This window comes from Aeromonas sp. Lyrl_2, assembly GCF_051948815.1.
GTDB lineage: Bacteria > Pseudomonadota > Gammaproteobacteria > Enterobacterales > Aeromonadaceae > Aeromonas > Aeromonas veronii.
The window spans coordinates 56681-114351 of sequence record NZ_JAYJLJ010000002.1 but is presented as its reverse complement, the minus strand read 5'-3'; the positions used below and the strand labels follow the sequence as shown (position 1 = coordinate 114351).

49 protein-coding genes, 1 tRNA gene and 2 pseudogenes (2 of these 52 running past the window's edge) are annotated in these 57671 nt (G+C 59.8%); 37 read left to right on the top strand and 15 right to left on the bottom strand.

All coding sequences use genetic code 11. The features are described 5' to 3' along the window. The 3 genes from ptsI to cysK form a co-directional block, all read right to left on the bottom strand. Window positions 1-700, bottom strand: the 5' portion of a protein-coding gene (gene ptsI / locus VF684_RS02270; protein WP_440173581.1) for a phosphoenolpyruvate-protein phosphotransferase PtsI. The gene continues 1028 nt to the left of window position 1, outside the view; 700 of the gene's 1728 nt are visible here — the first part of the coding sequence; its start codon is at window positions 698-700; its stop codon lies off the left edge, out of view. A gap of 46 nt (window positions 701-746) precedes the next feature. After that, window positions 747-1004, bottom strand: coding sequence for an HPr family phosphocarrier protein (locus tag VF684_RS02265; protein ID WP_005338266.1), 258 nt, complete (start codon window positions 1002-1004; stop codon window positions 747-749). Between the two features lie 440 nt (window positions 1005-1444). Next, complete coding sequence (gene cysK, locus VF684_RS02260; protein WP_440173579.1) at window positions 1445-2413, bottom strand: cysteine synthase A; 969 nt, start codon at window positions 2411-2413, stop codon at window positions 1445-1447. A gap of 159 nt (window positions 2414-2572) precedes the next feature. Here cysK and VF684_RS02255 point away from each other — a divergent pair, with 159 nt between their 5' ends. The 18 genes and pseudogenes from VF684_RS02255 to exeN all read left to right on the top strand — a co-directional run bounded on the left by VF684_RS02255 (window position 2573) and on the right by exeN (window position 21503). Further along, the gene (locus VF684_RS02255; RefSeq protein WP_440173576.1) at window positions 2573-3415 is read left to right on the top strand and encodes an AAA family ATPase; all 843 of its coding nucleotides are present in this window, start codon (window positions 2573-2575) and stop codon (window positions 3413-3415) included. A gap of 3 nt (window positions 3416-3418) precedes the next feature. Continuing rightward, window positions 3419-4582, top strand: coding sequence for a vWA domain-containing protein (locus tag VF684_RS02250; RefSeq protein ID WP_216948212.1), 1164 nt, complete (start codon window positions 3419-3421; stop codon window positions 4580-4582). Between the two features lie 54 nt (window positions 4583-4636). Beyond that, the gene (locus VF684_RS02245) at window positions 4637-5758 is read left to right on the top strand and encodes a beta-ketoacyl-ACP synthase III (RefSeq protein ID WP_440173574.1); all 1122 of its coding nucleotides are present in this window, start codon (window positions 4637-4639) and stop codon (window positions 5756-5758) included. 49 nt (window positions 5759-5807) lie between these two features. Continuing rightward, complete coding sequence (locus VF684_RS02240; RefSeq protein WP_440173571.1) at window positions 5808-7253, top strand: HD domain-containing phosphohydrolase; 1446 nt, start codon at window positions 5808-5810, stop codon at window positions 7251-7253. Between the two features lie 328 nt (window positions 7254-7581). Then, a complete protein-coding gene (locus VF684_RS02235) occupies window positions 7582-9150 on the top strand; it encodes an ExeA family protein (protein ID WP_440173568.1) in 1569 nt (522 codons plus the stop codon). After that, a complete protein-coding gene (gene exeB, locus VF684_RS02230; protein WP_349930850.1) occupies window positions 9150-9845 on the top strand; it encodes a GspB family T2SS assembly factor variant ExeB in 696 nt (231 codons plus the stop codon). Before VF684_RS02235 ends, exeB begins: the two co-directional genes overlap by 1 nt. 227 nt (window positions 9846-10072) lie before the next feature. Continuing rightward, complete coding sequence (gene exeC / locus VF684_RS02225) at window positions 10073-10906, top strand: GspC family type II secretion system variant ExeC (protein ID WP_110303038.1); 834 nt, start codon at window positions 10073-10075, stop codon at window positions 10904-10906. 21 nt (window positions 10907-10927) lie between these two features. After that, window positions 10928-12967: a GspD family T2SS secretin variant ExeD gene (gene exeD / locus VF684_RS02220; RefSeq protein WP_440173564.1), complete on the top strand. Its 2040-nt coding sequence runs from the start codon at window positions 10928-10930 to the stop codon at window positions 12965-12967. Then, complete coding sequence (exeE, locus tag VF684_RS02215; protein ID WP_005338295.1) at window positions 12967-14472, top strand: GspE family T2SS ATPase variant ExeE; 1506 nt, start codon at window positions 12967-12969, stop codon at window positions 14470-14472. The genes exeD and exeE overlap by 1 nt, the downstream gene beginning before the upstream one ends. Before the next feature lies 1 nt (window position 14473). Further along, on the top strand, window positions 14474-15694 hold the full coding sequence (gene exeF, locus VF684_RS02210; protein ID WP_139441745.1) for a GspF family T2SS innner membrane protein variant ExeF: 1221 nt from the start codon (window positions 14474-14476) through the stop codon (window positions 15692-15694). Window positions 15695-15790: 96 nt separating this feature from the next. Further along, window positions 15791-16222, top strand: coding sequence for a GspG family T2SS major pseudopilin variant ExeG (gene exeG, locus VF684_RS02205; RefSeq protein WP_005338297.1), 432 nt, complete (start codon window positions 15791-15793; stop codon window positions 16220-16222). 38 nt (window positions 16223-16260) lie between these two features. Beyond that, window positions 16261-16833 (top strand): GspH family T2SS minor pseudopilin variant ExeH, encoded by a 573-nt coding sequence (gene exeH, locus VF684_RS02200; RefSeq protein WP_139441747.1) that lies wholly within the window; start codon window positions 16261-16263, stop codon window positions 16831-16833. After that, complete coding sequence (gene exeI / locus VF684_RS02195; protein WP_021229089.1) at window positions 16830-17189, top strand: GspI family T2SS minor pseudopilin variant ExeI; 360 nt, start codon at window positions 16830-16832, stop codon at window positions 17187-17189. Before exeH ends, exeI begins: the two co-directional genes overlap by 4 nt. Continuing rightward, a pseudogene (gene gspJ, locus VF684_RS02190) lies at window positions 17186-17833 on the top strand (type II secretion system minor pseudopilin GspJ); the annotation flags it as partial. The gene exeI and the pseudogene gspJ, both read left to right, overlap by 4 nt. A gap of 109 nt (window positions 17834-17942) precedes the next feature. Beyond that, window positions 17943-18944: a GspK family T2SS minor pseudopilin variant ExeK gene (exeK, locus tag VF684_RS02185; RefSeq protein ID WP_376898769.1), complete on the top strand. Its 1002-nt coding sequence runs from the start codon at window positions 17943-17945 to the stop codon at window positions 18942-18944. A gap of 122 nt (window positions 18945-19066) precedes the next feature. After that, window positions 19067-20251 carry a GspL family type II secretion system protein ExeL gene (exeL, locus tag VF684_RS02180; protein ID WP_219594541.1) on the top strand — a complete coding sequence of 395 codons (1185 nt, stop codon included), beginning with the start codon at window positions 19067-19069 and terminating at the stop codon, window positions 20249-20251. Next, window positions 20248-20739: a GspM family type II secretion system protein ExeM gene (gene exeM, locus VF684_RS02175; protein WP_005338305.1), complete on the top strand. Its 492-nt coding sequence runs from the start codon at window positions 20248-20250 to the stop codon at window positions 20737-20739. The genes exeL and exeM overlap by 4 nt, the downstream gene beginning before the upstream one ends. Next, window positions 20736-21503: a GspN family type II secretion system protein ExeN gene (exeN, locus tag VF684_RS02170; protein ID WP_376898771.1), complete on the top strand. Its 768-nt coding sequence runs from the start codon at window positions 20736-20738 to the stop codon at window positions 21501-21503. The genes exeM and exeN overlap by 4 nt, the downstream gene beginning before the upstream one ends. Before the next feature lie 138 nt (window positions 21504-21641). On the opposite strand, the gene VF684_RS02165 is transcribed toward exeN, so the two are convergent. Further along, window positions 21642-21729 (bottom strand) — tRNA-Ser (locus VF684_RS02165). Between the two features lie 208 nt (window positions 21730-21937). Between VF684_RS02165 and VF684_RS02160 the strand changes: the two genes are divergently transcribed. The 3 genes from VF684_RS02160 to VF684_RS02150 all read left to right on the top strand — a co-directional run bounded on the left by VF684_RS02160 (window position 21938) and on the right by VF684_RS02150 (window position 25287). Then, window positions 21938-22594, top strand: a complete 657-nt coding sequence (locus VF684_RS02160; protein WP_376898773.1) for a Bax inhibitor-1/YccA family protein — start codon at window positions 21938-21940, stop codon at window positions 22592-22594. Window positions 22595-22758: 164 nt separating this feature from the next. Further along, window positions 22759-24912, top strand: a complete 2154-nt coding sequence (yccS, locus tag VF684_RS02155) for a YccS family putative transporter (protein WP_101529846.1) — start codon at window positions 22759-22761, stop codon at window positions 24910-24912. A 24-nt stretch (window positions 24913-24936) separates the two neighbouring features. Continuing rightward, window positions 24937-25287 (top strand): TusE/DsrC/DsvC family sulfur relay protein, encoded by a 351-nt coding sequence (locus VF684_RS02150; protein WP_019446869.1) that lies wholly within the window; start codon window positions 24937-24939, stop codon window positions 25285-25287. Between the two features lie 112 nt (window positions 25288-25399). Here the strand turns inward: VF684_RS02150 and VF684_RS02145 are convergent, their stop codons facing one another. Continuing rightward, window positions 25400-26314, bottom strand: coding sequence for a Gfo/Idh/MocA family protein (locus VF684_RS02145; protein ID WP_376898775.1), 915 nt, complete (start codon window positions 26312-26314; stop codon window positions 25400-25402). Between the two features lie 128 nt (window positions 26315-26442). Next, a complete protein-coding gene (locus tag VF684_RS02140) occupies window positions 26443-27324 on the bottom strand; it encodes a LysR family transcriptional regulator (protein ID WP_376898777.1) in 882 nt (293 codons plus the stop codon). Between the two features lie 105 nt (window positions 27325-27429). Here VF684_RS02140 and VF684_RS02135 point away from each other — a divergent pair, with 105 nt between their 5' ends. The 6 genes from VF684_RS02135 to VF684_RS02110 all read left to right on the top strand — a co-directional run bounded on the left by VF684_RS02135 (window position 27430) and on the right by VF684_RS02110 (window position 32814). Next, window positions 27430-28071, top strand: a complete 642-nt coding sequence (locus VF684_RS02135; RefSeq protein WP_376898779.1) for a short chain dehydrogenase — start codon at window positions 27430-27432, stop codon at window positions 28069-28071. A 150-nt stretch (window positions 28072-28221) separates the two neighbouring features. Next, a complete protein-coding gene (locus VF684_RS02130; RefSeq protein WP_376898780.1) occupies window positions 28222-28746 on the top strand; it encodes a DinB family protein in 525 nt (174 codons plus the stop codon). 15 nt (window positions 28747-28761) lie between these two features. Further along, window positions 28762-29202 carry a hypothetical protein gene (locus VF684_RS02125; protein WP_376898782.1) on the top strand — a complete coding sequence of 147 codons (441 nt, stop codon included), beginning with the start codon at window positions 28762-28764 and terminating at the stop codon, window positions 29200-29202. A gap of 214 nt (window positions 29203-29416) precedes the next feature. Next, window positions 29417-30916 carry a histidine-type phosphatase gene (locus VF684_RS02120; protein WP_376898784.1) on the top strand — a complete coding sequence of 500 codons (1500 nt, stop codon included), beginning with the start codon at window positions 29417-29419 and terminating at the stop codon, window positions 30914-30916. Window positions 30917-30933: 17 nt separating this feature from the next. Then, window positions 30934-31083 carry a hypothetical protein gene (locus VF684_RS02115; protein ID WP_376898786.1) on the top strand — a complete coding sequence of 50 codons (150 nt, stop codon included), beginning with the start codon at window positions 30934-30936 and terminating at the stop codon, window positions 31081-31083. 219 nt (window positions 31084-31302) lie between these two features. Next, window positions 31303-32814, top strand: a complete 1512-nt coding sequence (locus VF684_RS02110; protein ID WP_216948193.1) for a hypothetical protein — start codon at window positions 31303-31305, stop codon at window positions 32812-32814. Window positions 32815-32899: 85 nt separating this feature from the next. Here VF684_RS02110 and VF684_RS02105 read toward each other — a convergent pair whose 3' ends face one another. The 3 genes from VF684_RS02105 to VF684_RS02095 form a co-directional block, all read right to left on the bottom strand. Next, complete coding sequence (locus tag VF684_RS02105) at window positions 32900-35260, bottom strand: YgiQ family radical SAM protein (protein WP_376898788.1); 2361 nt, start codon at window positions 35258-35260, stop codon at window positions 32900-32902. Window positions 35261-35458: 198 nt separating this feature from the next. After that, complete coding sequence (locus tag VF684_RS02100; RefSeq protein ID WP_376898790.1) at window positions 35459-38575, bottom strand: efflux RND transporter permease subunit; 3117 nt, start codon at window positions 38573-38575, stop codon at window positions 35459-35461. Next, entirely contained in the window at window positions 38575-39624 is a 1050-nt protein-coding gene (locus VF684_RS02095) for an efflux RND transporter periplasmic adaptor subunit (RefSeq protein ID WP_005338352.1), read from the bottom strand. The genes VF684_RS02100 and VF684_RS02095 overlap by 1 nt, the downstream gene beginning before the upstream one ends. A 197-nt stretch (window positions 39625-39821) precedes the next feature. On the opposite strand from VF684_RS02095, the pseudogene VF684_RS02090 reads away from it, so the two are divergent. Both VF684_RS02090 and VF684_RS02085 read left to right on the top strand, forming a co-directional pair. Next, window positions 39822-41359: pseudogene (locus VF684_RS02090) on the top strand (sensor domain-containing diguanylate cyclase). A 45-nt stretch (window positions 41360-41404) separates the two neighbouring features. Further along, window positions 41405-42280, top strand: a complete 876-nt coding sequence (locus tag VF684_RS02085) for a patatin-like phospholipase family protein (protein WP_100654262.1) — start codon at window positions 41405-41407, stop codon at window positions 42278-42280. A 69-nt stretch (window positions 42281-42349) separates the two neighbouring features. Here VF684_RS02085 and VF684_RS02080 read toward each other — a convergent pair whose 3' ends face one another. Next, on the bottom strand, window positions 42350-43690 hold the full coding sequence (locus VF684_RS02080; protein ID WP_005338365.1) for an APC family permease: 1341 nt from the start codon (window positions 43688-43690) through the stop codon (window positions 42350-42352). A gap of 199 nt (window positions 43691-43889) precedes the next feature. Beyond that, window positions 43890-44156, bottom strand: coding sequence for a helix-turn-helix domain-containing protein (locus tag VF684_RS02075; RefSeq protein WP_005338367.1), 267 nt, complete (start codon window positions 44154-44156; stop codon window positions 43890-43892). A gap of 258 nt (window positions 44157-44414) precedes the next feature. Here VF684_RS02075 and VF684_RS02070 point away from each other — a divergent pair, with 258 nt between their 5' ends. From VF684_RS02070 to ompA, 4 genes are all read left to right on the top strand, one after another. Then, on the top strand, window positions 44415-45011 hold the full coding sequence (locus tag VF684_RS02070) for a hypothetical protein (RefSeq protein ID WP_107684257.1): 597 nt from the start codon (window positions 44415-44417) through the stop codon (window positions 45009-45011). Window positions 45012-45319: 308 nt separating this feature from the next. Next, complete coding sequence (locus VF684_RS02065) at window positions 45320-46342, top strand: OmpA family protein (protein ID WP_440173550.1); 1023 nt, start codon at window positions 45320-45322, stop codon at window positions 46340-46342. Window positions 46343-46456: 114 nt separating this feature from the next. Next, a protein-coding gene (locus tag VF684_RS02060; RefSeq protein WP_139441780.1) for an IS3 family transposase occupies window positions 46457-47676 on the top strand; the annotation gives its coding sequence in 2 pieces (ribosomal slippage) (window positions 46457-46805 and window positions 46805-47676; 1221 coding nt in all). 298 nt (window positions 47677-47974) lie between these two features. Then, the gene (gene ompA / locus VF684_RS02055) at window positions 47975-48973 is read left to right on the top strand and encodes a porin OmpA (protein ID WP_376898794.1); all 999 of its coding nucleotides are present in this window, start codon (window positions 47975-47977) and stop codon (window positions 48971-48973) included. A gap of 97 nt (window positions 48974-49070) precedes the next feature. On the opposite strand, the gene VF684_RS02050 is transcribed toward ompA, so the two are convergent. Then, window positions 49071-50765: an NAD-dependent malic enzyme gene (locus VF684_RS02050; protein WP_005338379.1), complete on the bottom strand. Its 1695-nt coding sequence runs from the start codon at window positions 50763-50765 to the stop codon at window positions 49071-49073. 69 nt (window positions 50766-50834) lie between these two features. Further along, window positions 50835-51692 (bottom strand): helix-turn-helix transcriptional regulator, encoded by an 858-nt coding sequence (locus tag VF684_RS02045; protein ID WP_162516069.1) that lies wholly within the window; start codon window positions 51690-51692, stop codon window positions 50835-50837. Window positions 51693-51812: 120 nt separating this feature from the next. On the opposite strand from VF684_RS02045, the gene VF684_RS02040 reads away from it, so the two are divergent. Continuing rightward, a complete protein-coding gene (locus tag VF684_RS02040) occupies window positions 51813-53192 on the top strand; it encodes an MATE family efflux transporter (RefSeq protein ID WP_047435970.1) in 1380 nt (459 codons plus the stop codon). Window positions 53193-53315: 123 nt separating this feature from the next. Beyond that, window positions 53316-53564, top strand: a complete 249-nt coding sequence (locus tag VF684_RS02035; RefSeq protein WP_005338382.1) for a YciN family protein — start codon at window positions 53316-53318, stop codon at window positions 53562-53564. A gap of 33 nt (window positions 53565-53597) precedes the next feature. Here VF684_RS02035 and VF684_RS02030 read toward each other — a convergent pair whose 3' ends face one another. After that, complete coding sequence (locus VF684_RS02030; protein ID WP_005338383.1) at window positions 53598-54719, bottom strand: GGDEF domain-containing protein; 1122 nt, start codon at window positions 54717-54719, stop codon at window positions 53598-53600. Between the two features lie 246 nt (window positions 54720-54965). Between VF684_RS02030 and VF684_RS02025 the strand changes: the two genes are divergently transcribed. Both VF684_RS02025 and VF684_RS02020 read left to right on the top strand, forming a co-directional pair. After that, complete coding sequence (locus tag VF684_RS02025; RefSeq protein WP_040066712.1) at window positions 54966-56363, top strand: nucleobase:cation symporter-2 family protein; 1398 nt, start codon at window positions 54966-54968, stop codon at window positions 56361-56363. A 102-nt stretch (window positions 56364-56465) separates the two neighbouring features. Next, window positions 56466-57182 carry a lipoyl protein ligase domain-containing protein gene (locus VF684_RS02020; RefSeq protein WP_376898800.1) on the top strand — a complete coding sequence of 239 codons (717 nt, stop codon included), beginning with the start codon at window positions 56466-56468 and terminating at the stop codon, window positions 57180-57182. Window positions 57183-57296: 114 nt separating this feature from the next. On the opposite strand, the gene VF684_RS02015 is transcribed toward VF684_RS02020, so the two are convergent. After that, a protein-coding gene (locus tag VF684_RS02015; RefSeq protein ID WP_201914135.1) for an alanine/glycine:cation symporter family protein crosses the window boundary here: on the bottom strand, window positions 57297-57671 show its end. 1002 nt of this gene lie beyond the right edge of the window; 375 of the gene's 1377 nt are visible here — the last part of the coding sequence; its start codon lies beyond the right edge, outside the window; its stop codon occupies window positions 57297-57299.

Below are 57671 nucleotides of genomic sequence, written 5' to 3'. Positions count from 1 at the left end.
CAGCGGTCGGATTGATGATGATCTGGTTGTTGATCGCATCCAGCACCAGCATGTCACCGTTCTTGACTCGCTCGGTGATGTCGTTGGTGCCTACCACGGCCGGCAGCTCCAGGGAGCGGGCCATGATAGAGGTGTGAGAGGTACGGCCACCGATGTCGGTAACGAAACCCAGCACATATTTCAGGTTGATCTGAGCGGTTTCAGACGGGGTCAGGTCTTTGGCGACCAGGATCACCTCTTCGTCGATGGTGCTCAGGTTGACAACGGGGATGCCCAGTACGTTCTTGACCAGACGGGTACCGATGTCACGGAAGTCGGTAGCGCGTTCGCGCAGATAAGGGTCATCCAGCTCGGCCATCATCTTGGCGTACTGTTCGATCACCTCATAGATGGCTTTGTCAGCGGAAGCCTTGTTCTCTTTGATGAAGGATTTGATATCCCCTTCCAGCTCCTCATCTTCGAGCAGCATGATGTGGCCTTCGAAGATGGCCTCTTTTTCCTCACCGAAGGTGCGACCGGCCATCTCTTTGATGGCTTCCAGCTGGGTAGCTGACTTGGTACGAGCTTCGAGGAAACGGTTGATCTCGGCATCAATCTGGTCAGCAGAGATTTTGCCCTGATTGATAACGATTTCATCTTCTTTCAGAAGAAGCGCCTTACCGAATGCGATACCGGGGGACGCAAGAATGCCAGATATCATAATCCTTCCTATTAAAACGACTGTGGGGGAGGAATCTAAAGCTGGATTACTCCAGCTCGTCCATCAGGGCAACCAGCTTCTCAACAGCTTGCTGAGCATCCGGGCCGTCAGCCTGGATAGTTACGTTGGTACCCTTGGTCAGGCCCAGGGTCTGCAGCTTGAACAGGCTCTTGGCGCTGGCGGACTTGCCACCGGAGACCACAGTGATCTCGCTTTGGAATTCTTTGGCTTCTTTCACGAACTGAGCTGCCGGACGGGTGTGCAGGCCGTTTTCAGCAGTAATAACAACAGACTTCTCGTACATGGTTTCACCCCATATTATTGATATTTTTTGGTGGATTGGTCGTTTTTGAAGCAACCTGACCCACCGTGTCAGTATGGATATGTTGTAAAGTAACGAAAGCAGACCCGCAATGGTTTAATCCAGGTCAAGTTTCTGTGCAGTAATCGGCGCGCTGGTTGGCAATTTTCAGTTATTGGGCTACAAGCCGCATCAGGACTGGCCTGAAATTATTTTATAACGAAAAATAACACTTTGTTACTTTGTGATACCCAGCCAGCAAACACCGCGTGACGCCGCACAGGATATGAGATTTAGAGCGGAATGTCTGCTTTTTTTCTCACTCCGGAACTTGTTATTTTACCCCAAAAAATAAGGATCAAGTGACACTAACAGGGGTTGAGTCTAGCCCATAAAGAAGCGGCGCTCCTGGGAGCGCCGCTGTTTTGAAATATTTCGATCAGTTACTGCTGCAGCTCCTGCTCGCTGAACACCCCAGCAAACAGGGCGCTAGAGAGGTAACGCTCCGCCGCACTCGGCAGGATGACCACTATGGTTTTGCCTGCAAATTCCGGCAGCTCGGCAAGACGGCTGGCAGCCACCACCGCAGCACCTGAGCTGATACCGGCCAGGATCCCCTCCTCCTCCATCAGGCGACGGGCCATCTCGATGGCTTCATCGCTGGTCACCTTCTCCACCCGGTCGATGAGGGAGAGGTCCAGGTTGCCCGGGATAAAGCCGGCGCCGATCCCCTGGATCTTGTGGGGGCCCGGTTTGATCTCTTCCCCGGCCAGCTTCTGGCTGATGACCGGCGACTCGGCCGGTTCGACCGCAACAGAGACCACCGCCTTGCCTTTAGTATGCTTCAGATAGCGGGAGACCCCGGTAATGGTGCCGCCGGTACCGACCCCGGCCACGAACACATCCACTTCGCCGTCAGTGGCATCCCAAATCTCGGGGCCGGTGGTCTTTTCGTGGATCTCCGGGTTGGCCGGGTTTTCAAACTGTTGCAGCAACACATACTTACCCGGCTCGGACTCGAGGATTTCGTTGGCCTTGGCAATGGCCCCCTTCATGCCGAGCGGCCCTTCGGTCAGCACCAGATTGGCACCGAGCGCCTTGAGCAGCTTGCGGCGCTCCAGGCTCATGGTGGCCGGCATGGTCAGGGTGATGGGATAGCCGCGAGCTGCCGCGACAAAGGCCAGAGCAATACCCGTGTTGCCGCTGGTGGGCTCGATAATCTCCTTACCCTTGGTCAGGATGCCGCGCTTCTCGGCATCCCAGATCAGGTTGGCACCGATACGGCACTTGACGCTGAAGCTGGGGTTGCGGCTCTCGATCTTGGCCAGCACGCGGCCTTTGGTAACACGGTTGAGACGAACCAGCGGGGTGTGACCGATAGTCTGGCTGTTGTCCTCAAAAATTTTGCTCATGGCGCTATCCCTGTGTTTGTTACGACGATGAAACAAGATTACCCTGTGGTTTCTGAATGAGAAGTGACTATTCGTTATAACCATATGGTATTACAACATATAGAGCTTATTCTCTCTGGCCCCTGACTCCGGGCGCCAATCGTCAAAGGAACCGACGTTATGGGATTTTCAGGAAGCAGCCAGTATCTCGCCTCCGATGCATTGAAGATGGCGGTCAATGCCGCCATCACCCTCGAAAAACCGCTGCTAATCAAAGGGGAGCCGGGCACCGGCAAGACGGTGCTGGCAGAAGCGGTCGCCGACCATCTCGGCACCGATCTCATTGCCTGGCATATCAAGTCCACCACCAAGGCTCAACAGGGACTCTACGAATATGATGCGGTAGCACGGCTGCGCGATTCCCAGCTCGGCGACCCCAGAGTGGCCGATATCAGCCACTACATTCGCCAGGGCAAGCTGTGGCAGGCTTTTAGCACCGAGCAGCGACCGGTGCTGCTGATCGACGAGATCGACAAGGCCGACATCGAATTCCCCAACGATCTGCTGCTGGAGCTGGATCGAATGGAGTTCGATGTTTACGAGACCGGCGAGCGAGTCAAGGCACGCCAGCGGCCGGTGGTCATCATCACCTCCAACAATGAAAAAGAGCTGCCGGATGCCTTCCTGCGCCGCTGCTTTTTCCACTACATCCGCTTCCCCGACAAGGCCGAGATGCAGGCCATCGTCAAACTCCACTACCCCGACCTCAAGGAGAGCCTGCTTGGCGAGGCAATGGATCTCTTCTTCGAGCTGCGCGAGGTAGAGGGGCTGCGCAAGAAACCCTCCACCTCGGAGCTGCTGGACTGGATCCGCCTGCTGCTGGCCGACGATATCGCCCCCGAGGCGATGCGCGCCCGCGAGCCCGGCAAGCTGGTGCCCGCGCTATATGGCGCCCTGCTCAAGACCGAGCAGGATTTGCATCTCTTTGAGAAACTCGCCTTTCTGGCCCGGCGCGGCAGCTGACCCATGCTGATCGACTTTTTTACCCACCTGCGCCGCCACAAGCTCCCCTGCAGCCTGCGCGAGCTGCTGGACTTGCACGCCGCACTGGCGGCCCGACTGGTCGCTGTCGATATGGACGAGTTCTACCAGCTCTCCCGCTGCCTGCTGGTAAAAGACGAGGCCCACTACGATCGCTTCGATCGCGCCTTCGCCGAATACTACGAGGGGCTGGAAGCCATCCCCCTGCTGCCGGAAAACCTTCCCGAGGAGTGGCTGCGCAAGGAGTTCGAACGGCTGTTGAGCCCAGAGGAGAAGGCGTTACTCAAATCCCTCGGCGGACTTGACAAGCTGCTGGAGACCCTTAACCAGCGATTACGCGAGCAGAAAGAGCGCCACGCCGGTGGCAACAAGTGGGTGGGAACCGGTGGCAGCAGCCCGTTTGGCCATGGCGGTTTTCACCCCGAGGGCGTTCGCATGGGTGGAGAGGGGCAGCATGGCAAGGCGGCCAAGGTGTGGGAGGCCCGTCACTATCGCAACTTCAGCGATGACTCGCCGCTCGGCCAGCGCGCCATTCAGCTGGCGCTGCGCAAGCTCAGACGCTGGGTGCGCAAAGGCAATCCCGACGAGCTGGATCTCGACGACACCATAAAAAGTTCAGCCCGCCAGGGCTGGCTCGATGTGAAGCTGCGGCCCGAGCGCCACAACGGGGTGAAGCTGTTGGTTTTCTTCGATGTGGGAGGCTCCATGGATGCCCACGTGGCCGAGGTGCAGCGTCTCTTCTCTGCGTTGCGCCACGAGTTCAAGCATCTGGAGTACTTCTATTTTCACAACTGCCTCTACGACTTCGTCTGGAAGGATAACGCCCGCCGCTTTGAGGAGCGGTTCGATACCCTGCGGCTGCTGCGCACCTACGGCAGCGACTACCGGGTGATCCTGGTGGGGGATGCCACCATGGGCCCCTACGAGATCACCTGGCCAGGCGGCAGCGTCGAGCAGTGGAACGAGGAGTCGGGTCAGGTGTGGCTTACCCGCTTGCAGCAGCACTTTCCCAAACTGGTGTGGATCAATCCCACCCCACGGCGGGAGTGGCTCTGGCATCCCTCCATCAAACTGATGAATGACGTGGTTGGCGGACGGATGCATCCGCTGACCCTGGCGGGTCTCGCTGCGGCGATCGACCAGCTGTAACCCTCTCTACCCTATAAACCGACAAGCCGGGAACGCACCCGGCGAGGAGCAAAGATGACCTCTATCGTGATCAGTGGTTCAGGCCTCTATACCCCACCCTTTGCCGTCAGCAATGAAGAGCTGGTGGCCGCCTTCAACCAGTATGTGGATCTCTACAACGAGGAGAACGCCTCCGCCATCGATGCCGGCCAGCTTCCCGCCAAGCAGCACTCCAGCTGCGAGTTCATCGAGAAGGCATCCGGCATCAAGAGCCGTTATCTGGTGAGCCGCGAGGGAGTACTCAATCCCGATATCATGCAACCGCTGCTGACGGAGCGACCCGACGAGATGCCCTCCATCATGGTGGAGATGGCAGTAGCCGCCGCCGAGCAGGCGCTGATCGCCGCCGGACGCGAGCCCGGCGAGATCGATCTGGTGATCGTCGCCGCCTCCAACATGCCACGCCCCTATCCGGCACTGGCCATCGAGCTGCAGCACTATCTGGGGGCGAGCGGCATGGCCTTTGACATGAACGTGGCCTGCTCGTCCGCCACCTTCGGCATCAAGACAGCCGCCGACATGCTGGCGGCAGGCACCGCCAACGTGGCGCTGGTGGTCAATCCGGAGATCTGCTCGGGGCACCTCAATTTTCGCGATCGTGATAGCCACTTTATCTTCGGTGATGCCTGCACCGCGGTGCTGCTGGAGCGGGAGACCGATTGCAAGGTGGCCAATCCGTGGCAACTGGTGGCCAGCAAGCTGGTGACCCAGTACTCCAACAACATCCGCAACAACTTCGGCTTTCTGAACCGGCTGAGCCCGCGCACCCGCTACGGCGACGACAAGCTGTTTCGCCAGCAGGGGCGCAAGGTGTTCAAGGAGGTGTTGCCGCTGGTGTGCGACCAGATAGCCAACCAGCTCGATGAGCAGGGCTGGCCTGCCGAGAGCCTGAACCGGCTCTGGCTCCATCAGGCCAACCTCACCATGAACCAGTTCATCGGTCGCAAGCTGCTCGGTCACGATGCCAGCCAGCAGGAGGCGCCGGTCATTCTTGATAGCTATGGTAATACCAGCTCGGCGGGTTCCATCATCGCGTTTCATCTGTACAATCGCGACCTTCCTGCGGGGGCTCGCGGCGTACTGTGCTCCTTTGGCGCTGGCTACTCCATCGGTAGCCTGCTGCTGCGGCGCCTGTAATGGCGGGCCTCCCGCCGACATAACAATAACCAGCAACATGGGTGGGAATATGCAGAGGATCACGGGGCGCTGCGCCCTGCACTACGGGGTAACCCTGTCACTATTTTGTCTCTATGGCTGGCAGGTTTGCCCGTTTCTCGAGAGTCTCACCCTGCCCCAGTTGCTGGGGCCGACCCTGGTGACGTTCGCCATCATGTTCGCCGTTCGCAATTGGCTGCTCTCAAGGCGGCCCCTGCCGCGCAACGGGCTGGACGGGTTTGGACTGGAGGTGGGTTTCTACCTGCTGGGAGCGCTGCTGCTCTCGGGCTACAACGCCCTGGCCCACGACTTTCCGCTGGAGAGTCACCTCAAGGTGCTGCTGGGGATGACCACCCTCGGCTTTCTGGTGGCGGCCGACCTGACCCTGGAGCGGGATTGGAATCGAGCCAGAACACGGCAAGCCGAGCAGAGCCTGGCACTGAGCCACCCGCTGGCCATGCCGCTGCCACGCAAGTTCACCCTCTTTACCCTGGCGACCCTCACCCTGCTGGGAGGCGTCTTCTTCTTGTTGTTCAACAAGGATCTGGAGTGGCTGGTGACGGTGGAGCGCAGCCTGCCGAGGGTCGATGCCCAGCACTACATCCTGTGGGAGATCGCCTTCGTAATGACGGTGACCTTCTGTTATCTCGCCCTCATTATTCACGGTTATGGTCGCAATCTCGGCCTCTCCCTGCGCCAGCAGACCAGCACCATGGCCAGAGTGCAGTGCGGTGACTTTGACGCCCGGGTGCCGGTCACCCGGGATGACGAGTTTGGCCTTATCGCCGCCAGCACCAATCTGATGATCGGCGAACTGAAATCCCGCAGTGACGAGCTCAACCTGACCCGCGACGTGGCCATCCTCGGCCTCGCCTCGCTGGCAGAGACCCGTGACAACGAGACCGGCGCCCATATCATCCGCACCCAGCACTACGTCAAGGTGCTGGCGCAATACCTCAGTCGCAGCGATTGGAATCGCTATCCGCTCGATGACGCCACCATCGACCTGCTGTTCAAGTCGGCTCCCCTGCACGATGTGGGCAAGGTGGGCATTCCCGATGCCATCCTGCTCAAACCGGGCAAGCTGACCGACGAGGAGTTCGCCATCATGAAGCGCCACCCGCAGATCGGCGCCGATGCGCTGGCGAGTGCCGAGGCGCAGCTGGGCTCCAACTCCTTCCTGCGGCTGGCCCGGGAGATCTCCCTCACCCATCACGAAAAGTGGGATGGCAGCGGCTATCCGGCTGGGCTGGCGGGTGAGAATATTCCTCTCTCGGGGCGGCTGATGGCGGTGGCAGATGTCTACGATGCCCTCATCTCGAAACGGGTCTACAAACCTGCTTTCAGCCATGAGGAAGCGAAGGAGATCATCGTGAAGGGGAGCGGCAGCCATTTTGATCCCGGCATTGTCGCGGCGTTTCTCGCCTGCGAGACGCAGTTCAGGGAGATTGCCGCACAGTTTCAGGATCACCACTGAGCAAGTACATCCCGACCAGCTTGCCCTGATGGCTGACAGGGCAACTGGCGTCATAAATTGTACACAAACAGGTCTGACCATGGCCGACTCAGCACCATGCTGACGGCCTTTGCCACGCCGCGCCCATATTGATATTTCCCTTTATTTACAGCTGTTTTTTGTCATTTTGTGATCCGGGTTCGTGCCGATGACGCAACCGGGATCACAAGATGGCAGGAAAAGACCGCAATTTGCCCTCCGGCGCCAATGATGGCTTCCAATGAAAGCGAGGTTTGCTATCATCCGGAGACATTTTTTCATCTGTCGTCGGCTACAAAAGAATACCCTCATGTACACACAGTTCTTCGGCCTTTCGGAACACCCATTTTCCATCTCGCCCAATCCCAAGTACCTCTATATGAGCGAGCGCCACGGCGAAGCTCTTGCTCATCTCAACTATGGATTGCAGGATGGCGGCGGCTTTGTGCTGCTGACCGGCGAAGTGGGCACCGGCAAAACCACCGTCTCCCGCTGCCTGCTGCAACAGCTGCCCGCCGAGACCGAGATCGCCTATATCCTCAACCCCTCTCTGACCGAACGGGATCTGCTGGCCGCCATCTGTGACGAGTTTCAACTCACCTATCCCGAAGATGCCGGGATCAAGCGGCTGTTCGACCTTATTCGCGATCACCTGCTGGCCAACCTGGCGGCAGGCAAGCGCAGCGTGGTACTGGTGGATGAGGCGCAGCACCTGCTGCCCGGCGTACTGGAGCAGCTGCGTCTGCTCACCAACCTCGAAACCGACGAACGGAAACTGCTGCAGGTGGTGCTGATCGGTCAGCCCGAGCTGCAAGAGATACTGCGTCAACCCCTGCTGCGCCAGCTGGCCCAGCGCATTACCGCCCGCTATCACCTGCTGCCGCTCTCCCACAGCGATGTGGATGCCTACGTCCGGTTCCGGCTGCAAGTGGCGGGGTGTGTGCAACCCATTTTTACCCCGCGCGCCATCAAGGCGCTCCATCGCCTGAGTGGCGGGATCCCCCGTTTCATCAATCTCATCTGCGACCGCGCCCTGATCGCCGCCTTCGCCCGTGGCAGCTACAAGATTGTCAACCGCGATATCAGCCAGGCCGCCTTCGAGGTCAATGGTGTGCGGGACGAAGGAAGCTGGGCCTCCGGTCTGATGGTGATGCTGGCAGGCGCCCTGCTGGTGACCGCAGGCTGGTGGGGTTGGCAACTTTTCGGCGTGTTCCCCACCCGGCCGGTAGTCAAGGTCGAGGTGCCGGTCACCATCGACGAGACCGCCGAGCAGCAGGAGCAGCTGACCGAGGCGATCAATCAGGCCCTCGACCCCGACAGCGCCATGCAGAATCTCTATCGGGTCTGGGGTTATGAACCGGAACCGTTCGAGGCAACCTGCGACAACGCGCCCCGTGCCGGTCTGCGCTGTCAGGAGGGAGAGGCAAGCCTCGACGAGCTGCGCGCCCTGCAGTATCCCGCCATGATCACGCTCACTGACCAGACTGGCGGCCTCTACTATGCGACCTTGGTCAATCTGGGGCCGAACAAGGCCAGCCTGATGATCGGTGACCAGAGCTGGCAGGTGGATCGCCAGTGGCTCAGCGACAACTGGGGCGGCAGCTACACCCTGCTCTGGCGCATGCCGAAAGGGGGCGTCAGCCTGATCGCCAGCAATGCCGGTCAGACCCAGATCCAGTGGCTCGACAATGCCCTCAGCCGTGCGTTGCAACAACCCGAGCGCAAGGTGCGCCGTTTCGATGGCGAGCTCAAAAGCAAGCTGCAGCAGTTCCAGCGGGATCAGGGGCTGACCCCTGATGGCATCGCGGGCAGCAACACCCTGCTGCGTCTCAACGCCCTCTCCGGTGAACCCATGCCCAGACTGGAGGAGGCCTCCTGATGTCTACCCTGCTCAAGGCGCTGCGCCGTGCGCAGCAACCGCAACTCTCCGCCCATATTCCGGCCATGGGCTTGCCCATGCCCCGGGAAGAGGAGCGCAGCCCACGCCGCATCGGCTGGCTGCTGGCTCCCCTGGCCTTGCTGCTGGGGGCGGGCGCCAACTATGGCTGGCATCTGATCCACCTGCGCCCCATAGAGGAGAAGGTGGAGGTGAAAGAGGTGATCACTCCACCCTTCGTGCGGGTCGAACCCAAGGCGATGGTGACCCGTCCGCTGCCCCCGCCCCTGCCGGAGCCGGTGGTACAACCCAGAGCAGTGGCCAAAAACGAAGGAACCAGTCAGGGGAATACCCCCACGCTGAGTCTGGCCGAGCAGCTGATGAAAGCCCTCAATGAAACCCCATTGCAGGAGACGCCACACGCCACCGGCCAGAACAACGTGCAACCAGCCCAGTTGATGGCGCTGGGCTCGGCACCCCAATCGGTGCGCCAGCAGGTACCGCAATTGAGCTATGGCTCTCATGTGTTCTCCTCCAACCCCGCCAAGCGCGCCGTGGTGCTCAATGGCCGGGAATACCGGGAGGGGAGCGAAATCGCCCCGGGAGTCGTGCTCGCCACCATCGACCAGCAATACATAGTGCTGCAGGTCGCCGGACAGAGCGTGACCCTCAAGGCGCTGCAGGATTGGCGAGGATGAGTACGCACCGTACCCTGATGTTCGCTGGCAAGCAGGATGCACCTCACCTGAGTGCCACTTTTGTGAGCATTCAAAGGTTTACGGTGTGATGAAATATCCATTTTTAGGGTTTGGCGCGCCCCGACCCGTTGTGTCACAGCCACCGGCCGTACACAATACGCAGCCGCCCCAGAGCCTGGAATTTGTTGATTAATATGACGCTACGATTCAGGGATGACATCTTGACCATGCTGCTGGCCCAGTGCCGGCGGCTTCCCATGACCAGAGTCACCCAGGTGGCCTTTCTGGCGCTGTTGATCATGCTGGCCCAGCAGAGCGCCGCCCTCACCTGGCGTCTGCTCACCCTGGCAAGTCCGCAAACCAGCCAACCGTGGCAACCCTCCGCCGTGGCGGTCAGCGGCCAGAGCAACCCGCGCCTTGAACTGGGTGAGGTGAGCCGACTGGCGCTGTTTGGCAAGGCGATCCCCAAGGCGCAGGCCAAAGCCGCCGTGGCCGCCAATGCGCCGCGTACCCAGCTCAATGCCCAGCTCAACGGGGTGTTGGCAAGCTCAGATCCCGCCAAATCCATCGCCATCATCGCCATGTCCGGCATCCAGAACTCCTACGGGGTCGGTGACATGATTGACGGCACCCAGGCGCGGATCCGGCAGGTCTATCCGGATCGGGTGATCATCGAGCGGGATGGCCGCGACGAGACCCTGATGCTGGATGGCGAGGAGTATGGCAAGCCGCTGCCGCAGACCAACACCGCCCCCCTTGGCTCCCTGCGCAGCGAGCTGATGGCCGATCCGGGCAAGATCACCGATTACCTCAATATTTCACCGGTTCAGGTGGATGGCCGCATGACCGGCTATCGCCTCAATCCGGGCAGCAATCCTGAGTTTTTCAACCAGAGCGGGCTGCAGGCCAATGACCTGGCTATCAGCATCAACGGGCTGGATTTACGGGACAACATGCAAGCCATGCAGGCGATGCAGCAGATGGCTGGCGCAACGGAAATGACAGTGACCGTCGAGCGACAGGGCGAACAGTTCGACATCTATGTGCGCTTGTCAGAATAATGATTTGGAGTCGTACCAATAATGACCACTAAAGGGAAAGGCTGGCGTCTGGCCACTATCGCAGCGGCACTGATGATGGCGGGCTCAGCCTGGGCCACCGAATACTCTGCCAGTTTCAAGAACGCCGACATTGAAGAGTTCATCAATACGGTGGGCAAGAACCTCAATAAAACCATCATCATAGAGCCATCGGTGCGCGGCAAGATCAACGTGCGCAGCTACGACCTGCTCAATGAGGAGCAGTACTACCAGTTCTTCCTGAGCGTGCTCGACGTCTACGGCTTTGCCGTGGTGCCGATGGACAATGGGGTACTCAAGGTGCTGCGCTCGCGGGATGCCAAGACCTCCGCCATTCCGGTGGTGGATGGCAGCAACCCGGGCATGGGCGACGAGATGGTGACCAGGGTAGTACCGGTACGCAATGTCTCGGTTCGTGAACTGGCGCCGTTGCTGCGCCAGCTCAACGACAACGCCGGTGGTGGCAACGTGGTGCACTACGAGCCCTCCAACGTGCTGCTGATCACCGGCCGCGCTGCCGTGGTCAACCGCCTGGTGGAAGTGGTGAACCGGGTCGACCGCGCCGGCGATCAGGATGTGGACATCATCAAGCTCAAGTTTGCCTCGGCGGGGGAAATGGTACGGCTGGTAACCAACCTCAACAAGGATGGCAACCCGCAGGGCGGCACCGCCTCCCTGCTGCTCTCCCCCAAGGTGGTGGCCGACGAGCGCACCAACTCTGTGGTGGTGAGTGGTGAACCGAAAGCGCGCGCCCGCATCATCCAGATGGTGCGCCAGCTCGACCGCGACCTGCAGAGCCAGGGCAACACCCGGGTCTTCTACCTCAAATATGGCAAGGCCAAAGACATGGTCGAGGTGCTCAAGGGGGTCAGCTCCAGCATCGAGGCTGACAAGAAGGGCGGCGGCGCAACCACAGGTGGCGCCAGCATCGGCGGTGGCAAGCTGGCCATCTCCGCTGACGAGACCACCAATGCGCTGGTCATCACCGCCCAGCCGGACGTGATGTCCGAACTGGAGCAGGTGGTGGCCAAACTCGATATCCGCCGCGCCCAGGTGCTGGTGGAGGCGATCATCGTTGAGATGCAGGATGGCGACGGCCTCACCCTTGGCGTCCAGTGGGGCAATGCCAACGGCGGTGGCACCCAGTTCACCAACTCCGGTCTGCCTCTCGGCAGCGCCATTGCGGCGGGCAAGGATTACCAGAATGGCAAGACCGACACCGCTGCCGGTCTGCTGAAAGAGTTCAACGGCATGGCCGCCGGTTTCTATCACGGCGACTGGGCCATGCTGGCCACGGCGCTGGCCTCCAATACCAAGAACGATATTCTCTCCACCCCGAGTATCGTCACCATGGACAACAAGGAGGCCTCCTTCAACGTCGGTCAGGAGGTCCCGGTCCAGAGCGGTTCGCAAAGCTCCACCACCAGCGATCAGGTGTTCAACACCATCGAACGCAAGACGGTGGGCACCAAGCTGGTGGTGACCCCGCAGATCAACGAAGGGGATTCGGTGCTGCTCAATATCGAGCAGGAGGTCTCCAGCGTCGCCCAGACCCAGGCGACCGGTACTGCCAACCTTGGCCCCACCTTCGACACCCGTACCGTCAAGAACGCGGTGCTGGTCAAAAGCGGCGAAACCGTGGTGCTGGGCGGTTTGATGGACGAACAGACCAAGGAGCAGGTCTCCAAGGTGCCGCTGCTTGGCGATATTCCGGTGCTGGGCTATCTGTTCCGCTCCACCTCCAACACCACCTCCAAGCGCAACCTGATGGTCTTTATCCGGCCCACCATCTTGCGTGATGCGGACGTCTATACCGGTGTCTCCAGCAACAAATACTCCCTGTTCCGCGCCGAACAGCTTGATGCGGCTGCCCAGGAGGGCTATCTCACCTCGCCCAAACGTCAGGTATTGCCTGCCTATGGCCAGGATGTGATGGTGTCGCCCGAGCTGCAAAAAGAGATCCAGAAGCAGATCAACGAGATGCGGAGCAGACAGCAGAACACTGTCGAGACCACCACCCCGTTTGTGCAGAGTAAGCCCTGATGAGTGCCTACCATCTGGATGGAAGCGTCGGGCCTGCGCCACTGCCCGAGCTCCCCTTTGTCTTTGCCCGCAACTTCGGGGTGATCCTGATTGAGCGGGACGGCGCCCCCGTGCTGCAGTGCCGCCCCGGCGTCACCCCGCAGGCCCTGCTGGAAGTGCGGCGGGTCGCGGGTTGCAGCTTCGCGGTGGAGCAACTCGACAACGAGGCCTTCGAAGAGCTGCTGATGGCTCACTACCAGCGAGACTCCTCCGAAGCACGCCAGCTGATGGAAGATCTCGGCAACGAGATGGACTTCTTCGCCCTGGCCGAAGAGCTGCCGCAAAGCGAAGATCTGCTGGACGCCGATGACGACGCCCCCATCATTCGCCTCATCAACGCCATGTTGAGCGAGGCGATCAAGGAAGAGGCCTCCGATATCCATATCGAGACCTTCGAGCGGGCACTGGTGATCCGTTTTCGTATCGACGGGGTGCTGCGGGAGATCCTGCGCCCCCATCGCAAGCTGGCATCACTGCTGGTCTCGCGGATCAAGGTGATGTCGCGGATGGATATTGCCGAGAAGCGGGTACCGCAGGATGGCCGTATCTCGTTGCGTATCGGCGGTCGCGCCGTCGATGTGCGGGTCTCCACCATGCCGTCCAGCTACGGCGAGCGGGTGGTACTGCGTCTGCTCGATAAGAACAACGTGCGCCTCGAGCTCAAGCAGCTGGGGATGACCGCGGCCAACCGCACCATCATCAGCGAACTCATTCGCAAGCCTCACGGCATTATTCTGGTCACCGGGCCGACCGGTTCCGGTAAATCCACCACCCTCTATGCGGCGCTGTCAGAAATCAACTCGCGGGATCGCAACATTCTGACAGTGGAAGACCCTATCGAATATGACCTCGAAGGGGTGGGCCAGACCCAGGTCAACACCAAGGTGGACATGACCTTCGCCCGCGGCCTGCGCGCCATTCTGCGCCAGGATCCGGATGTGGTGATGGTGGGGGAAATCCGAGATCTGGAAACCGCTCAGATCGCGGTGCAGGCGTCGCTGACCGGTCACCTGGTGATGTCGACCCTGCACACCAACACCGCCATCGGCGCCATCACCCGGATGCGGGACATGGGGATCGAGCCCTTCCTGCTCTCCTCGTCGCTCTTGGCGGTGCTGGCCCAGCGGCTGGTGCGCACCCTCTGCCCCGATTGCCGCGCCCCGCGCCCCATCACCGAGCAGGAGCGGCTTGCCATGGGCATCGAGCTGGCCCCCGATCAGCAGGTGTGGCGTCCGGTCGGATGCGAGCTGTGCAACCACACCGGCTACCGTGGCCGGACCGGCATCCACGAGCTGGTGGTGATCGACGAAGCGGTGCGTGAAGCCATTCACAGTGCCAGCGGTGAGCTCGCCATCGAGCGGCTGATCCGCGGCCACACCCCCAGCATCCGCCGTGACGGCATCGACAAGGTCCTCAAGGGGCAAACCAGCCTCGAAGAGGTACTGCGCGTGACCCGGGAAGATTGAGATGGCGGCATTCGAATACAAGGCCCTCGATAACAAGGGGCGCAGCAAGAGCGGCGTGATGGAGGGGGATTCCGCCCGTCAGGTACGCCAGCTGCTGCGCGAACAGGGGCTCACTCCCCTCGAGGTGAACGAGACCTCCGAGAAGGCGAAACGGGAAGCGACCCGCTTCGCCCTGTTCCGGCGCGGCGCCTCCACCGCCGAGCTGGCTCTGATCACTCGCCAGCTGGCCACTCTGGTGGGGGCCGGTCTCACCATCGAAGAGGCGCTCAAAGCGGTGGCCGAGCAGTGCGAAAAAGCGCACTTGCGCTCTCTGGTGGCGACCGTGCGCAGCAAGGTGGTGGAAGGTTATTCGCTGGCCGACTCGCTGGGGGCCTTTCCCCATGTGTTCGATCAACTGTTTCGCTCCATGGTGGCGGCCGGTGAAAAATCGGGCCATCTGGAGAAGGTGCTCAACCGCCTCGCCGACTACACCGAACAGCGCCAGCATATGCGCACCAAGCTGCTGCAGGCGATGATCTACCCCATCGTGCTCACCTGTGTCGCCATCGGGGTTATCTCGATCCTGCTCACCGCCGTGGTACCCAAGGTGGTGGCCCAGTTTGAACACATGGGTCAACAGTTGCCGGGCACCACCCGCTTTCTCATCGGCACCAGCGAACTGATGCAGGCCTACGGCCTCTGGTTCCTGCTGCTGATCTTCCTTGGCAGCTTTGTCTGGCGCTGGTGGCTCACCGATGAAAAGCGTCGCCGACGCTGGCATCAGGTACTGCTCGGTCTGCCGGTGATTGGCCGGGTCAGCCGCGGTCTCAACACCGCCCGCTTTGCTCGCACTTTAAGCATCCTCAACGCCAGTGCGGTACCGCTGCTGGAGGGGATGAAGATCTCCGGCGAAGTGCTCTCCAACGACTTTGCCAGAATGCGCATTCTCGAGGCTGCCGAACGGGTGCGCGAGGGGACCAGTCTGCGCAAGTCACTGACCGAGACCAAGATTTTCCCGCCCATGATGCTGCACATGATCGCCTCCGGCGAGCAGAGCGGCGAGCTCGACAGCATGCTGGAGCGGGCGGCAGACAACCAGGATCGGGAGTTTGAATCCCAGGTCAATATCGCCCTCGGGGTGTTCGAACCCATGCTGGTGGTCTCCATGGCCGGGGTGGTGCTGTTTATCGTGATGTCGATCCTGCAGCCGATCCTCGAGCTCAACAATATGGTGAATATGTAAGTTTCCGGCGTTCGATAGCCCCGCTGCGGCCCGTCGAACCCACCCAGTGATCACTCTTTGATGGGCTATCCCATCTCATTCGTTACGGAGCAACTCATGAACAAACGTCGTCAATCCGGTTTTACCCTGCTGGAAGTCATGGTGGTCATCGTGATCCTCGGCATTCTGGCCAGTCTGGTGGTGCCCAACCTGATGGGCAACAAGGAGAAAGCTGACCAGCAGAAAGCGGTCTCCGATATCGTGGCGCTGGAAAATGCCCTCGACATGTACAAGCTGGACAACAACCGCTACCCGACCACCGAACAGGGCCTGGACGCGCTGGTGACCAAGCCTTCTATCGATCCGGCGCCACGCAGCTACCGCGATGGCGGCTACATCAAGCGCCTGCCGCAAGATCCCTGGGGCAACCCGTACCAGCTGCTGAGCCCGGGCCAGTTCGGCAAAATCGACATCTTCTCCATGGGTCTGGATGGTGAAGCCGGTACCGATGACGACATCGGCAACTGGAACCTGAAGGATTTCCAATAAGTGATATGTCGCCACCGCACTCCTTGTGAGCTGACTGCATGAAGCGATCTCTCTCCTTTCATCGTCAATCCGGCTTTACCCTACTGGAGGTGCTGCTGGTCGCCATGCTGATGGGGCTGGTGGCCACCGCCGTCACCCTCAGCATGGGAGGCGCCAGAGGGGATCGGGAGCTGGACAAGCAGGCGCGTCGCCTGATGGCGACGCTGCAGCTGGCGCAGGAGTATGCGGTGATGGATGGTCGGCTGGTAGGCATTCGCATCGAGGATAACGGCTGGCAGTTTATGCAGCGTCAGGCCAAAGATCGCAAGTGGCTGGCCCTGACTGGCGACAAGCAGTTGGGGCCGGTGCAACTGGCCGAGAACATGACGCTGACGCTGGAGCTAGAAGGCTTTGGCTGGCAGCCGGACTCCGACGAGAAAACCGAACAGAAGCGCGACGAGAAGGAGCGCACGCCACAGTTGCTCATCTTCCCGGGCGGCGAGCTGAGCCCGTTCGTGCTCACCTTCACCCAGCAGGATGACGATGCCCGCTACACCCGCATCGTCAAGGGGGACGAGTTCGGCCGCCTCACCCTGCTCACCGGCGATGAAGATGAAGAGGTGAGCGAATGAAAGCCCGCGGCATGACACTACTCGAAGTCATGGTCGCACTGGCAGTCTTTGCCATCGCGGGTCTCGCGGTAATGAAAACCGCCAGCGAACACCTCTCGGCCCTCAACTATCTGGAGCAGAAGACACTCGCCACCTGGGTGGTAGAGAACCAGCTGGTGCAACAGAAGCTCGAGAACAAGTGGCCCGGTGACAGCTGGGTGGAAGGGGATGAGCAGATGGCGGGCAGCACCTGGTACTGGCGCTATCGCGGCGTCGCCACCGCCGACAACAACTTCCGGGCGCTCGATATGGAAGTGCGCACCGAGGCCAAGGCCGAGAACCCGGTCGCCATGATGCGGACCTATATCAGCCGATGACCCAGCTATCCGCCCGCACGCTTCGCCCCGTCCGCCATGCCGGTTTTACCCTGCTCGAAATGCTGGTGGCGATCGCCATCTTCGCCAGCCTCAGCATGGGTGCCTATCAGGTGCTGCAGGGGGTGCTCACCAGCGACGAGGTGGCCAAGCGCAAGGAGGCTCGCCTCAACGAATTGCAGCTCGCCTTCACCCTGCTGGAGCGAGATATCACCCAGATGGTGCCGCGCAGCGGCCGCATCGAGGGGGAGAACAACAAGGTGCTGCTGGCGGCCTCCCGGTTCGGCCAGCAGAGCGATGACTGGGGCATGGCTTTTATGCGCAGCGGCTGGCTCAACCCGGACGGCATGCTGCCCCGCTCCCATCTGCAGCGGGTCGGCTGGCGTCTCAAGGATCAGAAGCTGGAGCGCCTGAGCTACCTCTATCCGGATCCGGTGATCGGTACCGAGCCGCGTATCCAGCCGGTGTTAGCGGGAGTCACGGCGTTTCGCCTCTACTTCTTCGACAAGGGCAACTGGAAAGAGGAGTGGAGCCAGCGCAGCGTACTGCCCCACGGGCTGGCGGTAGAGCTGGATCTGGAAGATTACGGCACCATTCGCCGTCAGTTCCTGATTGGTGCCGGAGGCCAGCGCGCCGAAGAGAACAGCCAGAGCAGCAATCCCGACCAAAGTGGCAACAACAACGGGAACAGTGGCGGCAACGGCAACGGCAATACCAATAGCGCTAATGGTGACAACCAGAACGGAGGGGGCGCCAATGCGGGCTAATCTCGCCGCCCCCGGTCGCCAGCGCGGCATGGCGCTGCTGGTGGTGCTGCTGATCCTCTCGGTGATGGTGATCATCGCCAGCAATATGAGCAGCCGCCTGCAGCTTGAGCTGCGCCGCACCGCCAACATCACCACCGGCAAACAGGCATGGTGGTATGCCCTCTCGGCAGAGGCGCTGGTAAGCAAGGTGCTGACGCAGGATTTCAAGGACAACCCCGAGGTGGTCAACCTCAGCCAGAACTGGGCCCGCAAGAACACTGTATTTCCGGTGGACGATGGCCAGCTCAAGGGCGAGGTGACCGACCTGCAATCCTGCTTCAACCTCAACAGCCTGAGCGTGGCCTCCAAGGCGGGAAGCGGCGAGGAGCTGGCGCAGCAGCCCTATCCGGTGCAGGTGTTTCGCGAACTGCTCAAGCAGCTAGCGATGGATGATTACGAGGCGGCCCAACTCACCGATGCCATCCGTGACTGGACTGACAAGGATACGGTGCTGGTCTCCAGCCTTGGCGCAGAGGACGCCTATTACGAGGGGCTCAAGCCTCCCTACCTGACCGCCAACCAGTGGATGCTGGGCAAGGACGAGCTGAGGGCGGTGCGCGGGGTGACGGCCAGGGTCTATGCCAAACTGGCCCCCTATGTCTGCACCCTGCCCAGCGACAAGTTGAAGATCAATATCAATACCCTTGCCCCCCAGCGCCCCGAGCTGCTGGTCGCCCTCTATCTGGGCACTATCGGGCTGGATGACGCCAAGCGGGTGCTGAACGAGCGGCCACAGAAGGGGTGGAAAGAGAGCAAGCTGATGACAGACATGCTCGCTCCGGTCGATTCGGTGAAAGGACTGAAAGATGCGCTGGTGGTCAAGAGCGACTTCTTCGAAGCCCGAGTCGTGGCCGAGGTCGGCGATAACCGGGCTTGGCTCGAAACCCTGTTCCAGCGGGGCAAGGACAATAAACTGGTGATGCTGCGCCGCCTCAGTAGCGGCGCCGAATAAACAGCGCACCTGCAGGCCATCGCCCGCGGGTACGAGAGATGTTGGATGCAGCCTGCGGGCTGCGCACCGGTTGCCTGGGCGCACAACGCCCTTTGCAAACCGGTATCGCAGGAGAGAGATGCGTGAGCGAAAGTCTGGTCATCCGACTGGGGACCAATAAACAACAACCCGTGGCCTGGCTGGTCTGGTCCGGTCAGGAGCAGGAGATCATCGCCTCCGGCACCCTGCCCTCGGCCGATGCCTTGGGCGAGCTGCAGGAGCGGGCCGGTGGCCGCCCCGTAGTCACGCTAGTGCCGGGCAGCGATCTGATCTTCCGGCGCGTCACCCTGCCGGGTCGCTACAACCGCCAGTCGGCGGCGGCCCTCCCCTACCTGCTGGAGGAGCAGATCGCCTCCGACGTGGACGAGCTCCATCTGGTGGTGCTGGCCCACGAGGGCCAGCAGGTGGATCTGATGGCAGTGGATCGGCAGAAGATGGGCGAGTGGCTCGGCTGGCTCGATGCCGCTGGCCTCAAAAGCCTGCAACTGCTGCCCGATGTGCTGGCGCTGCCACAGGCCGCTGATGGCTGGTCTGCCCTGCAACTCGGCAGCGAGTGGCTGGTACGCCAGGGCCCCTGTCAGGGGATCGTCGCCGACGAGCCGCTGCTGGCTATCTTGCTGGCAACCGAAGCCGAGCCGGTCACCATCCACAGCCATACCCCGGTGCCCGCCATTGCCGCCGCCAACTGGCAGGCGGCGGAGCCCGAACTCCCCATGCTGCTGCTGGCCAAGGGGGCCCTCACCTGCCGGGCCAACCTGCTGACCGGCCCCTACCGGCCGCAGACCGAATATGCCCGCTACTGGTTGCAGTGGCGCAAGGTAGCCATCACTGCGGGTCTGTTGCTGCTGGTGGCCCTCGGCCAGCGCGGCGTGCAACTCTATCAGCTCACCGAGCAGGACAAGGCGCTGAAAGCGGAGATCCGCGCCGTCTATACCCGCATCTTCCCGGGCGAGAGCCGCATTGTGAACGTGCGCAGCCAGATGAACCAGCATCTGCAACAGATGGGACAAGCCCCGCAAAACGGCGTACTGCTGATGCTCACCGAGCTGGCCCCCACCTTTGCCGAAGTACCCGGCCTCAAGCCGCAGGTGATGCGCTTTGATGCCAGTCGCCGCGAGCTGCGGCTGCAGGTGACCGCTCCCGGCTTTGCCGAGATCGAGCGGTTCCGCGAGCTGGCCGGCAAGCAATTCGAGGTACAGCAAGGCGAGGTGCGCAGCACCGAGGGCAAGGTAGAGGGCGCACTGGTGCTCAAGGGTAAATCATCATGATGGAAAAATTGCAGAGCTGGTGGCACGGCATCACCGCACGGGAACAGCGGCTGGTGGTCGCAGGCGGCGTTCTGCTGCTGGTTGGTCTCTTCTACTGGAGCGTCTGGCAGCCCATCGCCAACCGCATCGCGGAGCGGGAGCGGCAGGTGCAGAACCAGCAGCAGACCCTCGCCTGGCTCAAGGAGAAAGGTGAAGAGGTGCTGGCCATGCAGGGTGGCTCGGGTCGCCAGATCGACACCAGCGGCACCCTGGAAGGGGTGGTCAACCGCACCGCCTTCAACCACAAGATCAAGATTGCCCGGCTGCAACCCCAGGCGCAGGAGCTGCAAGTGTGGATCGACACAGTCCAGTTCGATGACTTGCTGCTCTGGCTCTCCACGCTGGTGGAGCAGCACGGTATTCAGGTTCAAATCATCGAGATCGCCCGCGAGGATCTGGCCCCGGGTCTGGTCAAGGTCAGACGTTTGCAGTTGAGTCGTCCACAATGAAAAAACGCATCCTGATTGCCAGCCTGTTTCTGGCCGCCTATCTGCTCTTTCTGCTGGCCACCCTGCCCGCGGCACTGGTGGCTCGCCATCTGCCGCTGCCTGCCAACGTTGCCAACCTGCTGAAACTGGAAGGGGTGAGTGGCACCCTCTGGAGTGGCCAGATTGCCCGACTGCAATATGCCAGCGAATCGGTGAACCAGCTGCGCTGGGATCTCAACGGCTGGTCGCTGCTGCGCTTCGCCCCCGAAGTGGCCATACGCTTTGGCGATCGCAACGGGCTGAACGGTCAGGGCATTGTCGGCTGGAATGGCGCCGCCTTCGGCCGGGATCTGACCCTCAACGCCCCCGCCCCCTGGTTGCTGAGCCGGGTGCCGATGCGCCTGCCAATCCCGCTCACCGTCAGCGGCCAGCTGCAGCTCAAAGTGGAGCAATTTGCCCAGGGCAACCCCTGGTGTGACAACCTCTACGGCAACCTCGACTGGTACAACGCCAGCGCCGATACCCCGGCGGGCAAGCTGGAGCTGGCCGATTCCGAGGTGAAACTCACCTGCCTCGACTCCAGACTGGTGGCCGAGCTCAAGCAGGGCTCGGATGCGGTGCAGACCATGGGTCGCCTCGAGCTGCAACCCAATGGCCAATACCTGTTCCAGGGCACCCTGAAACCGGGCCCGGCACTGCCACCGCAGATGCAGCAAGGGCTCCCCTTCCTCGGCCAGCCCGACAGTCAGGGCCGCTTCCCCCTGCGCTATCAGGGGCGGCTCTAAGCCATCATTCAAGGTGAAAATGGCTCAGGGACAACCCGAGCCATTTTTATCTTCCATGTGACGTGTCCGTTGAAATGCCAAATACGGCAGATACAAAAAAGCCCAAGCGGGTGACCGCTTGGGCTCTCTCTTTGAATATGGCGGAGGAGGTGGGATTTGAACCCACGGATGGTCGCCCATCGCCGGTTTTCAAGACCGGTGCATTCAGCCGCTCTGCCACCCCTCCGAACGGCGTGCATACTACGCTAAGCCCTTGTTCATATGCAATACATATTTCCTGTGGGATAGTGTGCGGGAGCAAAATGGCAGGTGGCTTGAAATTGTTCCTCGTCATCCCTATTTGTTCTACATACAATGCGTAAACATGCAGTAACAAACAGCGATCACGAGGCGGCTGCTCGCCGTCTCACCCGGACATCAAGAGGACACCCAAGATGGATACCCGTTCTATCTACACTGGCACCCAAAGTGCCGTACGCGATACCAACAAGGTGCTGCGTAACACCTATATGCTGCTCTCCCTCACTCTGGGCTTCTCTGCCGTGGTGGCGGGGGTCGCTACCGTGATGAACATGCCGCCGCTGCACTGGGCCGTGTTCCTGATCGGTGTCTACGGTCTGATGTTCCTGACCGAGAAGAATCGCAACAACAGCATGGGGCTGGTCTTCACCTTCGCCCTGACCGGTCTGCTGGGCTATAGCCTGGGCCCCATCATCAACATGTACATGAACAATGGTGGTGGCGAGATCGTGATGACTGCCCTTGGCGGCACCGCGCTCACCTTCTTCGGTCTGTCGGCCTATGCCCTGACTACCAAGCGTGACCTCTCTTTCATCGGCGGCATGCTGTTCGTCGGTTTCTGGGTACTGCTGGTGGCCATGATTGCCAACATCTTCCTGCAGATGAGCGCCCTGAGCCTGGCTCTGTCCGCCATGTTCATGCTCTTCTCCTCCGGTGCCATCCTGCTGACTACCCAGCAGATCGTGCGCGGCGGCGAGACCAACTACATCTCTGCCACCGTCACCCTGTATGTCTCCATCTACAACATCTTCCTGAGCTTGCTGAGCCTGCTTGGCGGCAACCGCAACTAATCAGAAACCCCGCTTCGGCGGGGTTTTTATTGGCTCCTCTTTCTGTCAGGATAAGTTGTAAATCAAGGATATGAAGCGAAGTGGCCCTGATTTGGATCAGGGCCACTTCGCGCTTGGCGGGTTACTATCTCGCTCTCGTTTCGATCAAGGGTTTCACCTGTCTCATGCCGATGGATCTCTCTGGCCTGCTGCGCCGACTGCTGACCGATAGTCACATCTACTTCGCTCTCAAGGTGCTGCTGGCCATTCTCGGTCTGCTCGCCTTCACCCTGGCCACCGGCAATATCCAGCTCACCGTGCTGCTCTCCCTCGGGGTAGTGGCGGGCGCCATCGCCGAAACCGACGACAGCCTGTGGGGACGGCTCAAGAACCTCGCCATGACGCTGATCTGCTTCATGTTTGCGTCCCTGTGCGTGCAGTTTCTCTACCCCACCCCCTGGCTGTTTGCCATCGGGCTCGCCAGCTCCACCTTTATCTTCGTGATGGTGGGGGCGCTCGGTGCCCGCTATGCCACCATCAGCTTCGGCTCGCTGCTGATCGCCATCTACACCATGCTGGGTGCCGCCAAGGCGCCGGATCTCTTCTACCAGCCGCTGGCGCTCGGCGCTGGCGCCCTCTGGTACGGGCTGGTCTCGTTTATCTGGCTCTGGCTGCTGCCCTACAAGACCCTGCACGAGCAACTGGCCCAGAGCTACTTCGCCCTTGGTCGCTACCTGCTGGAAAAATCCCGCTTCTTCCCGGCGGACGAGCACGGCGCCCAGGCCATTCGCCACAATCTGGCCCAGCTCAACATCAATCTGGTGAGCGCGCTGACCCTCACCAAGTCGGCCCTCAATGCCCGCCTGAGCCGCCGCCATCCGGCCAGCCCCGAGCTTGCCAGCCTGCTGCGCCTCTACCTGCTGGCGCTGGAGATTCACGAGCGTGCCACCTCCAGCCACTACCCCTACAGCCGGCTGGAAGCAGAGCTCAAGCAGGGCATCGTACTGGAAGGGTTTCAGGAGGTGTTCCTGCAACTCTCCGAGGCATGCCAGCGGCTCGGTTACGCCATTCTGGTGCACAAGCCCTACGCCCATAACAAGCGCATCCACTGGACGCTGGAGGCCCTCGGCGATCAGCTGGAGTTCACCAATCTCAAGCAGCACTACCCGAAAACCCTGCTGACACCGATGAAGTTCCTGCGCCGCAATCTGGCCAGCATCAACCAGCTGCTGGGCAGCGCCGAAGTGTTGCAAAACCCCGAGCAGCCAGAGCAGGAGCTGCCCGCGCTGGCGCGGCCGCCCCGCCTGCCGCTGCTGGCCCAGCTCAAGCAGCACCTCACCTTGCACTCCATGGTGTTTCGCCATGCGCTGCGTTTGTCACTCGGGCTGGTGATTGGCTACGGCATACTGCAAGCCTTTGATCTGGAAAAAGGCTACTGGATTTTGCTGACCGTGCTGTTTGTCTGCCAGCCCAGCTACAGCGCCACCCGCCGCCGACTGGTGCAACGGATGCTCGGCACCTTCGCCGGTATTCTGGTGGGCATTCCGGTGCTCTGGCTCTTCCCCGAGCTGCACGTTCAGCTGGTGGTGATGGGGCTGGCAGCCTTCCTCTTCTTTACCCAGGTGCGCAACAACTACAGCGCCGCGGTCTGCTTTATCACCCTCTACGTGCTGATGGCGTTCAACCTGCTCGATGGCATCGGCTTTGCGATCCTCGGGCCGCGGCTGCTCGATACCCTGCTCGGCTGCCTGATCTCCTACGGGCTGGTGGCCTGGCTCTGGCCGGACTGGCAGTACAAGCGGCTGCCGACCCTTATCGCCAATTCGCTCTCGGCCAACGCCCGCTATCTCTCGGCAGTGCTGGCGAGCCTCAAGCAGCAACGGGACGAGTCCATCGACTATCGGGTGGCGCGCAAGAGCGCCCATCTGGCGGACAGCGAGCTGGCCACCGCCTGGCAGAGCATGCTGGTGGAGCCGCAAAAACGCCGCCGCTTCCTCGATCTCTGCTTTACCCTCACCTGGCGCAACCACGCCCTGCTCTCCTACATCTCGGCGCTGGGGGCCCATCGCGACAAACTGGAGGCCATCAGCGGACTGGATGAGGTACGCCACCATATCTGCCACACCCTTGAGCAGGCCGCCGGTCATCTGGCGGGCAACCCCTCCAGCTCCATCGGAGGTCAGTGCCCGGTTATAAGTCCGGATAGCAGCGAGGAGCAGCTGATGCTGACCCAGCAGCTCAACCTGATCAGCGAGCTGGCGGATCAGCTGCTGCATCTGGCCAACGAGAGCCGGTTGCTCACCGGGGATCAAGGCGCTACCATGCCCGCCCAATCCTGATAGCCCCATTAGCGAGGAGCCCCCATGTCTGCGTCCGAAAAACATCAGCTGGAATTCAACGGCCAACTCATCGAGACCGATGCCAAGGGCTACCTGCTCAACAGCAACGACTGGAGCGAGGAGCTGGCGCTGGTGCTGGCGGCGCAGGAGGGGATCACGCTTGAGGAGCCGCACTGGGAAGTGGTGCGCTTTGTGCGCGCCTTCTATCTGGAGTTCAACACCTCCCCCGCCATCCGCGCACTGGTCAAGGCGATGGAGAAGCAGTACGGCCCCGAGAAGGGCAATAGCCGCTATCTCTACAAGCTGTTCCCGGAAGGCCCCGCCAAGCAGGCGACCAAGATTGGCGGCCTGCCCAAGCCGGTGAAGTGCATCTGACCCCATGCATCTCATCCCATAACAACGGGGGGCCGCAACTGCGGCCCCCGTTGTGTTTGGTGCACTATCTTCGCGCACCTCGCATTCATATCCCTCAGGCTTCCAGCCAGCCTTATTCCCGCTTGTCAGCCAGCGCCACCAGCTGCTCCGCCAGCCGATGACCGTGCAGGTAGGAGGCGATCAGCTCGCTGTCCGCCTTGCCGATTTCAATCTGCTGATACCAGTGCTCCAGCATGGCGGCAAAGCCGCGCTGGGCCAGCACCGGCTGCCAGTCGTTGGGAGCCAGCATCTCGGCCTGCTTGTCGCGGGCGATGATGCCGCGGGTGCAATTCTCAAGGTGCAGGGAGAGGTTGTCGCCGTAGGCATCGATGCGCTCCTCGGTGATCCCGGCGCTGCGGTTCATGCTGCCGCTGATGGCGCGATCGCTGCTCTGCCAACTGACGCTTACCCCAGCCAACAAGCTGTGGTCCTGCGCACAGGGGCGCAATACCGTATGAAAGTCGCCGCCCGGCACGCCACCATAGAAGCAGAGGCTGTCGAGCACATGGATAAAGTCATCGAACATAAAATCCCGCGCCTTGCCCGGCAGGGCGAAGCGGTGTTTCTGCCACTTCAGCTCGGTGAGCTGCTGGGCCCTCGCCTCGGCCATGGCGGGCAGATAGCGGCGGTTAAAGCCGGTAAAGAGGGCGCAATCTTGTGCGATGGCGAGGTTGGCCAGCGCTTCTGCCTCGGCCAGATTGTCGCACAGGGGCTTGTCGACAAAGGTGGGGATACCCGCACGCAGGCACTGCTCGGCCAGCTCGCGGTGAACGGCGGTGGCGGCGTGGATCATCACGGCATCGGGACGGCTGGCCAGCATGGCCGCCACATCGGTAAAGCACTCGGCGACCCGATACTGGCGGGCGAGTTTCTCCAGCACCGCCTGACTGCGGGTGCAGAACAGCGGGGTGACCCGCTCGTCGCTCGCCAGCAGCGGCAGATAGGCTTTCTGGGCGATATCCCCCAGACCAATCATGGCAATGCGCATCTCAACTCCTTTTCACTCGATAACGGGACAAGCGGATAACTGCCCGCACCATCGCAGGATTTGTCCCGCAGATCCAGCCTGCCGTTAGCGCGCTGGCTGGTGGCGGCCGCTCTGTGCAAACGGCGACGTTATCCGGGCATGGCAAGATCGCAGACCGACTTGATCACCTCGGCCAGCCACTCGATGGCCAAATTGCCCTGACTTTTGCGGTGTCTGCCGACCACCACCTCGAACGGCTGGGGCGCCCCGGCCAGCTCCACGGTGCGAAAATCCCCGAGGGCGGCGATGGCTGACGGGATGCAGGCCGCTACGTCATTGACCGACATAAAGGCTTGCAGCGAGGTGTAACAGGGGAGCGTCGCCACCGCCGCGCTGGCAACCTGCTGCGGGCTCATCTGCCCTTCGAAATTGCCGACGCTGTTGGCGAACTGCACAAAGGGGATGGCCGCCAGATCCTGCAGAGCATTGTCCGGAAGATATCGGGAATCGCGGCGCAGCACGCAGCAGTAGTGATCCCGGCGCAGGGTGGCGCGCAGCAACCCCGGGTCGAGATAGGCATCAAAGCCAATCACCAGATCGACCTCGCCACTGGCCAGCGCGTCCAGATGGAGTTCGGCCTGAAAATCCACCACATCGAGCCGGATGGAGGGCGCCTGAGTGCGCAGGGCGCTCGCCAGCCTTGGGATAATGGCGAGCTGGGCATATTCGTTGGCCATCACCCTGAAGGTGCGCTCGCTGCTGGCGGGATCGAAGGGGGCAGCCACAAAGACCCCGTCGATATCGGCCAGGATCTGCTCGAACTTGTCAGCCAGCTCGCAAGCGTAGTCGGTCGGCTGCAACCCGGCGCTCTGGCGGATAAAGAGCTCGGCGGGAAAGATATCGCGCAGCTTTTTCAGATGGCTGCTCACCCCCTGTTGGGAGATCTCCAGCAGCTCGGCCACCCGCGACACACTCTTGTATCTCACCAGCAGCACCAGCACCCGCATCTGCCTGATATCGATCTTCTCCACCCTTACCTCACCAATTAAAGTTGTATCACATACAAACCACCAATTATTTACATTGTATCAGTGGCTCTCTAACCTTGCAGCTCTTCCAGCAAAGCGAGGTTAACGATGAAAACTGTCATTCTGATTGGTGCTCAGGGGAAAATGGGGCAAGCCGCCCTCAGTGGTCTGGGCAAGCACAAGGTCATTACCGCCAGCCGCTCCGGCGAGGGGTGTGATTTTCAGGTGGATATCACCAGCCGAGAGTCCATCGAGCGGCTCTACCAAAACGTGGGCTCCTTCGATGCGGTGGTCAATACCGCAGGATTTTGCGAATACGCCCCCTTTGGCGAGATGAGCGACGAGCAGTGGCAAACCACCATCCAGAGCAAGCTGATGGGCCAGATCAATCTGGTCAATGTCGGCCTCAACTACATCAATCAGGGGGGCTCCTTCACCCTGACCTCCGGCATCCTCAATATCAAGCCGATCCCGCTGGCCATTGCCGATGCCACCACCAGCGGCGCCATCGATACCTTTGTCCAGTGCGTAGCCCACGAGCTGCCCCGCGGCATCCGCATCAATGTGGTCAACCCGACCGTACTGGAAGAGGCGTGGGACGTATATGGCGAGATGATGCCTGGCTTCCAGCCGGTGCCGGGAGCTCTGGTCGGCAAGGCGTTTGAGCGCTCCGTCGATGGCTTTATTAGCGGCCAGGTGCTCTATGTCGATGCCTGCTCCGGTTCAGGTGTGGCCCCAATGCCTTTGTAATTCCTTGTCGATATTTTTCCTCTTCCCCGACAGCGCCAGCTCTCGGGGCTTTTTGTATGACGGGGCCAAAGCTGCAACAGAATGGGTTTCGTATTGAGCCCATTTTGGCTAACATGCCGCACTTCACGAAGCGACAAGGGCAAGGACGCGATGAGCAACAAGACACTGCAATCCCTCTTTCACTACAAACGCTGGGCAGATGGCGAACTGCTGGATGCGATCGCCACACTCGATGCGCAGCAATATGGCGAGGCACACCACACCTGTCTCAGGATCTTCAACCATATCCATGTGGTCGATGCCATCTTCCAGGCCAATCTGCTGGGGGAACGCCACGGCTTTACCGCCACCAATACCCCGGAGACGCCGACCCTCACCGCCCTGCGCAGCGCAGTTACCAAGCTGGATAACTGGCTGGTGGATTACGTCGCGTCGCTGAGCCCGCAAGAGGGTGCAACCCCGCTCTCGTTTCGCTTTGTCGATGGTGACAAGGGGCAGATGTGCCGCGATGAAATGTTGCTCCATCTGGTGACTCATGGCGGCTATCACAGGGGGGCCATCGGGCGGATTCTGGTGCAGTGCGGCATCACGCCGCCGCGCGATACCCTGACCACCTTTTTGCATCGCAGCGAGCCGGAGCGACGTGGCCAAGATAGCGCGTCACTGGCGCAATAACGGAGTCTTGTCCTTATGAATCGTCTTGTATTAATTTCTCATCCGCTGCTGCTCGCGCTGCCATTGCTGCTAGGTGGCTGCGCCGCCGCCATCGATCACTATTCGGGGCGCTTTCGCGAGACCCTGACACAGGGACAACCCCGAGAACATATCCGTGCCGAGTTGGGCGAACCGCAGCCTTGTACACAAGGCCAATATCTGGATACGCCGCAGGTCAAGGGGTGCGATCGTTTTACCGTGCTCGGCAAGATCCACAAGCGCGCTGACGGCAATGGCCAGGCCACGGCGAGCGCCGTGACATTGGGGCTGGGGGAGCTGATCCTGGTGCCGATGACAGTAGCCGGCGTGGCGGCGGACTACACCCAGCGCCACACCATTACCGTCTATTACGATCGGGACGATCACTACCTGTTTCACACCCTGCAGAACGCCAAGGGGCAGGAGGTAAGACAATAAGGCCCCATCCCAACAGCGCTCACTGACCACTCTGCCGTGACCGGCGCAGTGGTTGGTTGAGCCTCTATTGCCCTCCCTATAGCTATCCTCTGCCCCTCCCCTTGCTTACTGCTTTATCAGAAGTCATCAGCCTGTCATCTGGCTGACATCCCGCGGTCATTTTCAAACCATAGAGTTTTTCACTTATTTTTCATATGGATAGATAAGGAACATCATGACTTTCCCGCGCTCTTCTTATGTGGCTTTGGCCGTCTCGCTGGTCTTGCTTGGCGGCTGCCAGTCAGAGAACGAATCGTCTGCCGACAGCCAGGGCAAAACCGCCTACCAATACAGCACCAAAGCGGTCTACAGCCCGCAGCAGCAGGCGGAGAGCTACGAGCCAGCGCCCCAGGGGTTCAGCCCGGTCTTTACCGAGATGGTGGCGCGCCACGGCTCGCGCTCCCTCTCCAGCCCGAAATATGACGTGCTGACCAAGCTGGTATGGGAAGAGGCGCAGCGTCAGGGGGCGCTCACCACCCTCGGGCAGGGGCTGGGAGGCAAGGTCGATCTGGTGACGGCCGCCAACCAGAAACTGGGCTATGGCCTGCTCTCGGCGCTGGGCAAGGAGGAGCACGCCAATCTCGCCACCCGGCTGGCGGCGCGGCTGCCGACCCTGCTCAACAGCAGCGAGTCCCACTGCATCAAGGTGGTCACCTCGGGCAAGGACAGGGCCAACGAAAGCGCCTTCTACTTTATGGAGAGTCTCAAGCGCGACGTGAACTATGTCAGCGACTCGGCGCAGTGCTACCTCACGCAGGATGACCCCTCGAAGATCGACAAAAAGCTGGTCAACAAGTTCGAGCTCTACTTCCACAAGACCACGCCCGAGGGGGATTACGCCCGCTACCTGCCCGCCTATGAGAGCTACCAGCGCTTTATCGGTGACGAAGATGCAGGAATCGCCCCGGCCCCCGAGCTGGCCGGAGCGCTGGATCAGCTTAAAAACCTGAGCAAGACCAAAGAGATGGCCCGCAGCATGCTGGAGCGTATCTACAGCAAGGGCTTTGTCGACTATCTGGCGGGCGGCGTCGAGTTTGTCGCCATCAACCCGGAGGATGGCGGCATGACCTATGTGCGCGACGAAGTGGATGCCGCCCTGATGCTCTACAACCTCTTTATCATCGGCCCCGGCATGATCCGAGAAGCGCAGGCACAGGGCAGCGAACCCTGGGCGCTGGAGCAGTTCCTCACCCCGGAAGAGTCTGCCTGGTTCTCCTACCTCTCCGATGCGGAAGATTTCTACGAGAAGGGGCCGAGCTTTGCCAACCAGAATGCCCCCTACGCCATTGCCCAGCCGCTGCTCGACGGCCTGTTTGGCGAGGTGCAGCGTCAGGTAGTGGAGGGCGAGCAGAGCCGACGGGCCACCCTGCGCTTTGCCCACGCCGAAGCCATTATCCCCCTCGCCGCCCTGATGAAGCTGGAAGGGAGCCGTCAAGGGGCCAGCCCGGATCAACTGTTCAGCCAGCAGAACAACGAATGGCGCGGCGGCTGGGTCTCCCCCTATACCGCCAATATTCAGTGGGATATCTACCAGAACGGGCAGCGGCAGGTGCTGGTCAAGATGCTCTACAACGAAAAGGAGATCGCCTTTAAGACGGGCTGCCAACCCTACCAGAGCGGCAGCCACTACTACGACTTCGAGGAGCTCAAGCGCTGCTACGGCTATAACGGCTAACCCTTCGCGAGCCGGATATGGCAATCACCAGGGGCGACCAGCAGGTCGCCCCTATTAACTCCCCTTCCCTGTTTGCCAAAGCGGGATATGGCTATAAAGCCGCCTTACAGTTCTATTTGCTGATCAAGCTCAAAAAACAGCTCTCTTTTGACCTAAAGCTCAATTAAATGCTCGCCCGCCCAGCCTCCGCCAGTTTAATATGTCCATATGGCGCCAATTAAACTTTGATAGGTAACGGAACTGGAGTCTTAATCAATGGACAGTAGCACTGAATTAGGTGAATTGATGCTGTGCCCAGAAAGAACATATCTCATATTTAGTTTAAGTTTCAGCTTGATGATTCATTAAAAAAATGGAAGATTTTTTTAAATAATATAGGAAAACAAATGTTAATTTATGTAAATCAATTTAAGTTAGTGGGTGAACATATTTCCGACATAGCATTCCAAAGTATTGCTGGATGGCTAAAACATGTAACAAAACGTCACTTCACTATTGATGAGCTCAAGAGTGGAGAAGAATTTACTATCGAACGTGCAAAAGTTAGAACTTATATCGCTGTCGACAGAGAACCTAAATTATATGCGATATTATTTAGTCATCCAGATAAAACCGTAAAAGGCAGGCAATGGATTACTGAAATAGGAATAAAGCAGGAAAAAGATGCTACGACCGTATCAATACTACTGGAAACAAGTGATATTAGTACCTTGGTGAAAGAAATACCATCAACTACAAGACCAAGACTAGTAAACTTTTTACAACAAAACGCTCAACTCCATGATGAAACAATTGGACTAAGAGTTTTTAATTACACCAACACAATTGAATCATTCAAAGCTCTTAGTTACGAAATAGAAAGAGAATCCAGAAAACATCCACTTGTAATTGTTAGCAATCTAAAAAAAACCAACAAACCACTAATTAACCCTATAAAACTGCAAGAGCAATTACTTGGATTGGCTCAAGTTATCCACTCCCATGACGATATAAACACATGGGATTTTGAAAATATTTTAACAAGGCGCTACTCAGCTTGGGATGGTGCGGTAAATATCATTTACCCTTCTTATGGAAGAGGCTTTTGCCACACCAAGCTTCTATCTCAAACTACTATTATTGAGCTAATTGACTCAGGCTTTCATGTTTTGCAATCCATCCTATCTTTCATTACACACACGACAAATGGCTTCAACAAAAAACGTCACTTTAGTCCTAGTGATGTAAGGGCTAAAAGGCAGAGAGATCAACGCAGCATACTTAAAGATAAATTACACTTGCAATTAGAGAATAATGAATTCCAGCAACTTGCAGAAGAAGCATTCATACAACTTGAAGAACAAGAAGCTTTGTTTGAACAATTGAAAGAACAACATCAGAAAGAAATAGAATCACAGATTTTAGAACAAATTGAAAATCAGACTGAGCTTGAAAAAACCATCATGGAACTACAAGTATTAAAAATTCGCTTTGATGAGATACAGAAATTAACATCCAAAAAAGGCACACCTTTACTTGTTTGTGGTGAGGAAAAAGAGTTTTACTCTGGCGAATTTTCAGATCTGTCCATTGAGATATTTAAAACATTTTTAGATAATGAAACTAAAAACACTAGAAAAAAGCATATCATCCAAGACATTCTAAAACACAATGAAGTCGATGGTACAAAAGCCAGTTATATAAATATATGCAAGCAAATATTCAACAATTATAATGGTGTCACTCCTAAGATTCGCTCAGAATTAAATAAAATGAATCTTGAAATAATCGAAGATGGTAACCACAACCAGATTAAATTTATTAATGATGCTCGATATCAGGTCACATGTGCAAAAACGCCAAGCGATAAACGCACAGGTGATAATATTGTTAGAGATATAAAAGCAGCATTGTTTTAATAATTTACACGTTAACTTCTATAGAAATATAAAGGCGACCATCTGGTCGCCTTTATAATTTATATCGTTTTCCAATCAAGAAATATCACCGCGCCGGTCGCTTGGCACCACTCCCTTTGGCCGCAGGCTTGCCGCCCTGAGCCGCGGGTTTGGCCCCCGGCTTGGCAGAGCCTGCGCGGGTCGGCGCCTTGCCCTTATGGGCGGGTTTTCCGGCAGGTTTGCTTTTACCAGCACTCTTGCCTTCGCCCTGTGCGGCCGGTTTACCGTGAGCCGCCCCTTTCTGCAGTTGGGAGCCAACCGGCTTGCCGCCCGTCGGCTTGTTGCCTGTGCCATTGCCACCATTGCCACGCTGGTGACTGATGTTGCTATGACGGGTCAGGGCCGGTTTCATCCCCTTGCCGCTGGCGGCGCGCTCGTTGCGCCCTTCCGCAGGCACCAGACAGCCGGGGCCGTTGCCAATCAGGTGGCCCTTGCCCATGGCAAGCAGGGCTTCGCGGATCATCGGCCAGCCAGCGGGGTCGTGGTAGCGCAGCAGCGCCTTGTGCAGACGGCGACGGCGCTCGCCCTTGGCGACAAACACATCGCCACCGGTGCGGCTCACCTTGTTTAACGGGTTTTTCTCCGTGTAATACATGGTGGTGGCGTTGGCGAGCGGCGACGGGTAGAAGTTCTGCACCTGATCGAGCTTGAAGCGGTTCTCTTTGACCCAGAGCGCCAGATTGATCATGTCTTCATCCGTGGTGCCCGGGTGGGCAGAGATAAAGTAGGGGATCAGGTACTGCTGCTTGCCCGCCTCTTTGGAGTATTTGTCGAACAGCTCCTTGAACTGGTAGTAGCTGCCCATGCCCGGCTTCATCATCTTGGAGAGCGGCCCCTCCTCGGTGTGTTCCGGCGCGATCTTGAGGTAGCCGCCGACGTGGTACTTGGCCAGCTCCTTGATATAGCGGGGATCTTCCACCGCGATGTCGTAACGCACGCCGGAGGCGATGAGGATCTTCTTGATCCCCTTGAGGTCGCGCGCCTTGCGATAGAGGTTGATGGTCGGGCTGTGGTCGGTGTCCATGTGCGGGCAGATGGTGGGCCAGACACAGGAGGCGCGACGGCAGGTCTGCTCGGCCTTGGGGCTCTTGCAGCGCAGCTTGTACATGTTGGCGGTGGGGCCGCCGAGATCCGAGATGACACCGGTAAAGCCCGGCACCTTGTCGCGGATATCTTCGATTTCCTTGAGGATCGACTCTTCCGAGCGGCTCTGGATGATGCGCCCTTCGTGCTCGGTGATGGAGCAGAAGGAGCAGCCGCCAAAGCAGCCGCGCATGATGTTGACCGAGGTCTTGATCATCTCGAAGGCGGGGATCTTCTCGTTGCCATAGGCCGGGTGCGGCACCCGCTGGTAGGGCAGGCCGAAGACGCCGTCCATCTCCTCGGTTTCCAGCGGGAAGGCGGGCGGGTTGACCCAGACGATGCGATCGCCGTGAGCCTGCGACAGGGCGCGGGCACAGCCGGGGTTGGTCTCGTGGTGCAGAATGCGCGAGGCGTGGGCGTAGAGCACCTTGTCCTCTTTCACCCGCTCGAACGCCGGCAGCTTCACATAGGTTTTTTCCCACGGCTTGGGCTTGGGCGGCTGCACCAGCACGGGTTGGGCTTCCTGCGCGGCAGGAGCCGCTTCGCTGGCGTCATCCGCGCAGGGCGCCCCTTCCATATAGGGGTTCATGATGGGATCGATGCGGCCAATCTGGTCGAGCTTGCTCGAATCCACTCCTTTCCAGCCCGGCAACGGCTCCTTGCGGATGACGGCGGTGCCGCGAATATCCTGCATGGTCTCGATGCTCTCCCCCGCTGCGATGCGGTGAGCCACTTCCACCAGCGGCCGCTCGGCGTTGCCGTAAATCAGGATATCGGCCTTGGCATCGAGCAGGATGGAGCGGCGGATGGTCTCGGACCAGTAGTCGTAGTGGGCGATGCGGCGCAGGGATGCCTCGATGCCGCCGATGACCACCGGCACCTCCTTGAAGGCCTCCTTGCAGCGCTGGGTATAGACCAGAGTGGCGCGATCCGGCCGCTTGCCGCCCACATCCCCGGGGGTGTAGGCGTCGTCGTGGCGCAGCTTTTTGTCGGAGGTGTAGCGGTTGATCATGGAGTCCATGTTGCCCGCGGTGACCCCGAAGAAGAGGTTCGGTTTGCCCAGACGCATAAAGTCATCCTTCGATGACCAGTCCGGTTGGGCGATGATGCCGACCCGAAAGCCCTGCGCCTCCAGCATGCGGCCGATGACCGCCATGCCGAAGCTCGGGTGATCCACGTAGGCATCCCCCGTCACCAGAATGACGTCGCAGCTGTCCCAACCGAGCTTGTCCATCTCTTTGCGGGACATGGGCAGGAAGGGCGCTGTGCCGTAGCACTCGGCCCAATAGCGGGGATAGGAGAAAAGGTTGGGTACCGGCTGCATTTTGAACACCTGGAAAAATTCGGGTCGCGCATTATACCGGTTGCGGCCAAGGGGGGCGATGGCTTTTTGTCCCTATAAATCCCGCGGAATAGGTCGCCGCCCGCAATAGCAAGGGCGCCCGCAGGCGCCCTTGTGATGATGGAGGCTGATAACTGGCCCCCGCTAGGGTTCAAATCAGAGTTCAGGCCAAGGCGCTGATCAGGGCGCCGGAGGCTGCGACTCCCCTGCCCCCTTGGCGGCCAGTGCTTCGTCTACCTGTTGATCCCGCGCCCCTGTCATGCCGGCGTGGCGGGCGATCAGATGGTAGATGGCGGGCACCACCAGCAGGGTGACCAGGGTTGCCAGCGACAGTCCGAAGAAGACCACAGTCCCCACCGCCATCCGGCTCTCGTAACCCGCCCCCATGGAGAGCATCAGCGGCACCGCGCCGATAATGGCGGTGAGCGAAGTCATCAGGATAGGGCGCAAGCGGCGCACCGAGCCTGCGATGATCGCCTCCTCAAACCCTTCCCCCCGCTGGCGCAGCTGGTTGATGAACTCGACGATGAGGATGCCGTTCTTGGTCACCATGCCAATCAGCATGATCATCCCGATCTGGCTGTAGATGCTCATCTCCTGCCCCGTCAGCCAGAGGCCAAGCAGGCCACCGAAGATGCCGAGTGGCACCGTCACCATCACCACCGCCGGGGTCAGGGTGCTCTCGAACTGGGCCACCAGCACCAGATAGACCACCAGCAGGGCGAGGCCAAAGACCAACACCATCTCCCCCTGATTGTCGCGGTAATCCTTGGAATCACCGGCGTAATCCACCGTCATGCCGGTGGGCAGGTTGGCGTTGGCCCAGCCATCGAGGAAATCGAGGGCCTCACCCAGGGTGTGATCCGGGTGCACGTCAGCGGTCAGGGTGATCGCCTTTTGCCGCTGGTAGTGGTTGAGGCGGTTGGCGGTCGCCACCTGCTTGACGGTCGCCAGAGTCGAGAGACTGACCATCTCGCCATTAGCGGCCTTTAGATAGATGCGGCCGAGATCCGAGATGCCGTTGAACTCGGTCTGATTACCGCGCAGGTAGACGTCATACTCCTCGCCCCTGTCCACATAGGTGGTCTTGCTCGCCCCGCCCAGCAGGGTCTGCAAGCTGTTGGCCACGGTGGAGACCGGAATGCCGAGCTGGCTGGCGCTGTCGCGATTGATGGTCACCTGCAGCTCGGGGGTCTTCTCGGCGTAGTCGAGATCCGGGCTCAGCATCAGACCGCTGCCCTGCGCCGCCTGTTGCAGCGCCAACCCTTGCTGGTAGAGCTCGGCATAGTCGTTACCCTGCAGCACGAACTGCACCGGCGCGGTAGAGCCACCGCGGAAACCGGGCTGGAAGGTGCGGATCATCACATCGGGAATGCCGGAGAGCTTGGCACCGAGCGAGCGGGAGAACTCGGTGGCAGTGATGTCACGCTCGGCCCAGTCGGTGAGCTGGATGATCACCATACCCGTCTGATCGCCGCCACGGCCAAAGGCGGGGGTACTGAAGCTCAGCGCCTGCACCACCCCTTTGCCCAGCATCGGCATGATGGCGGACTCCACCTGCTGCATGTTGCGCTTCATCCGCTCGATACTGGTCCCCTCTGCCCCCTTGACGAAGACATAGATGACGCCGCGATCCTCGGTCGGGGTAAGGCTGGTCGGCAGTTGGGTAAAGAGGGCACCGATACCACCCAGACAGAGCAGCAGCACCAGCGGCGTCCAGCGGGAGCGATGCAGCACCCACGCCAGCAGGTGGCGATAGTGCCCCTCCAGCCAGCCGAGCCCGCGATCGAGCCCGGCGGTGAGTCGGTTCGGTTTATCCAGCGGGCGCATCAGCCAGGAGCCCATGGCCGGGGTCAGGGTCAGCGCCACCAGCGAGGAGCAGAGCACCGCAAGCGATAGCAATATCGCAAACTCGGTAAAGAGCCGCCCCACCATGCCATCCATAAAAGCGATGGGGACGAACACCATCACCAGCACGGCGGTGGTGGCGATGACCGCAAAGCCCACCTCGCGGGTGCCGTGCCAGGCGGCCAGCAGCGGCGGTTCACCCCGCTGCAGATGGTGGTGGATGTTCTCCACCACCACGATGGCATCATCCACCACCAAGCCGATGGCGAGAATAAGGGCCAGCAAGGTGATGAGGTTGATGGAAAAACCGAAATACCAGGCGCCGATAAAGGCGGAGATGAGCGACACCGGCACCGTAATGGCCGGAATAAGCGTGGTGCGCCCCTGCCCGAGGAACAGATAGAGCACCGCCACCACCAGCACGGCGCAGATGGCCAGGGTCTCGTACACCTCGTCGATGGCCTGCTTGATAAAGATGGTGGAGTCGTAATCCACCTCGAGCTTGGCCCCCTCCGGCAGGAAGCGCTGCATCTCGCCGAGTTTCTTCTCGATCCCCTGCGCGACAGCCAGCGGGTTGGCGGTGGACTGGGCGACGATGCCGATACCCAGACTCTCTTTGCCGTTGCGCTGATAGGCGCTGTCTTCGTTCTTGGCTCCCACCTCCACATCGGCGATATCGGCCAGATAGACGCTCTGGCCGTTGGCGGCAGTGGTGACTTGCAGCTGCTGGAAATCTTCCGCTGTGTGATAGAGACGGGCGATCTGCACCGCCATGGTCATGGAGTTGTTGCGGATCTCGCCCCCCGGCAGCTCTATGTTCTCCCGCTTGAGGGCCTCTTCCACATCGCTCACCGTGATGCCGCGGGCCGCCATGTCGGCCGGGCGCAGCCGCACATACATCACCTGGGTGAGATCGCCGGAGAGCGCCACTTCGCTCACCCCGTCCACCAGACTCAGGGGGTCGACCAGCACCCGGTTGGCGTAGTCGGTCATGGCAGTGCGATCCATCTGGCTGCTGCTGAAGTTGAGCCAGATCGCCACATCGCCGTTGCCGCTGTCCTTGGTCACCAGCGGCTCGTCCACATCATCGGGCAGCCGGGGCCGCGCGCGGGAGAGGGCATCGCGCACATCGGAGATCCCCTCCACCATGTTCCAGCCGAGCTTGAACTCGACGGTGATCATCGAGCGTCCCTTGCGGGTCATGGAGTTGATGTTCTTGATGCCGCTGATGCCGGAGAGCTGATCCTCGATGGGCTTGGTGACCTGACTCTCCATCACCGAGGGGGCCGCCCCCTCATAGGTAGTGGTGATGGAGACCGACGGGATCTGCACGTCTGGCATCTCCCGCACCGTCAACTTGCTGAAGGCGACCAGACCAAACACGGTGAGCAGGGCGCTGAGCACCACCGCCACCAGCGGGCGGCGAACTGAGATATCGGAGAGCCACATCAGCCGTTCACCTCGGCCAGATCACGCACCTGCACCCCATCACGCAGATTGACCAGCCCCTCGACCACGATGCGATCGCCGACCTTCAGCCCCTCGGTGACCCAGACGGTCTCCCCTTCGGTTTCGCCGAGCACCACAGGCACCCGCTTGACCCGGCCATCGGCCTCGAGACGATAAACAAAGCGCTGCTCACCGGCGTACTCCACCGACTGGGCGGGGATCAGGGTGAGCTGCTGGGCAGGCAGCGCCAGCTCCACATTGAGCAGCATGCCCGGGCGCAACTGGCCGTTGCCATTGGGGATCATCACCCGCGCCTTGATGTTCTGGGTATCGTTGGAAATGCGGCTGTCGAGGGTGGTCAGGGTGCCGTTGAATTGCTGATCCGGCCAGGCGGTACTGGTGGCGGTGACCGCCATGCCCGGGCGCAGCAGGGAGAGGTAACGCTCCGGCACCGCCAGATCGAGGCGCAGTTTGTCCAGTTCATCGAGATGCAGCAGGGTGTCGCCGCTGTTGACCAACGCCCCTTCACTCAAGTCAATCAGGCTCACGGTACCGGCAAAGGGCGCCTGCAGGGTACGCAGGGAGAGCTCGTAGCGGGCAGCATCGAGACGTGCCTGCACCTGGGCCACGGTGGCCTCCTGCCCCTCCAGCTCGGATTGGGTCACGGCGCCACGGGCCACCAGCTTGCGCATATCACTCAGCTTTCGGTTCTCGTCGCGCAGGCTGGCGCTCTGCTCGGCCAGCTCCGCCTGCTGCTTGCCCGCATCCAGCGCGATCAGGGTCTCCCCCTTCGCCACGCTCTGACCCGACTGCACCGCAATCTTGACGATGCGACCGGTCACTTCGGGGCTGATGATGACGGAGCGATTGGCCGCCAGCTTGCCCACCAGCTTGAGGGTCGGCTCGGCCAGACTCTGTTTGACGGTTTGAGTGCGGATATTGACCTGTCTGGTCGGTGCTTTGGCGGCGGGTTCGCTGTGACGCAGCGCCCAGACGCCGGCAACCACGATTAGAAGAAGGCCCAAGCCGAGCCAGATACGCATTTTCATCGAACAGTCCATGAAGAGTGAGAGGGTAAATCCAGATTGGGGCCATTTTAGCCCCAGACTATGCCGTGACTATGTATAAATGTGACAAAACGTAACAAGAGCGGGATAAGCTCACTCTGTTTCAGGTCGCGCCGTTTGTTTTCACGCCACATCGCATACACTAACGACAATTTCCTTCGCAACCCGACTAACTGCCTATGCCCAAAATGTCTGACCACCGCTTTCTCACACGCCTGACCTGGCTCCTGTTCGCCGTGGTCATCCTGCTGATTGGTCTGACCTTGCGGCAAAGCCTGAAACAGATAGAACGCCTCTACCAGAGCGATACCCTCAACAGCGCCATCTACCTGCGGGATCGTTTCAAACAGACCGAAGTATTTCTGGAGGCGATGCGCGGTCAGGCCGAAGAGCGACTGCGCAGCGACCCCCAGTCGGTGCTCACCCGCCAGCTCTATCGCCATATCGAAGCGCTGCCAGAGGGGCTGGCCCTCGACAAGCTCCCCGGGGATTTACCGGCCGGACTGGCGGGCAACCTCACCGGTGACGGCCCGCTGCCGCCCCCCGGCAGTGCGCGGGAGGCGCAACTTCATTTGGCCCTGAGCCTCTCCCCCTTGCTGGCCACCGCCAGTCAGCGCCTGGGCAGCGAGATCGCCTGGGCCTACTTCACCGGCGTGGACAACTTTATCTACCTCTATCCCTGGATCCCCTCCAGCCAGTTTCGTTTTGTCCGCAGCATCTATGACAAGCACTACTGGCAGGATGCGCTGATGTCACCCAACCCCAGCCGGGACACCATTCTCTCCCGCCCTTACGAAGATTTTGCCGGACTGGGCACCATGGTCACCATGTCCCAGCCTCTCTACAAGGACGGCTCGCTGGTGGGGATGATCAGCATGGACATCCTGCTCTCACGCTTGCAATCGCAGCTCAACCAGCTGGCGCCGGCGCTGGGTGAGTATCTGCTGCTCAATCAGTACCATCAGGTGCTGGCCAGCAGCGCGCGCCAGCCCGTGGTGCCGCAAGACCCCGAGCCGACCGACGAATACCAGTGGCGGCAAGGGGCATTGCAGCTGACCATGGCAATCCCCGATACCCCGTTGCGACTGGTGCACAACGTCACCCTGCTGCCGCTGGTGTGGGCCATGCTCTGCCAGTCCACGCCGACCCTGCTCGCTATTCTCTTTATGCTGCTGGCCGCCCTCTCCAACCTGAGATCCCACCGCCTCAACCAGCGGCTCAATTACCTCTCCTGCCACGATGCCCTCACCGGCGCCTTCAACCGCCACTATCTGGTGCTGCTGGAACAGGCGGGAGAGCTGTCCCGGTTGCAAGCGGGGATCCTGATGTTCGATGCGGATCACTTCAAACGGGTCAATGACAACTTCGGCCATGCCGTCGGCGATATCGTGCTGATCCGGCTGGTGCAGATCTGCCAGCAGCAGCTTAGGCCCACTGATCGCCTGATCCGCTGGGGGGTGAAGAGTTTCTGCTGCTGATTGGCCGCGCTGATGCAACGCAGCTCGGCGAGCTGGCGGAGCGGCTGAGAAAAGCGGTGGCGGATCACGACTGGGCCGCCATCGAGCCCGGGCTGGAGGTCACCATCAGCCTCGGCTATCTGCCCCACCAGGAGAACCTTCCCCTGCACGAGGCGGTGCGCCGCGCCGATGTGGCGCTCTATCAGGCCAAGGCCAATGGTCGCAACCGCAGCGAAAGATGGCAGGGTGACGCCTCCTGACTCTCGGAGTAAGCTGAGCCCTCAACCCCTTTTTGGAGGACTGTCGTGCCACGTAAACCCCGCGTAGGGCTCGCTCTCGGGAGCGGCGCCGCCAGAGGATGGGCCCATATCGGCGTCATCCGCGCCCTTGAACGTCTCGGCATCAAACCGGATTTGATCGCTGGCTGCTCCATCGGCAGCTTTGTCGGTGCCGCCTATGCCGCCGGAGAACTGGATCGGCTGGAAACCTGGGTGCGCGGCTTTACACGCCTGCAGGTGGTCAGCCTGCTCGACCCGGCCCTCTCCGGCGGTCTGTTTCGCGGCGAAAAGGTGTTTGGCCTTGCCGCCAGCCATCTGGGGGATCCCGATCTCGAGAGCCTGCCCATCCCCTTCGCCTGCATCGCCACCGAACTCGATACCGGCCGCGAGATCTGGCTGCAACAGGGCCCGCTGCGCCAGTCGGTGCGCGCCTCCTGCGGCATGCCGGGGATCCTCACCCCGACCCGGATCAACGACCGCTGGCTGGTCGATGGCGCCGTGGTCAATCCGGTGCCCATCTCGCTGGCCCGCGCCATGGGGGCCGAGGTGGTGATTGCGGTCAACCTCAACACCGATATGCACCAACCCTGGACCGACGAGCCGGATCAACCCGGCAGCGGCGGCCTGCTCAGCCAGTGGCTCAATCGCGGTGAATCCGCGCCAGCCACCCCGGGTCTGTGGAGCGTGATGAGTGGCTCCATCAACATCATGCAGGAGCGGATCACCCGCGCCCGGATGGCCGGTGACCCGCCGGAGATCCAGCTCTGCCCGCGCCTTGGCAGCTTCTCCATCATGGATTTTCATCGTGCCAGCGATGCCATCAACGAGGGGGAAGCCTGCGTCGAGCGCAACCTCGATCAGCTCAAGGATGAACTGGGCCGCCTCGGGTTGCTGGGCAGTTAGTTGTCTGCATGCTGCGGTTTACACATGAAAAAAGCGCCATTCGGCGCTTTTTTCAACTCACTTACCCGGTCACTCCTTACGGTAGAAGAGCAACCCGAGCAGAATCACCCCCACAGAGACCAACAGATAGAGTCCCAGACTGGGATTGGTGATACCGCCATACAGAATGATGAGCGCGCCCAGGGTGGCACAGGTCGGGATCACAAACCGCTTTATCCAGCCCAACTCGGTAAAGGTGCGCATGTACCATACATAGAGGAACAGATAGAGGCCATAAATCAGCACGATCGGCATCTCGTCCAGGGCGATGTAACGACCGAATGTCTCGTTGATGCTGCAGTACCACAGCACTGAGTAGATCACCGACAACAGCGCTGCCGCGAGGGCCGAGTTGATTGGCATGTGGTGATGCGGTTCGATACGGCTCATCCACTTGGGGGCTGGCCCCTGATTGCGGATCGCCAGCGAGTAGGGAATGCGCATGGTCGCCAATACCAAACCATTGAGAGTGCCGAGGCAGGAGATAATCACGAACACGGTCAAAATGGTCGAGGCAGTCCCGCCAAACAGGCTGGTTGTCGCGAGATTTACCGCGTTATCCCCTTGCGCCACTATCTCGTCCGTCGGCAAGACGCTGGCGATCCCCAGAAAATAGGTGACATAGACCACAAAGACTATCAGGGTGCCAATCACCAGCGCTCTGGGCAGATTCTTCTTGGAATCGCGAATTTCGCTGTTGATGGTCACGGCGGCGATCCACCCCTCATAAGCGAAGGCGGTGGCAACCACGGCCGTGGCCAGAGTGCCTCCGGTGCTTCCTATCCCATCCATTGCCTGCACAAAGTTGGTCACGGTGACACCATTGAGCAAGCCTGAAATGGTTCCCACAATGGCAACCAGGATCAGCGGGATCAACTTGATCAGGGTAGAGCCCACTTGCAGCTTGCCCGCCAGGACCGGGGTATAGAAGTTGATCAAATAGGTGACCGTCATATAGACAGCCGCCAGTATCCAGGTCGCACCAGAGTTGGTCGGATTATCACTACCAAGCAAGATCATGGTGTACAGAGCAGCGACCCAAGCAAGGATGGCGGAAAGAGGGGCGTAATAGAGTACGCCTTTGAACCACCCCACCAGATAACCAAACATTTTGCCGTATGCCGCTTCGGCATAATCGACGATACCGTTGGACTTTTCGATCCGCTGGGCAAACTCGGCAAACACCAGCGCGCCGAAGATCATCGAAAATGCCCCCAGCGCCCATGCCAGCAGCGCAATGGCCAGATTACCGCCAGTCAGACGCAGTACATCATCGGCCTTGAAGAAGACTCCGGAGCCGATCACCACGCCTACCACCATCGCAATGGCAGTCATCAGGCCATAGCGTTTATCCAACTCATTACTGCTCATACCCATACTCCATACCGATTGCTCATATCATCCTGAATGTAATAGTGTTCAGGTGGCCAGATACCACCAGGGGCCCACTTTTCGGGGCCGCTTATTCTCGTTGGCCTGCATGGATAATTCAAAGCGTGTTAGATCAAAATATCGATCGGCAACCCAAAAAAATACCGCCCGAAGGCGGCATTTCTATTCACATCGATGATCACGCCTTGGCGAGGTCATCCGGGCCAATCTGGCCGATTTCGGCGACTTTCTTGTCTGCCAGCAGCCAGAGGGTGAACTTGTGCAGATCCGGGTGGTGCGCCAGGGCAACCAGGAAGGCGCCCCCAACTTCACGGTAACCCAGCTCGTAGTTTTTCAGCGTGGTGGGAGGAACACCCAGCAAATCAGCAAACTTCGGACGGCTCAAACCGACCGCTTCACGGATCTGACGGATCTTCTTGCCAACAGTGACGATATTTGAATTCATAATGTTCCATACTCCGTTTGGCGGATTTACTCCGCCTTTTATTTTTCGCGACGACTCGTAGTCAAGTGTATCAGTTTTGTTCGGACTCGTTATGGTCGAGCCTCTATCTTATGAGCGCCTTTCGGCGACAACCCTTGCCTTCAAGGGGGGATGGTAATCGCTCAGCCGCCTCAGGTAAACAGTCTCGAAAAGAAACCTTTATTGTGGCCCCCCCAATAACTCGTATAATCCGCCGGATACCCATTAAGAGGAATAAGTATGGCGTTTCCCGGCATTATCTCTCGCCTGCACCCCGTATCCAGCACAGAAGAACTGGCACAACAGCGCCTGCAAGGTGAACAATATCGCGCCGAAGCATTCTGGCTTCCGGCCTTGATGTCCAGCCATGCCAGCGAACTGCTGGCCGCCCTGCCGGAGAGCTGCAGCCTGTTTCTTGAACAGGCATGCCCGGACCTGGCCTTGCGCAGCCACGACGGCACCCTGCATAACAATGAGCAGCTCATCACGGTAAATGGTCAGACAATTGCTCTGGCAACTACCCCGGGTGATGGTGGTCTGGTGCCCGAATCGGACATGTGCGAGATGGCCGACTGGCTGGAGGCGGGACACCGCCACTTCATCTGTTCAGCTGCAGTTCAGCCTGTGGCTCGCGCCATCCTCAACATCTGGCCCCTTGACCCCTATCTGGCCCGACATTTCTTGATGACATTTACCCCCCTGCTGCAGAGCGCTACCCAGGCTGACTACCTCGCGGTCTTTGCCGCCAGAGCGAATCCGGCCAACCCGCATAGCGACTGGGTTCAGGCTTATATGAAGCTGGAGAAGAAACTGCACAGGGCCTATCTGGATCACTAATTAATCTGGATAAACAGCCATTTAAGGTCACGACACAATTTGCCACAAGGCTCATTTGTGAGCTTGATCATGTTTTAAAATCGGCATAGAGTGCGCCTCGTCATCGGAATGACATCAGTTGCCTGGCAGTGGTTTCTCACGCATTGCGTGCCATGCCAGCGCACTCGACACACCAGGAGAGTGTGCAACCCGGTTCTGCCGGGTCATCTGCCAGACTCGACGCCAGCCGTACGGCGGAGCCTGCAGCTTACATAAATTACAAAGTGTGAAGCACGTGAATAACGTGCGATCTCAACGAGGATTTTTTTATGATGAAAATGGCTCCTTCCATGATCGCCATCGCCATGGCTGCTCTGGGTGCTACCGCTGCTCACGCCGCTGACGACATCTACTTCGGTGCCGGTGTCGGTGCTGCTCACTTCAATGGTCTGAACAAGATCGATGGCGGCGGTTACGCTGGTACTGAAGATGCAGCTGCAGCCAACGCCTTCGTTGGTTACAACTTCACCGAAAACTTCGGTACCGAATTCGGTTACCAGTATGCCGGTCGTGGCAACACCGAAGGTCTGCGTTACGAAAACCAGGGTGCCACCCTGTCCGGTATCGCTCGTATGCCGGTTGGCAACGACTTCTCCCTGTTCGCTGAAGGCGGCGCCTACTGGGCTCACACCGACGGTCTGGGCATCAGCGACACTAAAGTTTCCCCGCTGGCCGGTGCTGGTGTGACTTACAAAGTAAGTGACGCGCTGGATCTGCAAGCTCGCTACCGCTACATGTGGGACGTGGCTGACCTGAACGTTGACGGCACCCATTACAAGTCCAACCAGAGCGTTGCTACTCTGGAAGCGGTATACCACCCGTTCCGTACTTCCTACGTAGCTCCGGTAGCTGCTCCGGTAGTTGAAGAAGCGCCGGCTCCTGATCCGCAAGTTGTAGAGAAGAACTTCGCCCTGAACTCAGACGTGCTGTTTGCCTTCGGCAAAGACACCCTGAAGCCGGAAGGCGTTGCAGCCCTGAACGGCCTGTATCAGCAAATCGTTGAGTTCCAGCCGAAAGATGGCAACGCTGTTGTTGTTGGTTACACCGACCGTATCGGTTCCGACGCTTACAACCAGAAGCTGTCTGAAGCCCGTGCCCGTACCGTTGCCAACTTCCTGGTGAGCAAAGGTATGGCTGCCAGCAAAGTTGCCATCGAAGGTCGTGGCGAAGCCAACCCGGTTACCGGCACCAAGTGCAACGGCGTAACTGCTAAAGCTCAGCTGATCTCCTGCCTGGCTCCGGATCGTCGCGTAGAAGTTCGCGTATCTGGCGTACAAGAAGTTCAGCAATAATCTGACCTCGTTCAGATAGTGCGAAAAAAAGGGATGCTGCGGCATCCCTTTTTGTTTGTCTTGTCCCGTCCTGAATATGGTTTACACCTTTCGCCCCAATAAATGGAGAACCCGATGGGACAAGGTGTGAAACGGACACAGCGCGATTACTCGCTGGCTTTTAAATTGGCACTGGTCGAGCAGATTGAAAAAGGCGAGCTCACCTACAAACAGGCTCAGGTGCGTTATGGCATTCAGGGCCGCTCCACCGTTCTGGTATGGTTGCGTAAACATGGTCGGCAAGATTGGAGCCAGGGGGCTTTTGTACGCGCCGCCAGGAGCATCACCATGCCTGACCCCGACAACCAGACGCCCGAGCAGCGTATCAAGGAACTCGAGCAACAGCTGGCGCTGATGAGCCAGAAAGCCCAGTTCTTCGAGGCCGTCGTCGATGTACTGAAGAATGACTACGGCGTCTCCATCGTAAAAAAGCGACCCGGCAAGTCCTCTCGCAGCGGCAAGTCGAGAGGCTGACCATTGTCAGGGCTTGCCTGTTTCTGGGGATAAGCCGGCAGGCTTACTACAAGCACAATCGGGTCGCCGACGAGCGCCATGCACAAGGGCTACAGGTGGTGCGCTTCGTGCGTCAGATTCGACTGCGACAACCTCGGGTGGGCACTCGCAAGCTGCATTATCTGCTCCAGGGTCAGGATGATGGCGGGCTCAAGGTCGGGCGGGACAGGCTGTTTCAGATATTGGCCGAGCACCGCTTGCTGGTGCTGCCCAGGCGGGCGTATCACAAGACTACCCACAGTTTTCACCGTTTCTACCGTCATCCCAACTTGCTCAAGGCGGGGCCAGAGCAGGTCACACCGGTGGCCCCGGAGCAGGTCTGGGTTGCTGATATCACCTATCTGCCAGCCAGGAGCGGGCCGCTGTACCTGAGCCTGGTGACGGATGCGTACTCACGCAAGATAGTGGGCCATCACGTGCACGAAGGGATGCACGCCGAATCGGTGGCGATGGCGTTCAAGAAAGCACTGAAGCAACGACGTGGCGGCGGTGAACTCATCCATCACTCGGACCGCGGCGTGCAGTATTGCTCGGGGCTGTATCAGTCACTACATGAACGGTACGGGGTGAAATGCTCGATGACGGATGGGTATGATTGTTACCAGAATGCGTTGGCGGAGCGGGTGAACGGGATTTTGAAAGGAGAGTTATTGTTGCAAAGCCCGCAGGATTTGACGCAAGCGCGGGAGATGGTGCGTGAAGCTGTGGATATATACAACGCGGAGCGGCTGCATCATACGTTGAAATACAGAACCCCCGATGCGGTACATAGGGGGTTCTGAGTAGAGAAATGCTAGTTGAAAATGTGTAAACCTATTTCAGGACTAGACATCTAGTTCTAGCTTGCATCCCTCACTCCCGCCTCCCTGCCCTTGCCTGCCCCGTCTCGAAAGCATAAAGTAGTTGCGCCTGTAAGGTATTGGATAAGCACTAAAAAGCGCTTCTTGTCCGGTCTGTTGTCCATGACGCCACTGCATCATGAGAGTCCAAAGCCTTCGCTATCCACTTTGCTGGCGATTTTTCGCAGCAATAAAAACAAGTGCATTGCCCGACATGGGCTAACACAACAAGGATAAACCGATGAAACTCAAAATGGCTCCTACTCTGATTGCACTGGCGCTCGCCGCCGCAGGCACCACAGCTCAGGCTGCCGATGACTGGTACACCGGTGTTGGTGCAGGTTGGGCATATGCCCACGGTCTGGATGATTTTGGCAAAGACACTGACAAAGACGCAACTGCGCTGAGCCTGTTCGGCGGTTACAACTTCAACGACTACTACGCAGCTGAACTGGGCTACCTCTACGCCGGTAAAGCGGGCGTGGACGGTGCCGATTTCAAAACCCAGGGTGCAACCCTCTCCGGTATCGCCCGCCTGCCGCTGGGCGACATCTTCTCGGTGTTTGCTGAAGGTGGTGCCTACTTCAATCACGTCAACGGCAATGGCAACAGCGACAACGGCACTGCACCGCTGGCGGGTCTGGGTCTGACTGCCAAGCTCTCCGACCTTATCGATGTGCAGGCACGCTACCGCTATCTGTGGAATCTGGGTGACGAGCAGAAAACCTGGGAGAGCGACATGAGCGTCGCAACCCTGGAGCTGGTGATGCACCCGAATCGCACCTCTTATGTTGCCCCGGTTGCCGCCCCTGCGCCTGAGCCGGTTCCCGAGCCGGTACTGGTCGACAAGAACTTCGCCCTGAGCTCTGACGTGCTGTTTGCCTTTGGCAAATCCACCCTCAAGCCAGAAGGTGTCGCAGCGCTGAATACGCTGTATCAGCAGATCGTTGATGTTCAGCCGAAAGATGGCAGCGCCGTGGTCGTCGGTTACACCGACCGTATCGGTTCTGATGCCTACAACCTGAAACTCTCCGAAGCGCGTGCCCGTACCGTGGCCGACTTCCTGGTTGGCAAAGGTCTGCCGGCTGGCAAAGTTGCCATCGAAGGTCGCGGTGAAGCCAATCCGGTCACCGGCACCCAGTGCAACAGCGTCAAGGGCAAGGCTCAGCTGATCTCCTGCCTGGCGCCGGATCGCCGTGTAGAAGTACGCGTCACCGGCGTGCAGCATGTGACCCAGTAACCACGTCTGACAACACTAAGGGGATGAAGCTGCATCCCCTCAGGATGCAAAAAGGGATGCCGAGGCATCCCTTTTGCTTTGCGTCTTTTCGCAGAAATCAGAACGAGGTGCGGCGGTAGCGGCGATACTCCGGATGCCAGAAGTTGGCGTCGATGGCCTGATCGATCACCTCGTCCGGGGTCTGCACCGCCTTGCCCTGCAACATGGCGGTCTTGGCCACCATCTTGGCGATGTAGCGGGAGACCTGATGGATATCTGCCAGATCCGGCAGCAGAGATCCCTCCTCCCCTTTCACTAGCGGCGAGCACTCCGCCAGCGCACGGCTGGCCGACATCAGCATGGCGTCGGTCACCCGGGTGGCGCCGGAGGCGATGACGCCAAGGCCGATCCCCGGGAAGATGAAGGAGTTGTTGCACTGGGCGATGACGTAGCGCTTGCCCTTGTGCTCCACCGGTGCAAACGGACTGCCGGTGGCCACCAGCGCCTGACCGTCGGTCCAGCGGATAAGGTCTGCCGGCGTCGCCTCGACCCGTGAGGTAGGGTTGGAGAGCGGGAAGATGATGGGACGGGCACAGTGCTTGTGCATGGTCTTGACCACCTCTTCGGTGAACAGCCCCGGCTGACCGGAGACCCCGATCAGGATGTCCGGGCGACCATGCTCCATCACCTCCAGCAGGGAGATGTTGTCACCCACCGGCCAGTCGGCGATGCGCTCCACCGGTTGGGAGAGACGGCGCTGGAAGTCGAGCTGGTTGGGGATCTTGTCGGTGATAAGACCGAAGCGATCCACCATAAAGACCCGGCTGCGCGCCTGGGCATCGGTCAGCCCCTCGGCCTTCATCTGCGCCACGATCTGCTCGGCAATGCCGCAACCGGCGCTGCCCGCCCCGAGGAAGGCAACCCGCTTCTCGGAGAGCTTGGCGCCGGAGGCCTTGCAGGCGGCGATCAGGCTGCCCAGCGTCACCGCCGCGGTACCCTGAATATCGTCGTTGAAGCAGCAGAGCTCGTTCTTGTAGCGGTTGAGCAGTGGCATGGCGTTGTTCTGGGCGAAGTCCTCAAACTGCAGCAGGATATCGGGCCAGCGGCGCTTGACCGCCTGAATGAAGGCATCGACAAACTCGGCGTACTCATCCCCCGAGATACGCGGATTGCGCCATCCCATATAGAAGGGGTCATTCAGCAGTTGCTGGTTGTTGGTGCCGACATCCAGCACCACCGGCAGGCAGTAGGCGGGCGAGATGCCGCCACAGGCGGTGTAGAGGGAGAGCTTGCCGATGGGAATGCCCATGCCGCCGATACCCTGGTCACCCAGACCCAGGATCCGCTCGCCATCGGTCACCACGATCACCTTGACGTTCTGCTTGGTGGCGTTTTGCAGCATGTCATCGATCCTGTCCTTGTCCGGATAGGAGATAAACAGGCCACGGGCGCGGCGATAGATGTTGGAGAACTCCTCGCACGCCTTGCCGACCGTCGGGGTGTAGATGATGGGCAGCATCTCGGTCAGGTGGTTGTGCAGCAGACGGTAGAACAGTGTCTCGTTGGTATCCTGGATGTTGCGCAGATAGATGTGCTTGTCCATGTCGTTGCCAAACGCCATGAACTGGCGATAGGCGCGCTCGGCCTGCTCTTCGATGGTCTCGATATTCTGGGGCAACAGACCTTCGAGGTTGAAGTTGCTGCGCTCTTCGCTGGTGAAGGCGCTGCCCTTGTTGAGCAAGGGGGTCTCCAGCAGGGCGGGACCGGCGTAGGGAATGTAGAGAGGACGTTTCTGGTTATTATCTTCAAACATGGATCTTGGTACCTAAACGGTTAGCTAGACGCAGGGACCCGCCGATCCTAGGGGCTTGTCTCATTAATTTCAAAGAGTTTGCACATCCGTTGCAAAAGGTTTGCGACCCAGTCGACGAAAGGCGCCGGGGGTCTGACCAGTCAGACGACGAAAGCGGTTGGCAAAGTTGGCCCCATCGCTGTAACCGACCCGGGCCGCCAGCTCGCCAAGTGGCCAGTTGGTATAGAGCAGCAGCTGGCGCGCCTTGTTCATTCTGAGCTCGGTCACCCTCGCCATCGGCCCCATACCGAACGCTTGCTGACAGAGCCGGTGAAGATGGGGAACGGAGCAGGCCATCTGTCGGGCCAGCAGGGCGACACTCCAGGGTTCGTCCAGGCGCGCCTCCACCCGGCGAAACAGTGCCTGCAATCTGAGTTCAGGGGTGCCGCGCACCTCCCCTTGCAGGGTGCGCTCCAGCAGCGCCAGCAACAGGCTGAGCAGTTGAGGTTGCAGCGAAGAGCGAATCCCCTCCCCCTGCATCAGGCTGAGCAGATGGTAGAGCTGATCGCCGCCATCCCCTTGCCAGATACGGTGACCAAGGCGATGCAGGTGCTGCCAGCGCGGCACGTCATCGAGCAAAATCCAGCTGATCTGCCAGCTTTCGCCAATCAGCTTGAGCCCACCGGGCACGGCGGCCGGCAGGAAAATCAGCGATCCGGCCGGAATGGCTTGCTCACCCTCGTCGGTGAGCAGCGCGCCACCCTCATCGTGACTCACCATCAGGATGTGAAACTCGGGGCGATTGCGACGGATGAGGTAGTGATCTCGCACCCGGGAGAGGCCGGTCAGGAAGATCCCCGCCTCGCCGAGCAGGGGCAGCCCTTCACGTCCCAGCATCTGCTCTTCACAGGCTGGCGCTATCTCCAGACACTCGCTGGCAAATGGCATAACACCTCAAAAGGATAGTTTTACACAAGAAAACCGAGAGCTACTCACAGTGAGAAGAGCCTCGCCAGCACCTATCATACCCCTGACAAACCTTGCTTTTCTCATACCCGGTTAACAACTATGAATTATTGGCAAGCGATTTTAAAACAAACCACCGATCGCGAGTTCATGACCCGATTGTGGCGGCTGGCCCTGCCTGTCTCGCTACAGTCCATGATGTTCTCCCTGCTCGGCCTCATCGATATCATGATGGTGAGCCAGCTTGGCACCACGGCTGTGGCGGCGGTCGGCTTGGGTAACCGGGTCTTCTTCTTCAATCTGCTGGTGATAGCGGGCCTCGCGGGCGGGGTCTCGGTATTGGCAGCACAATACTTCGGGCGCGGGGAGATGGCCGGGGTGCGCCGCTCCCTGGCGCTGGCCATAGTGGGCGCCCTGCTGGTCACCCTGCCCTTTGCCTTCATCTATGTGTTATCACCGGGCAGCGTACTGGGTTTTGCCAGTCAGGATCCGGCACTGCGGGCACTGGCGGATCAATTCTTGATGATCACCGGCGCCACCATCCTCTGTACCGCCATCGTAGTGCCGCTGGAGTCAGCCCTGCGCTCGGTCGGCAATGCCGCCGCTCCGACCCGCATCGGCATTATCGCCATCATCGCCAACGTCATCCTCAACTACGCCCTCATCTTCGGTCACTTCGGCTTCGAGGCGATGGGGGTCGCCGGTTCGGCCTGGGGCACCACCATTTCCCGGCTGCTGCAGACAGCCCTGCTACTGCTCTACGTAAAGCGTTATGAAGCGCGCCTGATCCCGCGCGCACCAGACTGGCTGGCCGCCTTCAAGCGCAAGGAGGTGGTGCGCTTTACCCTGATCGCCCTGCCGCTGCTGTTCCATGACGGCCTCTGGGCCTTCGGCATGCTGATTTACGGCTTTCTATATGCCCATCTTGGCACCGATTCGCTGGCCATCATGACCACACTCGGCACCCTGGAGAGCATCCTGATCTCCCTCTTCTTCGGACTGGCGGTGGCCTGCTCCACCCTGCTCGGCCACCGGCTCGGGGCCGAGGAGTACGAGATTGCCTGGCAGCACTCCCAGCTGTTCCTGCTGCTGGCACCGATTGGCGCTCTGCTGGTGGGGATCATCGTCTGGCTGCTGCAAGCCAACCTGTTGCAGTGGGTCGGCAACCTGCCCCCCGAGCTGATGACAGAGGCTGGACAGGTGCTCGGCATCATGTGCCTCGGGATGCTGCTCAAGGTGTTCAACATGGTGGGGATCATCGGGGTGCTGCGCTCTGGCGGCGATGTGAACTACAGCATCTTCATCGATATTGTCGGCATGTGGTGCATCGGCATCCCGCTCGCCTGGGTGGCGGTCACGCTGCTCGGCTGGCCCCTCTCCTGGGTGGTGGCGGTGGTCTTGCTGGAGGAGCTCAGCAAGGTGTTGCTGGTGCAGCGCCGTATTCGCCAGCGCTGCTGGTTGAAGAATCTGGTGATCGGATAAACAGCCACAAATCGGGGTCATATCAATGACAGAAAAACCCTGTTTGCAGTATGCTGGGCACCTCTTCAATCAGAGACAGGGATCCACGGTTTCCCTGTCCAGTAGTCGTTTAAGGAGACGAGCATGCAACCACAGAAAGAGCTGATCACCGAGACGGCCCTGCTTGAGATGGCCAACAAGATCATCAAAGAGCATGAAGACTTCATCCACGGTATGCGCGCCGATTCGGTGGAGCAGAAGGGGGATATTCTGGTGTTCAAGGGGGAGTATTTCCTGGCCGAAGACGGCACCCCGACCGGCAAGACCATGGCGGTCTTCAACATGTTCAAGCTGCTGGCTCAGCAGCTCTCCGGCAAGTACAAGCTGGCCTGATCTCGCCAGCTCATTGCCAACAGGATGCCGCCCTCAGGCGGCATCTGTTTTTGCGCGGTTCTGCCCCTCGACCACCACGCAGTTGCGTCCCGCCATCTTGGCCTGATAGAGACACTCGTCGGCACGGTTGATCAGAATATCGATGGTGTCATCGGCACGAGCCATGGCAATCCCGATACTCACCGTCACCTCCAGCAATTCGTCCGAGGTGGGGCTCTTCACCAGCCGCGCCTCGACAGCAATGCGCAGCCGCTCGGCCATTTTGCTCGCCAGCGCCGGATCGGCGCAGTTGTGCATCAGGATGGCAAACTCTTCGCCGCCATAGCGCCCCAGCACCATGTCAGGCTCCAGCTGCTCCCCCAGGGTGGTCGCCACCTCCTTGAGCACCGCATCCCCCGCCAGATGGCCGTAGATATCGTTGATCCGCTTGAAGCGATCGAGATCCAGCAGCATCACCGCAAAGGGCTTCTTCTTGAGCTGCAGCCGGATTCTGGCCTGCTCCAGCTGCTTCATCAGCAGGCGGCGGTTCATCATGCCGGTCAGCTCATCAGTGGTCGATTCCCGATAGAGCCGCAGCAGCATGTTGAGTTGACCGCACTGCACCCAGCAACTGGCCATGGTAAACATGCCGAGCACCCACACCTGATTCAGGGTGGCCTGACTCCAGATGCTCTGGCCCACCAGCAGCCAGTGACCCAGCAGCATGGTCACCAGCACCACACCTGCCAGTTGCAAGCCGAGGGAGAGGGGGATGGGGAAGATGGCAAACAGGGTGATCAGCAGATAGGGAAAGGCCGCATAGCCCGCCTGCAACTCCTGTCCGGCGCCAAAGCTGTTCAGGCAGAAGAGGGAGAAGAGCATCATCACGGCCATCAGGTAGCCAAGGGCCAGCTTCATCCGCTCCCGCTTGAAGTGGATGAGATACGAGAGCGGAATAAGTGGCGAGAGCGCCAGAGTGCAGAAGATCCTGGCCTGGAACAGCTGCTCGAAATGAACGGCGGGCAAGGTCAACCAATCCACCACGGCCCAGGCGGGCAATCCGAGCATCAGCAAGCAGGTCAGCAGGCGCAAACGCACAGTCATAAAGCCCATGCGAGTACGAGTAAAGTCTTCGGAGTGAACCCTCGCACTCCAGAACTCTGACAACTTGAGCATCCAGAGTCTCCACGATGAATACTGAGGGCTCATTCTACACCTACAAAGTGGTAAAAATGTCATTAGCGGGGAGAATAAAAAGGAGAGGTTGATCACACAAACCGACAGATGATAATCGCAGCGCGCAAACGTTTCAACCCATCAAAAAATAAACCTTTTTTTGCATAATTAGCGCTGGTCAGCCTCATTTCAATCACTACAATAGCGCCCAATTTTCTCCCCCTCCCCACACAATTCGAGGTACTTATGGAACAGGCTGCTGTCACACGCGCCAATCGAGAGGCACATCCACCCAGGCGAGCCCATAGCGAACTGGTCTATGGCATAGAGGATGTCCCGCCTCTGCCCCAGACGCTGTTCGCCGCCCTGCAGCATATGCTCGCCATGTTTGTCGCCATCATTACCCCGCCCCTGATTATCGCCAATGCCCTCGGCCTCCCTGCCGCCGACACCCGTTATATCGTCTCCATGTCGCTGGTCATGTCCGGCATCGCCTCCTTCATTCAAACCCGCCGCTTCGGCCCCATCGGTTCCGGCCTGCTCTCGGTACAGGGCACCAGCTTCAACTTCCTCGGCCCCATCATCGCCTCCGGTCTCGCCCTCAAGCAGGCCGCCATGCCCACCGAGGATCTGTTGGGCACATTGTTCGGCACCATGATGGTTGCCGCACTCACTATCGTGGTGATGAGCCGCTTCCTCCATCTGGTGAAACGGATCATCACCCCGCTGGTCACCGGCATAGTGGTGCTGCTGATCGGTCTGACCCTGATCAAAGTGGGCCTGATCAGCATGGGCGGCGGTTATGCAGCCCTCTCTGATGGCAGCTTCGCCAGTCACACCAACCTCTTCCTCTCCCTGCTGGTGCTCGGCCTTATCGTGTTGCTGCAACGCAGTCGCAACCCTTGGTTGCGCCTCTCCGCCATCATGATCGCCATGCTGGCGGGCTATGCCGTGGCGCTGTTGCTGGGCAAAGTGAGCGCCCCCACCTTCGATGGCCCGCTGGTGATGGTGCCCATTCCGCTCCACTACGGTCTCGGCTTTGACTGGCAGCTGTTCGTGCCGCTCGCCATCATCTTCGTGGTGACGGCGCTCGAAGCGATCGGCGACATGACCGCCACCTCGGATATCTCCGGCGAGCCACTGGAAGGGCCTGTCTATATGGAGCGGATCAAAGGCGGCGTGCTGGCCGATGGTGCCAACTCCATGCTGGCGGCGGTGTTCTCCACCTTCCCCATGTCCACCTTCGCCCAGAATAACGGCGTCATTCAGCTGACCGGCGTCGCCAGCCGTCACGTCGGGCTCTTTATCGCCGCCATGCTGGCGCTGCTCGGCCTGTTTCCGGCGGTCGCCAGTCTGGTGCAGCAGATCCCCGAGCCCGTGCTGGGGGGCGCCACTATCGTGATGTTCGGCACCATCGCCGCCGCTGGCGTGCGCATCATTGCCCGCGAGGAGCTGGATCGCCGCGCCCTGATGATCCTGGCAGTGTCGCTGGCCATGGGGCTGGGGGTCGCACAGGTGCCGGAAGTGCTGCAACACCTGCCGGAGCTGGCCAAGAGTGTGCTCTCCTACGGCGTCGCCACCGGTGGCATCACCGCCATCGTGCTCAACCTGCTGCTGCCCAAGCGCGAAGCGCGCCACTCCTGAGACATCGTCCACCGATAGCCAACCCAAGCCCCGCACTGCGGGGCTTTACCTTGCCAGTCGCCACGGGTAGTGTGCTGGGCAGCCTTTTTTGAGGATGCCGCCATGCCCTATCGCCTGCTCTCCCCCCTATCCAATACCGCTTCACCCGTACAGATACTGGCGCAAGAGCAGTGCTGGCTGCGCGACTGTGCCCATGACGGCCAGCCCCTCGCTCACCTCTGGCAGGCGCCCCAATGCCTGATTGTCACTCGCAAGGATACCCGCCCCCCCCGTTACGAAGCCGCCTGCCAGCAACTTGCAGCTGAAGGCTGGCCGGTACATGTGCGCGACAGTGGCGGCACCGCCGTGCCCCACGGGGCGGGGATCCTCAACCTATCCCTGCTGCTGCCCCGTACCACCACAGATCTCGCCCACTACTACCGGCTGCTGGGGGCGCCACTGCTGACCCTGCTGGCGGAGTACGGCCTTGAGGGAAGCTATGACTTCGTACCCGGCTCCTTTTGCGATGGTCAGTACAATCTGGTGATCGGGGGACGCAAGATCACCGGTACCGCCCAGCGCTGGCTGGCGCCGGGGCAGGATCACCAAGGCGCCGTGCTGGCGCAAGCTATGCTGCTGGTGGCGGGTGATGTGGATGAGGGAACCAGAATGGCGAGCCGCTTCTACGAGCTGGCGGGCGGCGAGCTGCGTTTTATGGCGGGAACCTCCACCACGCTGGCAAGCTGCATCGATTGGCGCGGTAGCGATCAGGCACTGGTAGAGAAAGTGCGAGCACGTCTGGATAGCCTGCTGAGCGAGGGGCTATCCCCCTCATCCTGACCTTATCCCGAAGGGAGAGGGAAAGTAACCATCCATAGACACGGCGCACAAAAAAGCCACGACCGGAGTCGTGGCTTGTTCTTTTCAAGGGGAGCGTGAAACGGGCCGAGGCGTTCAGGCCGTCTGCGGCTCCGGCTCGGCTTCGCTATCCAGATCCCGGCTAAAGTAGGCGCGGGTCTCGGCGATCACCACATGGCGCAGGCCAATCAGGCCGATGAGGTTGGGCACCGCCATCAGGCCGTTAACGATATCGGCCAGCAGCCAAATCATGTCCAGATGGAGGAAAGCACCGCTCGCAACCAGCGCCAGATAGACCAGACGATAGGGCTTGATCGCCTTCACCCCGAACAGGTATTCGGTGCAGCGCTCGCCGTAGTAGTTCCAGCCAAGGATGGTGGTAAAGGCGAAGAACAGCAGGCCAATGCTCACCAGATACTGGCCGACATGAGCATCGAGCCCCTGGGCAAAAGCCAGACTGGTCATGGCCGC

Excerpts from the sequence above, each read along its gene's own strand:
- VF684_RS02075 (WP_005338367.1), bottom strand. The coding sequence starts at position 44,156 with ATGAATTCAAATATCGTCACTGTTGGCAAGAAGATCCGTCAGATCCGT.
- VF684_RS02245 (WP_440173574.1), top strand. The coding sequence starts at position 4,637 with ATGACCTCTATCGTGATCAGTGGTTCAGGCCTCTATACCCCACCCTTT.
- exeF (WP_139441745.1), top strand. The coding sequence starts at position 14,474 with ATGGCGGCATTCGAATACAAGGCCCTCGATAACAAGGGGCGCAGCAAG.
- VF684_RS02080 (WP_005338365.1), bottom strand. The coding sequence starts at position 43,690 with ATGAGCAGTAATGAGTTGGATAAACGCTATGGCCTGATGACTGCCATT.
- exeM (WP_005338305.1), top strand. The coding sequence starts at position 20,248 with ATGATGGAAAAATTGCAGAGCTGGTGGCACGGCATCACCGCACGGGAA.
- cysK (WP_440173579.1), bottom strand. The coding sequence starts at position 2,413 with ATGAGCAAAATTTTTGAGGACAACAGCCAGACTATCGGTCACACCCCG.
- VF684_RS02020 (WP_376898800.1), top strand. The coding sequence starts at position 56,466 with ATGCCCTATCGCCTGCTCTCCCCCCTATCCAATACCGCTTCACCCGTA.
- VF684_RS02145 (WP_376898775.1), bottom strand. The coding sequence starts at position 26,314 with ATGCGCATTGCCATGATTGGTCTGGGGGATATCGCCCAGAAAGCCTAT.
- VF684_RS02235 (WP_440173568.1), top strand. The coding sequence starts at position 7,582 with ATGTACACACAGTTCTTCGGCCTTTCGGAACACCCATTTTCCATCTCG.
- VF684_RS02100 (WP_376898790.1), bottom strand. The coding sequence starts at position 38,575 with ATGTGGCTCTCCGATATCTCAGTTCGCCGCCCGCTGGTGGCGGTGGTG.
- VF684_RS02240 (WP_440173571.1), top strand. The coding sequence starts at position 5,808 with ATGCAGAGGATCACGGGGCGCTGCGCCCTGCACTACGGGGTAACCCTG.
- exeB (WP_349930850.1), top strand. The coding sequence starts at position 9,150 with ATGTCTACCCTGCTCAAGGCGCTGCGCCGTGCGCAGCAACCGCAACTC.
- VF684_RS02105 (WP_376898788.1), bottom strand. The coding sequence starts at position 35,260 with ATGCAGCCGGTACCCAACCTTTTCTCCTATCCCCGCTATTGGGCCGAG.
- exeG (WP_005338297.1), top strand. The coding sequence starts at position 15,791 with ATGAACAAACGTCGTCAATCCGGTTTTACCCTGCTGGAAGTCATGGTG.
- VF684_RS02130 (WP_376898780.1), top strand. The coding sequence starts at position 28,222 with ATGAGCAACAAGACACTGCAATCCCTCTTTCACTACAAACGCTGGGCA.
- VF684_RS02035 (WP_005338382.1), top strand. The coding sequence starts at position 53,316 with ATGCAACCACAGAAAGAGCTGATCACCGAGACGGCCCTGCTTGAGATG.
- VF684_RS02160 (WP_376898773.1), top strand. The coding sequence starts at position 21,938 with ATGGATACCCGTTCTATCTACACTGGCACCCAAAGTGCCGTACGCGAT.
- exeE (WP_005338295.1), top strand. The coding sequence starts at position 12,967 with ATGAGTGCCTACCATCTGGATGGAAGCGTCGGGCCTGCGCCACTGCCC.
- exeN (WP_376898771.1), top strand. The coding sequence starts at position 20,736 with ATGAAAAAACGCATCCTGATTGCCAGCCTGTTTCTGGCCGCCTATCTG.
- VF684_RS02250 (WP_216948212.1), top strand. The coding sequence starts at position 3,419 with ATGCTGATCGACTTTTTTACCCACCTGCGCCGCCACAAGCTCCCCTGC.
- exeD (WP_440173564.1), top strand. The coding sequence starts at position 10,928 with ATGACCACTAAAGGGAAAGGCTGGCGTCTGGCCACTATCGCAGCGGCA.
- VF684_RS02065 (WP_440173550.1), top strand. The coding sequence starts at position 45,320 with ATGATGAAAATGGCTCCTTCCATGATCGCCATCGCCATGGCTGCTCTG.
- VF684_RS02025 (WP_040066712.1), top strand. The coding sequence starts at position 54,966 with ATGGAACAGGCTGCTGTCACACGCGCCAATCGAGAGGCACATCCACCC.
- ompA (WP_376898794.1), top strand. The coding sequence starts at position 47,975 with ATGAAACTCAAAATGGCTCCTACTCTGATTGCACTGGCGCTCGCCGCC.
- VF684_RS02265 (WP_005338266.1), bottom strand. The coding sequence starts at position 1,004 with ATGTACGAGAAGTCTGTTGTTATTACTGCTGAAAACGGCCTGCACACC.
- VF684_RS02120 (WP_376898784.1), top strand. The coding sequence starts at position 29,417 with ATGACTTTCCCGCGCTCTTCTTATGTGGCTTTGGCCGTCTCGCTGGTC.
- exeC (WP_110303038.1), top strand. The coding sequence starts at position 10,073 with ATGCTGCTGGCCCAGTGCCGGCGGCTTCCCATGACCAGAGTCACCCAG.
- VF684_RS02030 (WP_005338383.1), bottom strand. The coding sequence starts at position 54,719 with ATGCTCAAGTTGTCAGAGTTCTGGAGTGCGAGGGTTCACTCCGAAGAC.
- VF684_RS02095 (WP_005338352.1), bottom strand. The coding sequence starts at position 39,624 with ATGAAAATGCGTATCTGGCTCGGCTTGGGCCTTCTTCTAATCGTGGTT.
- VF684_RS02045 (WP_162516069.1), bottom strand. The coding sequence starts at position 51,692 with ATGCCATTTGCCAGCGAGTGTCTGGAGATAGCGCCAGCCTGTGAAGAG.
- VF684_RS02040 (WP_047435970.1), top strand. The coding sequence starts at position 51,813 with ATGAATTATTGGCAAGCGATTTTAAAACAAACCACCGATCGCGAGTTC.
- VF684_RS02070 (WP_107684257.1), top strand. The coding sequence starts at position 44,415 with ATGGCGTTTCCCGGCATTATCTCTCGCCTGCACCCCGTATCCAGCACA.
- VF684_RS02150 (WP_019446869.1), top strand. The coding sequence starts at position 24,937 with ATGTCTGCGTCCGAAAAACATCAGCTGGAATTCAACGGCCAACTCATC.
- exeK (WP_376898769.1), top strand. The coding sequence starts at position 17,943 with ATGCGGGCTAATCTCGCCGCCCCCGGTCGCCAGCGCGGCATGGCGCTG.
- VF684_RS02115 (WP_376898786.1), top strand. The coding sequence starts at position 30,934 with ATGGCAATCACCAGGGGCGACCAGCAGGTCGCCCCTATTAACTCCCCT.
- VF684_RS02125 (WP_376898782.1), top strand. The coding sequence starts at position 28,762 with ATGAATCGTCTTGTATTAATTTCTCATCCGCTGCTGCTCGCGCTGCCA.
- exeH (WP_139441747.1), top strand. The coding sequence starts at position 16,261 with ATGAAGCGATCTCTCTCCTTTCATCGTCAATCCGGCTTTACCCTACTG.
- VF684_RS02110 (WP_216948193.1), top strand. The coding sequence starts at position 31,303 with ATGTTAATTTATGTAAATCAATTTAAGTTAGTGGGTGAACATATTTCC.
- VF684_RS02050 (WP_005338379.1), bottom strand. The coding sequence starts at position 50,765 with ATGTTTGAAGATAATAACCAGAAACGTCCTCTCTACATTCCCTACGCC.
- VF684_RS02135 (WP_376898779.1), top strand. The coding sequence starts at position 27,430 with ATGAAAACTGTCATTCTGATTGGTGCTCAGGGGAAAATGGGGCAAGCC.
- yccS (WP_101529846.1), top strand. The coding sequence starts at position 22,759 with ATGCCGATGGATCTCTCTGGCCTGCTGCGCCGACTGCTGACCGATAGT.
- exeI (WP_021229089.1), top strand. The coding sequence starts at position 16,830 with ATGAAAGCCCGCGGCATGACACTACTCGAAGTCATGGTCGCACTGGCA.
- VF684_RS02255 (WP_440173576.1), top strand. The coding sequence starts at position 2,573 with ATGGGATTTTCAGGAAGCAGCCAGTATCTCGCCTCCGATGCATTGAAG.